Below are 57,671 nucleotides of genomic sequence, written 5' to 3'. Positions count from 1 at the left end.
ATTTCCATTTATGGCTTCGTTCCTTGTTTTCTTTGCCATATACATAGGATTAAACCGCTATCGCCAAACATGGACAAAGGCATACGTCATAGCTTTTAGTCTTTTCTTTGCTTTCAAAGCGAATGGAGTTTTGATGTGGCTATTGCCCATTATTACGATTAGTTCATGGTATCTCACTCGCTTTATGATGCGCTTAAAGCGTGGAAAAGTACGTAAAATTGGACTTGCCATTGTCATCCTAACAGAGTTGTTACCCCTACTCTACTACAAATACTCAAACTTTACACTTGAGATATTCCACGAACTCTTGCGTAGCAACTTCTCACCAGAGAAGATGTTGCTACCTGTCGGTATCTCATTCTTCACCTTTCAAGCTATCAGTTACACCGTTGACATCTATAAGGGACGCTATCCTAAGACAGCAGAACTGATTGACTACGCTTTCTACCTTACCTTTTTCCCACTCCTTATCGCTGGTCCCATCACCCGCGCTGAAGTATTGATCCCACAGGTTCAGACACCGAAAGACAATGTCAACGAGAATCTTGTTTATAAAGGTTTATGGCTGATCATCTGCGGACTGATAAAGAAAGCCCTCATTGCCGACTATATCGCACAATACAATAACATTGTTTTTGATGCGCCAACAAGCCAAAGTGGCTTTGGTAATTTGATGGGCGTATTGGGCTTTTCAGTTCAAATCTATTTCGATTTCTCGGGCTACAGCGACCTTGCTATTGGTGTTGCTGCCCTAATGGGATACGAACTAAAAAACAATTTCAGATTCCCTTATCAGAGTCTGAACCTCACAGAGTTCTGGCATCGTTGGCACATTGCTCTCTCCACATGGTTCCGTGACTATCTTTACATCCCATTGGGAGGAAACAGAAAAGGTGAACTTCGCACCTATCTCAATAGCTTCTTAGCAATGATAGTGGCAGGTCTTTGGCATGGTGCATCATGGATGTTCATTGTATGGGGTGTTCTTCATGGTATCGGACTGGTCATTCATAAGTTTTGCCGAAACAATGGATTGGATAAGATACCAGACAATAAATACACAAAAGGTATCAGCTGGTTTATTACGTTTAGCTATGTTTCCCTTGCATGGATATTCTTCCGTGCAGCGGATATGACAACTGCTACAACGTTAATAGACAATATCCTGCATACTATCAGCCTCGCAGATGCCTACACCTTCCTAATGGAATACCCACTATGGTTGGCTGTTGTTCTCATAAGTTTAGAACTTCATAGTATTCGAGAGACTGACTATAACTGGCTGCAAAATAAGTTTATCAATTCTTCATGGCTTGTTAAGCTATGTATCTTTGCTGTTGTTATGCAGTTAGTTATTAATCTTAGTCATCATAGTATCCAACCTTTTATCTACACACAATTCTAAGATGGTTATCAAATACAAATATAGTGGCTCATTACTCTTAGACGCGTTATTCTCACCCATCCCCATCTTCTTATTTATATGGTTTTTCTTTGGGCACAAAGTTGTAGACGCTGCCCATCCTTTCATGCTCATTTTCGCACTCTCAATCATACCTCATATTGTTTTGTTTTGCCTTTTCAAACTTTTTGTTGCCTGCCAAAAACTATGGGAAAAAGACTATCTATCCATCAAAGGTGACCATATTTGCTTCTACGATTGTCTACGTTGCAAATATACGGAAGTAACTGCTGATGAAATAGAAGGGATAAACGACTACCATTATTACTTCGTTCCTTTCATCGTTCAGATAATTTATACAACAAAGGGAAGAATCTTCACCCTTCCAGCACTTACTAACGAAGGGCAAGAAAGGGTTACAGAAATAATTTACGACTTCCTATATCAGGCTGAAAAAGAGAAGGACGAAAAGCATACAACCATACCCTAAAAGAAGATAAGTACAACCTATCAACTTTCAGTCTCCTCCCTTTGGTGAAACAAAACAAATGCTTTCGTGTTTCATTAACCTTTGAAACAAGCAATGAACAAGCATTAATCGACTCTGAACCAACTCTTTATCGACAATCACATTTACATCTGTTTGCTTGGTGCGAAGCCTCCGCACCATTGGTGCTTACCATCCGCACCACACGTGCTAAGGCTCCGCACGACTCTTATTGGAAGTGTAAAATGAGGGGAAGGTTATATCTAAAAGCTACAGGTTTACCGTTATGCATTGCAGGTTTCCAACCTCTTAATAATTGAAGTGCTGCAGCAACACTGCGGTTCAACTCAATATTATTTACCGTTAGAAAGACTATATCTTTCAAAGAACCATCCGTATCAACAATAAAAGAGGCGTAAATTCTCCCCACAGGAGTTGTTGCTGGGTTAAGTCCTGTATCGGAAAAATTCTGCCCAAAAGCCGCAACTAAATTTCCATCAAACTGTGGCAATATTTCTGGGAAGACAGAATCAGGTGATAAGGAGACATATACAGCCTCATTAGGAAGTTTCTTAGTGCCTGCATAAGATAATGACTGTTTCTGCCACTTCTTAAAACTCTTAGAGAAAAGGACATCTACCATGTCATTACTTACTTCTGAATAAACTCCTCCACCGTTATCAACACCAAGGTCGAAGCGTATATTCTGTCCTATCAGTGCAAACTGATTGGGCAGAAGGTCCCAATTTATAGAGTCCTCAGTATGCGTATTTGCCGTATAATCTAACAGTTCATAAAACTGATAGCGAACGTTAGGATCCTGCCACATGCGTGTCTGATTAAACACATCATTCTGCGTTAAGACCTTCTTATTGATAAGATCAAAGGTAAAATAAGAATGCTTTGCCGTAATGACACTTGTTGCATTACGCTCCTCCAAGCGGGCAAGAAAAGAAATGTATCTTCCCGGCTCCAACCAAAGACATCGTAACCCCATATCATAAAAACGCCTTTCAGCATCCGCATCATCCTTTATAGTTCGAACTTCTTTACCTAACGAAGACTCAAACTGCTTCCAACCAGTATCATAACTTTCAGAAGGCTGGTTAAAGAAAAAGCTTGTAAGATAATGCTGTAGTTCTGGTAAGAGAGAGCCATCCAAGCCTTTTGGCCATTCAAAATCCTTTGAAATAATCGTCAACGTATCACCCTTCTCATATAGATGACGAGACGACTCATAAAGCATAGCATCCTTAGACGCAATTGTTCCTGCCGACTGTCCGAATGCCATAAGACTTACAAACAGTAACAGGAACAAAGTATTAAGTCGGTTAATCATAATTTCATGAATGTTGTCTGGTGTCTCTTACTTGCTTTTTGACCCTTTGGTGTAAAAACATCATTAAGCTCCATCACACCAGAAAAGCTAATCGTCTCCTTTTCACTGGGATTAATTACCAATGACACAGTAGCATTATCGAAGACTTCAAGTACAATCTGATAGCTCTCGAAATCATTACGAGTGGTCATGAAGATACGACGTCCGCCCTTCATCGGTTCTTCCCTATAACTCGTTAGAGGTTCTACAAGGCTCAAACCGCCACCACGTCCGTAAGGAATATAGTAAGCTCTACCGAAATAAGGGAGGAAAAGTCCTACCGAATCACCACTCACCTCGAGTCCCCAGTCGTCTTGTAAATAGACAGCAGGACCACGCATAGGGTACATACGATCCACAAAGACGCGATAGCGATGCTCTGCTAAGTGAGCCTTCACAGCAGTAGCACGCAACTGACTCATCTTCTCCTTTGACACAGGATTACCCTCTGAATCATAATAAGTTGTAGCACAACCCACCATTAGGACAGCTACAAAAAGAAATAAAACTAAACGTTTCATTGCATACCTCTCTTTCTTTTAAGTCGTTATAGTATTTTTTCTTTCTACTTTACAAGCTTTAGAACAACGTTTACACAAAGTTGTGAAGATTATAATAGTCTACTGTTCAGTCTAAAGAACAGTTCTTATACTATTCAATCTTTTCAATCTTTGGAGCCTCCATCTTCTCAATAGAAGGTGCTGCCTGCTTAGCAGGAAGTTCTGAAGATGGGGTTATGTCTGGAGCAGGTGCAGCGATAGGAGCATCGTATTGGTTAGACTGCACCTTATCAGAAGCCTCCTTCCCCTTATCATCTTTACCAGCCTTAGCCTTATCAGCCTCAGCAGCTTTCTCCTCATCAGTCATCATATCCTCTTTTGATGGCTTCATATTAGGCCAAAGATAATCGCCTACTATGTCTATTGTGTCTGCATCTGCATTGCGTTTCTGCACCTCTTCCTCCTCCTGTTCAGTCATTGGAGCATCATCTGAAGCCACAATGAGATTATAAATTAAGCCCAAGAATACGAGGACAGCCAGTCCACAAAGAACTTTAAAGGTCAGCGACTTTGTAAATTTACGCTGCTTATTCTGATTTGACATAGTCTTGTTATTATTCTGTTTTGTTAAGAATCAATTTATACTTCACGGAGAAACGCAATCGGTACATTCTCCTTCTATGTTTTGCAAAGATAAACATTTAAAAGGAGAATGTACCGAAAGGATAGTAAAAAACTGCTTTTTTCTTACAGAAAACACTTAAATCATTATTGATTCTTTGGTTTTCTATATTGCTTAAGTTTACTCCTTGATGCGGATAAAGGCATTGGCAAGGATAGCAGTAAGGCCACCTGTAGTGATACCACTTGAGAAAATGTTCTTGATGATATCAGGCATCTTGTCAAGAATACCAGGTACCAACTCTACGCTCAGACCCATTGCAAAACTGATAGCCATGACCAACACTGCCTTACGAGTAATCTCAGTAGAAGCGATAATACGAATACCTGCAGCGGCAACAGTACCAAACATCAACAAGGTTGCACCGCCCAAAACAGGGTCAGGAATAAGTGAGAACACCTTACCTACTACTGGGAACAATCCTAAAAGAACCAAAGCACCAGCAATGAAATAACCAACATAACGGCTGGCAACACCCGTAAGCTGTATCATACCATTGTTTTGGGCAAAGATAGAGTTAGGAAAACTATTGAAGACAGCAGCCAAGCAAGAGTTAAAACCATCTGCAAGAACACCACCCTGCGCTCTTTTTAAGAAGACAGGACCTTCAACAGGCTCACCAGAGATGAGCGAATTGGCTGTAATATCACCAAAAGCCTCTACAGCTGTTACGAGATAAATAAGTCCGATACCAATGATTGTACCTAAATCAAAGTTCAATCCATATTTGAAAGGAACTGGAATATTAAGGCTACCACTACCTTTGAGGCTTGAAAAGTCAATCATATTGAGTGCATAAGCAACTACACAGCCTATCAATAGTCCCAATACAATGGATCCCATACGTAGGAAACGGTTGTTTGATCGGTTGAAGAAAATAATGCTAACCAATACGAGTAACGCAAGTCCAAGATTCTGCATAGACCCAAATGTACCAGCATCAACAGCCGACTGACCACCACCACAAGAGTTGATACCTGCCTTAATAAGACACATACCAATGAGGGAAACAACGATACCTGACACCAATGGAGTGATAATCTTACGTGTGTAAGGCAAGAGACGGCTCACAACCATCTCTACAACAGAGGCAACAAGACAAGCACCAAAGATGTAACTGAGTCCCATTTCTACGTTCATCTTGCCGTTAATCATACCCAACATACCTGCTCCGATGATTGGACTGATGAAAGAGAAAGACGTTCCTTGAATACAAAGAAGACCTGCTCCTATCGGACCGAACCTACGGCACTGAATAAAGGTAGCCAATCCAGACACGAAGAGAGACATTGACACGAGGAAACCTGTGGTATCCAAGTCAAATTTCAATGCTGAACTGATAATGAGTGGTGGTGTGATAATGGCTACGAAGATTGCCAACAGATGCTGCAAAGCAGCAAAAATAGTTTCACGAATTGGTGGACGATCATTCAGACCATAGATAAGTTCCTTAGACTTTTCCATTCTTTTTGTTATTTAAAACGATATAATAAAGGTAAGATGTTATTCTTTACTGAAATAAAAGGGTAGCTTTGGTGGTTCCAAAGTACAGCTTCATCTTTCTTAAAAGTTAGTTCTACGCCTCTTAAAGAGTAATCTCAATGCTTCAAAGAAGCGTTTGTGTTAAAGATGATTACCATATAAAACAAGAAAGGTGGGCACACAAGCCCACCTCGTTTATGTTTCTCTCATTTTAATCTCACAGTTTTCAAGCGACTCGATGATAGCCAAACTCTCACAACGAACACCTGCTGCTTCAATCGCATCACGACCATGTTGGAATGCTTTCTCTATGATAAAGCCCATACCAACTAACTCTGCACCTGCCTTTTTACAAAGATCTATGATTCCTTTCGCCGCATTACCATAAGCCAAGAAGTCGTCAACAAACAGCACCTTGTCGCCTTTACCGAGATACTCTTTGGATATCACGACGTTATACTCTCTTTGCTTGGTAAACGAGAAGACGCTTGTTGAAAGCATATCGCCCATTGTTGAAGGCTTTTTCTTCTTCGCAAAGACCACAGGAAGGTCGAGCAAAAAGCCCATCATAATGGCAGGAGCAATGCCACTCGCTTCAATTGTGATAATCTTGTTGATTTCTGTTGATGCATAACGGCGGATAAACTCCACACAAATCTGCTTCATCAGATTAGGATCCATCTGGTGATTAATAAACTTGTCTACCTTCAAGATTCCGTCTGGGAAGCACTTTCCATCCTTTAAGATACGGTCACGTAATGCTTTCATTGTGCAATTAATCGTTTGTCTGTTTCGAGAATTAATTGCCTACAAAAGTAGTAAAAATCTCAAATATAACGTACATAAACGAAGGTTTTTCTACACCTTACCCACATAAAAGTCGATAATCATCGATTAATCCACGCTGTTACAAAAACTTTTATTACTTTTGCACCCGTTTGTCGGTTGGGGAAAGCTCCACCTTCCGACGTTTTCTTTAATTATATTATGTACAAACCAACATTTCAAAAGCGCAGCGTTCTGAAGTTTAAACACTTCTCCAACCATGGCTATTCGCTCTTTTCAGTTCTTGGGAAAGAGGTTCTGATTGGTGTACTGAGCGTCGCTACCTTGCAAAATGCTACTGCCAAGGGCATTAGTATTGAAACAGAGAAGGCAGAGACGGACTCAACTATCACCAACAGAGGCATCATGATGGAGGAAGTGAACGTCACTGGAACGCGAGCACCGCTGACAGTTAGTCAGCAAGCGAGAATGGTAACTGTACTGAGTCGTGAGGATATTCAGGCGGCTCCAGTACAAAGTGTAAACGATTTGCTAAAGTATGCCGTCGGTGTTGACGTCCGCCAAAAAGGACCTTTAGGTGCCTTGACCGACGTAAGTATTCGTGGTGGCAACTCAGAACAAATCACAGTCCTCCTTAATGGTATCAATATCTGTGATGCACAGACTGGACACAACTCCTTTGACTTCCCTGTTGACATCAGTGAAATCGAACGGATAGAAGTCCTTGAGGGTCCAGCAGCACGCGTTTATGGTACATCTTCGTTATTAGGTGCTATAAACATCGTAACCAGAACTCCACAAAAGACAAGTCTTTCTGCCCATATTGAAGGTGGTTCCTACGGCTATCTCAGTGCTGGCATACGTGGAAACATTGCTTCAAAAGACCGTTGGAACAATCAGCTATCAGCTTCTTACACTCGCAGTGATGGCTATCTTCGCAACAAGGCAGGCAGCCTCAACGCTGATTACCGCACTGCAAAAGTTTTTTATCAAGGTAATTATACGGATGAAGACATGATGGTTCGCTGGCATACAGGTATGAGTGTGAAAGACTTTGGATCAAATACTTTTTATTCAGCAAAGTACGATGATCAGTTTGAACACACTTTCAAGACCTTCACAGCCATTCAAGCTGAGAACATAAGAGGCCGTTTCCACATTCGCCCTTCTATCTATTGGAACCGTAATATGGACCGCTTTGAACTCTTCCGTGGCGCATCCAATAAGTATCCTTTCAACTATCACCGCACTGATATCTATGGTGTAAACCTCAATGCTTACTTTGATTGGAACCTTGGACGCACAGCCTTTGCTGCAGAGTTACGCAATGAAGACCTCGTCAGTGGTAACCTCGGCGAACCACTCTCTCGTCCAAAGCATATCCACGGGACTGACAGAGACTACACCGTAGGACTAAATCGCACAAATATTCAGTTTGTTCTTGAGCATAATATCATCCTTGACCGCTTCACGCTGTCGGCTGGTTTGACAGCTGTCAAGAACAGTCAAGCAGACATGCCAATGCATGTTTACCCCGGAGTTGATGCAAGTTATCGTATTGGAAACGCTTGGAAACTATATGCTTCTTATAATTCGTCCCTCCGTATGCCGTCTGTTACAGAGTTATTCTACTCAGTTGGTGGTCATAAGGCAGACAAACATCTTCGCCCAGAAGAACTTTCAGCATTCGAAACGGGTGTGAAATATGACAATAAGGGCGTCACTGCCAAGGCAAGCGTTTACTGGAATAATCATAAGAACCTTATCGACTGGATTAGTGATGGTACATTAGATGCTAACGGAGCTGTGCTATGGAAGAGTGTAAACTTCGGAAAAATAAAGCACTTTGGAACAGAGGCTTCACTCGATTTCGATCTCTATCAGCTTCTTCCTTCACAAAGATTCTTTAAGAAGTTTGGTGTGGCTTATAGCTATATCCACCAAAAGAAGGTTGATAATCAAGGCTATGTAAGTAAGTATGCATTGGAATATTTGAAGAACAAGTTTGTCAGCAATCTCCAGTTGAACCTCTGGCGCAATCTTGATCTTGGTTTCTACTATCGCTTCCAACATCGAATGGGAAACTATATCGACACAAACAACCAGCTACAAAGGTATAAGAGCTATGGAGTTGTGGACAGTCGAATGAGTTGGAAAGCCTCAACATGGACCGCATACGTCGAAGCCAACAATCTATTTGGGGCCCATTACGTTGACTATGGGAATGTTCCACAGCCAGGCGCATGGGTCGTTACAGGTATAAGTTTCAACCTTTAACGAATTACTTTCATGAAAATAAATATTTTTCTTCACGACAAGAAATATTTTTTTTCATGAAGAAAAATATTTATCATCACGAAGAATAATTCATTACCTTCGTGATGATACTTTTATTTATAACGGTCTGTCGTCATCGTAAAGACTTTCTTTTTACAAGCTGACAACCACCATCATCACTCTATCTTACGTTTACAGCGATACCACGACGTTGCATATCATCTGTCAGCGGACGAACTCGTGTGAGGAACTCCTTATAACTTCTACGTTCTGGTACACTCCATCCTGCCTCAGCCAAAGCGGCTGCACGTGGGAAAGCTTGATAGTAAATTCGTTCTGTGGAGTTGATACATTCACTCCAAAGCGTTCCACTCACACCGAGCAGATTATCACGTACAAACACGCTATCCTGCCCCCATGCAGGGTCAAGACGATAGGTTTGTTCAAGCGTTGTTACCGGCATTCCCCAGTTTTTCTCTGGCATATCCCCCTTCTGCTGTGGATAGTCAAGATAGCAGTGTTCACCCGGACAGAGCATTATCTTCGCCTTATTGCGTACGGCAGCATCAATAGCCGTCTTCGTCAAACCATGTCGCCAAGCATAGACCACACAACCCGGCTGAATCGTCTTAAACTCCTGTTCATACCAATACATTGGGGTCTTACCCAATGACTGAAGTTTATTAATCACGCGATCAAAGAGATATTGCTGCAACTGCCAGTTCTCTGTGTACCCTTCTTTCTTCTTCAGTGCTGTACAAGCTGCGCAATCTGACCATGCCCCCAATGGTGGCTGCCCAGCCTCATCACCACCCAAATGAACGTATGGAGCAGGGAACACATCGGCTAACTCTGTCAGAACATTATCGAGAAACTCATAAACAAAAGGTTCTGCAGGACATAGTAACTCATTACTCACACCACAAGTCAAGCGAATAGGTACAGGCTTCTTGGCGCAAGAGAGCTGTGGAAAGCAGTGAACAGCAGCTACCTCATGCCCTGGGAGTTCAATCTCTGGAATCACCATAACATGATATTGTGCTGCAAAACGAACCAATTCGCGCATCTGGTCTTGGGTATAATAACCGCTGATACGCTCTGGCATGTCATCCATTCCGACACGATCAGACGCCTTCTCAATGAGTTCTGGGTATTTCTTTATCTCTATACGCCATGCCTGATCGTCTACCAAATGAAGATGGAGTGCATTAAACTTATAGCGTGCCATCTCAACAATAAAGCCCTTCAAATCCTCAAACGGAATAAAATGACGCACTGGATCAACCATCAATTCACGGATTGCCGTACGTGGTTCGTCCACAATATTGAGCGCAGGAATCTTCACTGAACGTGAGGAAACACCATTACCAATACAGAGTTGTTCGAGTGTCATCAATCCATAGAACACCGCTGTTGCTGTACGTCCTTTGATTGTTACTCCTTTATCATTCACCTGCAAGGTGTAAGCCTCATCATTGGTAAGCGACTTGTCAAGTGCAAGACGCACCATCGGACCAGTCTTTCGTCCTTTCTTATAGACTGTTCGCTCACCGAGAATGCGCTCAGCTTGCATCTTTTCATTACTCAATTCCTGTGGAGCCTCTACCCCTACAACATCTTTCCATTTGAGAGGAAGACTATTTTTGTAGACTTCTAACTTGAGAGGACGAGGTACGAGGAGATTCTCTGGGTCGCATACATTCTCCATTTCATGCCGTGAGAAGAAGTTTCGCCAGCCCGGTGCGTTACGATATGCCTTCTTTGCTTGAGCAGGAACGATGAGTTTCACACGGCTAAGATCTATACCATCAAAAGCATTGTCAGCACAAGCAGGAGGAACAACAGCCGAGAGACGAACTTCACGAAGTCCACGACAATTAGCAAAAGCGAAAGCACCTATACGTGTAGAGCCGTCGAAAGACAATTCTGTCAACTGACGACAACCATTAAAAGCTGATGCATCTACCACACGTGTAGTTGCTGGGAAATATAGTTTTCCACTGATTCCGTCACAAGCAAAGAACGCTTGCGTACCGATAGAATCAAGTTTTGGGGGGAGTGTAAGCGACGTAAGTCGATGACAAGAGTGCATCGCGTTGCGTGGTATCACTTTACAGTCGGACTGTGAAAGATCGAGTACGGTCTCATTCACTTTTACATCTCGCAACATTCTAAAGTTCTGTGCATTGGCTGACTGACCTAATAAAAAACAAGCAAAGAGCGTGAACACGCCTCTATCTAAACATCTTCTCCAAGAAGATATACTATTAAGTCCATTTTTTTTATGAATAAACAGCAGAGAATCCTGCAACAGATTTGCCCAAGAGATTACGCTCATTGTAGCCATTTTCTTGTTTAATTTAATTACGTAATACAATAGATTTTGGTTTTATCATCCCAATAGAGTAGGCAAAGATACAAATAAGATTTGAGATAAAAACATTTTCCTTTGACATAACATATAATTCAACAAACTATTATAAACATTGCGAGATATTGAAAAATCTTATTATCTTTGCCCTACTCTTTCCTCATAGAGTATGAAAACGAACTGCAATAGCAGGCAAATATAACCACCACTATTACTCGAAACAGTATGGAAACAAATATAACTAAAAACATAAAAGATATGGAAAAGACGTTTGAAAATCCTCAGCAGATAGGGACACAAGATAATAAGAGTGACAAGAACAAAGCGACATCTGCCTATACACAACAACAGTTAGAGGCAAACACGCAGATTAAAGGGTTTCTTGCCATATATCTCCTTACGGCCATCATTGGTGTTGCCTATAGCTTATTTCTCGGCTTGAAAGCCTATAATATATTAGGAGAAGACCTATCGAGCAATATTGCAATCGCAAATATATTTACCATTTTCACACTTTGCTACACAGGAGTCTACACCATCTATGCTTTTATAAGACGCAAGGCTAATGCCACGTTCTACGCTAAGGCCTATGCAGGACTGATGATCTTTGCTAACATACTGATACTCATCACTTCCCTTACAAAAGGACACTTGACAGCTGACTGCCTGCTTTACCTCGGTGGTCTCTGCCTCGGAATCATCTGGATGGGCTATTTGTTTGTCTCAACCAAGGCAAAGGAGGTTGTTCCCTCAGCCTGTCGTAATGCGCCACAAGTGAACCGAGCAGTCATAATAGGCCTGTTCACCACATCAGTCGTGCTATTCCTCTTAGGAACACCAGATTTAGTAATGAACTTTACAACCAAAGCTAAGCAGAAAAAAGAGATGCTTAGTAGGAAGCTACAGCCTAACCAACGTACCAATGGAGTGTTTATCTTTACAATTCCAAAAGGTTTCACCTGTAATAGAGAACAGCCTAAAGAAAAGTTACCTATCGACCCTTTGTTCGGATTACACAATAAATACGTTGGTGATGCGAGCCTAACTGCATTCTATTTATCTGATGAATATACAGAAAAAGTTTATAGGAATTGGGAAAAAGGAATACTCAAAAGTTTCGATGACGTTTCTACTCAACTGATTGCAGAGGGTCAAGAGAATATTAATGGCAACACTTGTACATACCGTATAAGGAAGATTGAGGAAAAAGGAGAAACTATCTTCTGGCGTTACTGTATCCTTATTGATAAGAAAAAAGAGAAGGCTTGTATCATATCTGCCTTCGACAATGGTGTATCTGTCGGTTATATCACCGAACTTATCAAATCTATAAAATTCGAATAAACACTTTTCTTCCTTAGGAAAGAGGGAAGATTGGCGGGAAGGTAGCCCCTACTTCCCCTTCTTTACATTATAGCGTAACACGCTGACAACCTGCCTTATACGAACGCAACAGAACTTTCTGAAGGGTTATAAACCCTCCTTACAATTAGTGCTAAGTCCCCACATTATGCATGTTCAGCCTCCGCACCATTGGTGCTGAGGCTCCGCACAACATGTGCTAAGCATCCGCACGTTTATAAGAAAGGGAAGAAAGGATTTATTGTTGCCCACTCTCAACATGGGATAAAGGGACATATGACATAAAGTAGGTCATCTGTATGATTTTTATAAACAAAAAAGAGGCCATAACAGCCTCTTTTGTAATCATATTTCACAGTCGGGATGACCAGACTCGAACTGGCGACCACTGGTCCCCCAGACCAGCATTCTAAACCTACTGAACTACATCCCGCTCTTTTTAAAGCAATGCAAAATTAGTTACTTTCCACCATATTAGCAAACTTTTGGACTTCTTTTTCTCTTATACCAAGTTTATTTCGTACTTTTGTCCTATAATAAATCTGCACTAAATACACATGCAATACATCATAACTTGCCCCGTACATATTGATACTTCTATCACGCTTCCCGCATCAAAAAGTATCAGTAATCGTGCATTGATTATCCAAGCACTAACAAAGGGAGGAATGATGCCAGAAAACCTATCGGATTGTGACGATACAGAGGTTATCATCCGTGGACTAAGTAAGCAGTCAGATGTAATCGATATCAAAGCTGCAGGAACAGCAATGCGCTTTATGACTGCTTATCTAAGTGCAACGGATGGAGAATATACAATCACAGGAACGGAACGAATGAAACATCGTCCGATTGGTATTCTCGTAGATGCACTACGTTATTTAGGGGCAGAGATTGAATATGTTGGCGAAGAAGGTTATCCCCCACTCCACATCCGTGGCAGACAACTTGAAGGAGGTTCATTGCAGATACCAGGCAACGTCAGTTCGCAGTATATCTCTGCACTATTGATGATTGCGCCTATTCTGACAAAAGGATTAGAACTAAAGCTGACGGGTAACATTATTTCACGACCTTACATAGACCTCACATTGCATCTTATGCATGAGTTTGGTGTATCGGCAGAATGGTCAGACTTTGATACAATTAGCGTAAAGTCACAAGCCTATCAGCAACGTGCCTACACAATAGAAAGTGATTGGAGCGCAGCAAGCTATTGGTATGAGATACTTGCTCTGACAGATGACACACGCTCAAAGGTAGCTTTGCAAGGACTGAAAGATGGTTCACGACAAGGCGACTCGGCTGTGCGCTATATCTTCTCACTATTAGGAATAAAGACAAGTTTTAAGGATAAAGATTCTAACGGCTTACCAGAAGCGATATTGACACGCCATTCACGAATGCTGAACAGAATGGAGTATGACTTTACCAATCAGCCAGACTTGGCCCAAACGCTCATCGCTGTGTGTCCGATATTAGGAATACCCTTCCATTTCACAGGCTTAGGTACGCTAAAAATCAAAGAGACTGACCGCATTGAAGCTATGAAGAGAGAGATGGAGAAGTTAGGTTATATCCTCTATGATGAGAATGGAACAGAGCTTTCGTGGAATGGTGAACGTTGCGAACCAATGGCAGAACCTATCATAGAAACCTACGAAGACCATCGCATGGCAATGTCGTTTGCCCCATTAGCTATCAAGTTGGGTGAGATACGTATCAATCATCCAGAGGTAGTTTCTAAGTCTTATCCCCATTATTGGGACGATTTACGCAAAGCGGGCTTCCATATACAAGAAGTGGATTAACCTACTCACAGAGCCGCTCAAACAATAAAACGAAGTAAAAGAATGAATATATTTTTCATTGGCATAGGTTCTCTTTTAATCTTAGCGATTATAGCTGCTATCGCAACAAAGCTCACCAAGAAGAAAGAAGGTGAGCCAGATGTTGTCATGCCGACATCTGGGGATTGTTCTTCTTGTGACGGAACAGACGACAAATGTGAACAGGTATGTATGATGGAAGCAGCTGTAAAAGGCGTAGAATACTATGACGATGAAGAACTTGATCGTTTTCGTGGTAGGCCGTCTGACCAATATACCGACGAGGAAGCTGAGGAGTTTGCAACGGTTCTTTATACGATGCAACCCCATGAGGTGAAAGGTTGGAACAGAAGCCTTATCCTTCGGGAAATCAACCTACCCAATCAAATTAAAGATGAATTGATAACAATGATAGAAGGTTAAGCTTGTTATATCTGTATCTATTGCTGTCTGAAGATACATGCTTTAGAACAGAACAATAAAAGGAAATGTGAAGAAAAGAGTATTAAGACATATTATCCCCTCTCTGTTGGCAATCAGTGTACTAACAATTATTAGTTGCTCAACAAAGAATAACACCGCGCAAACGCGTTGGTGGCATGCCTTCAATACACGTTATAACGTCTACTATAACGGTGCACAAGCTTATATTGATGGTTCATTAGAGAAGGAGAAGGGAAATAAGGATAACTTCACAGAACTCATCCCACTCTATACTGTCGGCAATAAGAATAGTCGTGACTTAGGAAAGGGTAACTTCGATAGAGCTATAGAAAAGGCTGAGAAGGCGGTTGCAAAGCATAGTATCAAGAAAAGACCAGAATGGACAAAGAGCAGACGAAAGACAGAAAAGGACATAGAATGGCTATCGCGCCGTGAATATAACCCCTTCTTATGGAAGGCATGGATGCTCATGGGGCGTTCACAATTCCATAAAGGTGCCTTTGAAGAAGCGGCTGCTACCTTTGCTTATATGAGCCGCATCTACAAAGGACAACCTGCAATCTATGGGAAAGCAAGGGCTTGGTTAGCTAAATGTTACATAGAACAAGACTGGCTCTATGATGCTGAGGATGTCATTCGGAATATGCAGCGCGACTCTTTGGACTGGCGAGCTGTGAAAGAATGGGACTATACCTATGCTGATTATTACCTGCATTCAGGTGAGTTTGAGAAGGCTGTTCCTTATCTCCAAAAGGTTATCAAGCATGAAATGCGTAAGAAGCAGAAGGCTCGTGAGCTGTATCTGCTTGGACAGGTATTGGCTTCACTTGGCAGAAATGAGGAAGCCTACAAAGCGTTCCAACGTGTAATTCGTACCAACCCTCCCTATGAATTAGAGTTCAATGCACGTATTGCACAGACTGAAGTTACCGCTAAGGGGCAGACAAAGAAGATGATTAGTAAGCTCAAGCAAATGGCTGCTTCGGACAATAACAAGGAGTATCTTGACCAAGTGTATTACGCAATGGGTAACATACACCTTGCTGCACGAGATACGCTTGCAGCCATTAATGCATACGAGTTAGGTAACAAGAAGGCAACAAGAAGTGGTATTGAGAAAGGCGTATTACTGCTCCACCTCGGTGATCTCTACTGGGCAAAGGAACGCTTTGGAGATGCTAAACGATGCTATGGAGAAGCTATCGGACTCCTTGATAAGGACCGCAAAGACTATGAGCAGTTGTCTGAACGTTCAAAGATATTGGACGAATTAGCGCCTTATACAGATGCCGTACAGCTCCAAGACTCGCTTCAATATCTTGCAAAATGTTCAGAACAAGAGCGTAATGCTGCGATTGATCGTGTTATCACAGCCCTTAAGAAGAAAGAAAAAGAAGAACGACAGCTGCAGACTGCAATGAATAATGGACAGCAGCAAGGTATGGATGGCAACTTTGGAAACAATAACCTTGGGACGCCTAAGCCTTTAAATAATAGACAACAGCAAGGAAATACGTGGTATTTCTATAACCCAACAGCGGTTCAACAAGGTAAGACTACCTTCCAACAACTATGGGGTAAACGAGAGAATGTTGATAACTGGCAGCGCGTTAATCAAAGCGTTGTGGGCAAAATAGGCAATACCAACATGCCTATTGAACTTACAGAGCGGCAAAGGGATTCTATCATGCACGCTGAAGCACGACAGGATTCTATCAAACAAGCAGCTGACTCGCTTAAGAATGACCCTCATAAACGTGAGTATTATCTGTCACAGATACCGTTCACTGCGGAACAGCTGGAGGCAAGTAATAAGATATTAGAAGATGGTTTGCACCATTCTGGTGTTATCTTTAAGGACAGACTCGACAACCTTCGGTTAGCTGAAAAGGCCTTAAGGCGTGTGAGTGACAACTATCCTGACTATGAACAGATGGATGATGTGTACTATCATCTCTACCTACTCTACATGCGTAAGAATGAACCACAGGTGGCTGAGAACTATGTTACACGCCTAAGTCAGAAGTTCCCAAAGAGCAAGTGGACTGCTCTCCTTACTGATCCGTACTACAAACAGAACCTTCGTTTCGGTGTACAGATAGAAGATTCTCTCTATGCAGCAACCTACGAAGCCTTCAAACAAGGCCGATATGGTGAGGTTGCAGCTAACACTCGCATCTCGAATTCACGTTTCCCAATGGGTGCCAATAGGGATAAGTTCCTCTTCATTGGAGGATTGGGTAAACTGAACAATGGCGATCCTACGGGTTGTGTCAATGACATGAAAGAGGTTGTACAGAAGTATCCTAACAGTCGTATAAGCGAGATGGCGGGTATGATTGTTAATGGTGTGCAAGCTGGTAAGAAGCTGCGTGGAGGTAAGTTTGACCTTGACGACATCTGGAGCTATCGTGCAAACGTAATGAAAGATAGCGATAGCATACAACAAGCTAAGCTTTCTTCAGAGCGTGATATAGACTTCAAGTTCCTGTTAGTGTACCACCCTGACTCCGTGAAAGAGAATAAGTTACTATTCGAATTAGCACGCTTCAATTTCACAAACTTCCTCGTTCGTAACTTTGAAATTGAGATAGAAGACCTCAATGGCTTACATCAGATGCAGGTATCAGGCTTCCGTAGCTTTGATGAGGCTTATCAATATGCACGCCAATTATTCGCATCACAGGCTGTAGTACAGCAGATGGGCAAGAGCACAAAGGGTATTATAATCAGCGATAAGAACCTTAAACTGATAGGAACAATATACAGTTATAAGGACTACGAGGCGTTCTATGCAAAGCATTTTGCACCTTTAGTAGTGACACAAAGATACTTACTTAGTGAGCCAGCTGAGGTTGCAACACCACGTGAACGCGATATACAGCAGGAGATAGAACAGAAACATGCAAATGATCCAGACCTCTATCCTGACACACAGGACGTACCTGTTGACAACACGATGACTATCCCAATGGAGGAGTCAAAGCCTAAGAAGACAGAACAGAAGGTCGTTGAACAAAATAACAACACCTTTGAGATTCCTGTAGAGGACAAGAAGCAAGTTGCAGAAGATAAGAAACCTGCAACTGAGAAGAAGCCTATAATAGAAGAAAAGAAGCCTATAACGGAGGAGAAAAAGCCTATACTGGACGACAACAGCACTTACTTCATACCAGAGGAGGAACCTGCAAAGCCAACTACTCCTGTGACACCGGCTAAGCCAACAGTGCCAACAACTCCAGACAAGACAACTAAGCCTGTTATACCAGCTAAGCCTACGACTCCAGTAGCACCAGCAAAGACAACAAAACCAGTGGCAACGGACAAGTCTGCTAAGCCTACAGCACCAAAGACGCAACAGCCTTCTACGCAGAAGTCGCAGACCACTCCTGTGCAGAAAAAGAAGGTTTCGGATGACGGTCCGATAATCTACTTCGGTGATGAAGTTCCACAACAGAACAAGACAAACAACAAGAATAATAAAAAGAACCAGCCCATCCAGAACGATATCGAAGATGAATACTACGATTTGGAGGGGTTCTAAGGAAAGGAGATAACAACTATGAGCAATGGATTGTTACTTTGGGTAGATGATGAGATTGAGTTGTTAAAGGCTCATATCATCTTCCTTGAGAAGAAAGGATACGAAGTGGTGACGGTCAGCAATGGTACTGATGCCATTGACCAATGCCAAACACAGACATTCGATCTCGTTCTCTTGGACGAGCAGATGCCTGGATTATCAGGTTTAGAGACGTTACAACGTATTAAGGAGATTCAACCTGCCACACCTATCGTCATGGTGACGAAGAGCGAGGAGGAAGACATAATGAACCAGGCTATCGGTGCGAAGATTGCCGATTACCTCATTAAGCCTGTCAACCCTAATCAGATTCTCCTTACACTGAAGAAGAATATCCACCAAAAGGAGATTGTTACGGAAGTAACTCAAAGCGGTTATCAGCAGAACTACCAACAAATTGCTATGCAGATAGCCGACTGCCGAACATTCAATGACTGGAAGGAAGTCTATCGGAAGCTTGTACACTGGGAACTGGAACTAAGCAGTGCTGATAGCAATATGACCGAAATGCTGAAAATGCAAAAGGAAGAAGCCAACAATGGTTTTGCTAAATACATTGCGAAGAACTATCTTGATTGGGTAGCACCACAAGACAACAAAGTCAGCAATAGCTTCTCTAAATTGGCTGGACAGAAGAAACAGCAGACGAACAACGCTGATAATCGTCCGTTGCTTAGTACTGATATCTTCAAAAGTAAGGTGTTCCCACTCATTGACAAAGGTGAGAAGGTGTTCCTCATCGTCATTGATAACTTCCGACTCGACCAATGGCGCATTCTCTCAAAAGAGATTGGCGACATGTTCGACATTGAAGAAGACCTCTACATGAGTATTCTTCCAACTGCCACACAGTATGCTCGTAATGCTATTTTCAGCGGTCTTATGCCAAAGCAGATAGCAACAATGTTCCCAGAACTATGGGTAGACGAAGACGAGGAAGAAGGTAAAAACCTCAACGAGGAACCCCTCATTCAGACACAGATAGACCGCTATCGCCGACATGATAAGTTCTCTTATCATAAGATTAACGACTCTACCGGTGCTGACAAGTTCATGCAACAATATAAGAACCTTGCGCAGAACGACCTCAACGTACTTGTAGTAAACTTCGTCGACATGCTTTCTCACGCTCGCACTGAGATGAGAATGATACGTGAATTAGCAAGTAACGAGAGCGCATATCGCTCTATTACGCTTAGTTGGTTCCAACATAGCGTATTAGCAGATGTATTCAAAGAGTTGGCACAGTCTGACTATAAGGTCATCATTACAACTGATCACGGCTCTATCCGTACGACAAATCCAGTCAAGATTATCGGTGACCGCAATACAAATACCAATCTGCGTTATAAATTAGGAAAGAGCCTCAACTACGATGCACGTCAGGTATTCGCTATCAAGAATCCTCATCTTGCACAGCTACCTGCGCCAAACCTCAGCACAAGCTATGTCTTTGCTACTGGCGATTCATTCTTTGCCTATCCGAATAATTATAACTATTACGTCTCTTACTACAAAGATACATTCCAGCACGGAGGTATCTCAATGGAAGAAATGATTGTGCCATTGGCAACACTCAGTCCGAGAAAGAGGTAAGAGGAAGCCTCCCCCAACCCCTCCGAAAGGAGGGGAGATTTCCTCAAAAGTTATCACAAGATGAGCCAGAGAGTTTGTCGTATAAGGAAATGAATATCTAAAGAAAAGGATGGTTGTGGCAGAAATGGTCAGAAATAGAAGTCTATAAAGCTATCAAAGACTTATAAAAACTATTGATTGACAAGCTACTTATAACCAACTACCGCATAAACAGAATAAAAAGAAAACAATATGGAAATTACAATCAAAAGCCTCGATACCATCCATGAGGCTGCAAAGGAATTTGTCAAAGGGATGGGTGATGGAAAGGTATTCGCTTTCTACGGAAAGATGGGTGCTGGAAAGACCACTTTTATCAAGGCACTTTGCGAGGTCTTGGGCGTAGAAGATGTTATCACCTCCCCTACTTTCGCTATTATCAACGAATATACGGATGGCAACGGCGACCCAATCTATCACTTTGACTTCTATCGTATTAAGAAGTTGGAAGAAGTATATGACATGGGATATGAGGACTACTTCTATAGTGGTAACCTCTGCTTGTTGGAATGGCCAGAACTCATCGAGGAGATTCTCCCTGAGAACGTAATCAAGGTTACTATCGAAGAACAACCAGATGGTACTCGTAAGCTGAGTTGTTAACAAGAAAGGAACATCAAAAAGTAGTTCATGCGAATGTGAAATATCTTTACACAAACTGCCGTCCATAGGTCAATTTAGAAGGATAAAAACGCATTTTCGAGCACACTTGTAACTATCTTGTATTCAAAACGTTACAAAACAGCAAAAGAATAGGTGCTTAGTAAGCCTCTTAAAGGGCGTTAGTAAGACCTCAAAAGGGCGTCTTTTAGAAGCCAATTAAGGCTCAATTCGAATACAATTAAGCATCAATTGAAAATGTATAGATAAAAAAATAGGACAAATCAAGTTGATTTGTCCTATTCTGTTTATGTATGTAATGTTGTTTTACATCTTATTTTTCTTGTGTATCATCAGACTCGGTGAAGTCAACATACTCGCCTTCGCTGTCTGGAATAACCTGCTTATGACGCTCCTCCATTGGGCGATTATCGATAATAGTATTCTCTGTAGAGCTTGGTTCTTGATACTGATAGTTGTTAGGATTAAACTGACGACGTGCGCGTGTCATCTGCTTATAGAATGCAAAAGCCACCCATAAGATAATCACAAAAAACGCTATAAAGAAGAAGAACGCAAACTTCAGAATAAAAGCAATTATTGACATAGCTTTGAACTTATATCCCTTACTATTTTGTAGGGGATTGTTTTACGATAGCTGACAGTATCACATACCATGCAATGATGATAGCAAATGCAGAGATACCAAAGATAATAACCAATGGACAACAAGTAATCAAGAAGAGATACTTCACCTCATTACCCTTGAATGACCAGTGCTTGAACTTTAAAGCAAACATTGGAATCTCTGAAACGAGCAGCCAAGAACTAATAAGAACACCTGCAAGAATAAAGTATAAAGCCCATGGACGGGTTTCTAACTTCTCCCCTACACCTACAAGAAGTGAACCCCAAAAGAGTGCATTCGCTGGTGTTGGCAATCCTATAAAACCTAATGACTGACGTTCATCAAGATTGAACTTTGCAAGACGCAAGGCCGAGAAAGCTGCTATGATAAAGGCTGTATAAGGCAGATAGTCGCGTAATGGCTCAAGAAAAACAGGATAAGACATTACGTATAACTGTGAAAAAATGATAGCTGATGGTGCTGCACCGAAAGTAATAACGTCTGCCAAAGAGTCTAACTCCTTACCAATAGGAGAACTAACATTCAGTAAGCGTGCTACCATTCCATCAAAGAAATCAAACACAGCACCTATAATAATAAATAGCAAAGCAACCTCTATCTTGCCTGCAAAAGCAAAACCAATAGCGATGCAACCAGAGATAAGGTTGCAACAAGTAATACTATTAGGAATATGTTTCTTCATCTTTACTTGTTATTTGGCTTCAACTTAGCAATCACTGTTTGGTCACCTGTTGTCGACTGTCCCATCTTAACACATACCTCAGAACCTACAGGAAGGAAGATATCAACACGACTACCTAACTTAATAAAACCAAGATGCTCATCAATATAACAATCTTCACCAGGTTTAGCGTATGTCACGATACGGCGTGCCATAGCACCTGCTATCTGACGACAGAGGATGTCTGTACCATCAGGAGTTGTGATGATAGTATCTGCATGTTCGTTCTCCTCACTTGCCTTAGGTAACCAAGCCTTGTGGAAGTTACCATCAAAATGCTGTACAGACTTTACTACTCCATCTACAGGGAACCAATTGGCATGAACGTTCCATAGACTCATAAAGATTGAAATCATTAATCGGCGTTCATGAAAATATTCGTTTTCGTCTACCTCTTCTATAACAACGATATGGCCGTCGGCTGGAGCTACGACAATACCCTCCGTATCCTCACTACCAAAATAGCGGATAGGACACTGATAGAAATTAAGTACTATACCATAGACAGTACCGAACACGACTGTAAAAATCCAAAATGGTATCTTCGTTGGAACTGCAAACCAGAGAACCAAAGCTATAAGGACAAGACCTATACCTCCGTAGAGCAGTGTATTTGTCCCTTCGTGATGGATTCTAATCTTTTTGAGTTTCTTTTTTATTTTTCCCATGGTCGATAAACGACGTATTTGTTTTGTTGCAAAGGTACTTCTTTTTTGTCATTTCCACAAATTTTCACTCTCAATCTTTTGTTATGTCGGCTTTTCATAGTAACTTTACAGCTCAAAAACGCATAAGTTCAATGGAAGATTACGTACATTTACACGTCCACACCAATTATTCTATTCTTGATGGTCAGTCTAAGGTTACACGCCTTGTTGATAAGGCTATTGCAGACGGAATGAAGGGTATGGCGATTACTGATCATGGTGTGATGTTCGGCATAAAAGAGTTTGCTGACTATTGTGCTAAGGTCAATAAAGGTAGGAAAGAGAAGGGTGAAGAGCCTTTCAAGCCTATCTTCGGATGTGAGATGTATGTAGCACGTCGCACAATGCATGATAAGGATAAGAGTATGCATGATAATTCAGGCTACCACCTTATCGTATTGGCAAAGAACTATACAGGGTACAAGAACCTTATTAAACTTGTATCTAATGCGTGGGTAGATGGTTATTACTATCGTCCCCGAACGGACCGTGAGCAGCTTGAGAAGTATCATGAAGGACTGATTGTGTGTACGGCTTGTATTGCAGGCGAAGTCCCTAACAAGATTATCCATGATGATATCGAGGGTGCAAGAGAAGCTTGTGAATGGTATCATCGTGTCTTTGGAGATGATTTCTACCTTGAGTTGCAACGTCATGAAGTAAAAGACCCAAGTTTAGTGGCAAACCGTGAGGCTTATCCTTTACAGCAGAAAGCCAATAAAGTACTCATGAAGTTTGCACAAGAATATGGTATAAAGATAGTATGTACCAATGACTGTCACTTCGAAGACAAGGAGACAGCCGAGGCACATGACCACTTACTCTGTCTTTCAACGAATGAAGATTTAGATGATCCAAAGCGTATGCGCTACTCTAAACAAGAGTGGTTTAAAACGCGTTCAGAGATGAATGAGATATTCTCAGACATCCCAGAAGCAATGACAAATACGCTGGAAATCTTAAATAAGGTAGAGACTTATGATATTAATCATGGTCCTATCATGCCTTTCTTCCCGATCCCAGAAGACTTCGGAACGGAAGAAGAATGGAAAAAGAAGTTCACTGAGGAAGACTTATACAAGGAGTTTACCACCGACGAGAACGGTGAGAACCCTCTTTCCCCTGAAGAAGGACAGAAGGTTATCGACCGTTTAGGCGGCTATGAGAAGATGTATCGCATTAAGTTCGAAGCCGATTATCTTGCGAAATTAGCCTACGATGGTGCCAAAAAACTATATGGCGACCCTCTTTCTGACGAGGTTAAGAATCATATTCGCTTTGAGTTACACGTCATGAAGACGATGGGTTTCCCTGGTTACTTCCTTATAGTGCAAGACTTTATTAATGCTGCACGACAGGAATTAGACGTAATGGTGGGTCCAGGTCGTGGATCAGCAGCAGGTTCTGTAGTGGCTTATTGCTTAGGAATTACGCAGATTGATCCATTGAAGTACGACCTACTTTTTGAGCGATTCCTCAACCCTGACCGTGTCAACCTCCCTGATATTGATACCGACTTCGATGATGACGGACGCGGCCGTGTGCTGCAGTGGGTAATGGATAAGTACGGACACGAGAACTGTGCACATATTATTACCTACTCTACAATGGCAACAAAGAACTCTATCAAGGATGTTGCTCGCGTAGAGAAACTACCGTCAGATGTCTCTAATGCCCTTTGTAAGGCGATTCCAGAACGCTTACCTAATGGCATGAAGATGAACTTAACGAATGCTATCAAGTGTACCCCAGAGCTGCAGAATGCAGAGGTTAGTGAAGACATAAGGGAGCGTAATACGATTAAATACGCCAAGATGTTAGAGGGAACTGTGCGTGGAACGGGTATCCATGCCTGTGGATTCATTATCTGTCGTAACCCTATTGATGAATGGGTGCCTATTTCTACGGCAACAGACCCAGACTTCCCAGAGAAGAAGGTACCTGTGACCCAGTATGATGGTCACGTAATTGAGTCTACTGGTCTTATCAAAATGGACTTCCTCGGACTGAAAACTCTCTCCGAGTTAAAGGAAGCTTGCAAGGTTGTTAAGCAGACAACTGGCGACGTGATTGACCTTGAGAAGATTCCTATTGATGACGAATTGACCTACCAACTCTATCAACGTGGACAAACCGTTGGTACTTTCCAGTTTGAGTCGGCAGGTATGCAGAAATACCTTCGTGAGCTTCATCCAACTGTGTTTGAAGACCTCATCGCCATGAATGCGCTCTATCGTCCGGGTCCAATGGATTATATCCCTGACTTTATCAAGCGTAAGCATGACCCATCTTTGGTGAAGTACGATATCCCATGTATGGAGAAGTACCTCAAAGACACATACGGTATCACAGTCTATCAGGAGCAAGTTATGCTCTTGAGTCGCCAGTTAGCCAACTTTACACGTGGTGAGAGTGATGCTCTTCGTAAGGCAATGGGTAAGAAGATGAAGGCTATCGTCGACAAGATGAAGCCTAAGTTCATCAAGCAAGGACAAGAGAACGGACACGACCCACAGATACTTGAGAAGATATGGAGCGACTGGGAGAAGTTCGCCAGCTATGCTTTCAATAAGTCACATGCCACTTGCTACTCATGGGTAGCTTACCAGACAGCCTACATGAAGGCGCATTATCCAGCCGAATACATGGCTGCGTTGATGACACGTCGCTTCAGTCAGATTACCGAAATCACTAAGTTGATGGAGGAATGTAAGGCATTGAAGATTGCAACCCTTGGTCCTGATGTCAACGAGAGTCAGATTGGCTTTGGTGTGAATAAGCATGGAGAGATTCGCTTCGGACTCTCTGCTATCAAGGGAATGGGCGCAAGTGCGGCTGATAGTATTGTACGTGAACGCATGGAGAATGGTCCTTATAAGGATATATATGACTTTGCTGAGCGTGTCGACCTCAGTAATGTGAACCGCAAAGCATTTGAAAGTTTGGCTTATAGTGGTGGTTTCGACAGCTTCGGTTTACAGCGAGAACAATACTTTGCAGTCACTGCAAAGGGTGATTTGTTCTTAGATACTATTGTCCGTTATGGGCAGCTTTTCCAAGCCGAAAAGGCACAACAACAGAACTCCCTCTTCGGAGGTATGGATGCTATTGATGTAGTACATCCTATTGCACCAAAGGCAGAGAAGTGGCCAGTCATTGAGAAATTAAACAAAGAGCGTGAACTTGTTGGTATCTATCTGTCAGCCCACCCACTCGATGAATACAGTGTTGTACTGAATAACATGTGTAACACTCGTTGCTCTATGATAGGTCGCAATGCGAATATGACAGAATTGGCAAAAGCTGACGAAGTGACATTTGGCGGTATTGTCACATCTGTAAACGAACGTTTCTCACAAAAGACAGGAAAGCCTTTTGGCTTTGTCACGATAGAAGACTTTGAAGGAACGGGCGAATTAGCATTGTTTGGTGACGACTGGGCACGGTGGAACAACCTCCTGAAGATGAACTACACCGTCTATATAACAGCTAAATGTCAGCCTCGTTACCGCAATAATCCTGACATGTTAGAGCTAAAAGTGCAGAAGATTGAGCAACTCTATGACGTGAAACAAAATCGTTTGGAACGCTTTACCATCTCTATGGATGCAACAGCTTTAGACGATGCCTTCGTTTCGGAATTAGCAACAGTCATCGAGGAACACATCGGCAACACACAACTTTACATACAGTTGCGAACGCCTGACAACACAGTTCTTATGCTAAGGAGTAAGAATGGTGGCGTTAACGTCGACCGTACGCTGATAGACTTTATCTCGTCGAATGAGAAGATGGAGTTCCATATAAACTAAATCAAAAGTGGCACAATCTTTGATGATGAGTAAATAGATAGAAAAGACAATATTAATAAACTTATAAACAGAATAAAAATGGAAGTAGTAATTACTAACGAGAATTTAGAGACTTACAAGAATGGTGAATTACCATTGGTAGTTGATTTGTGGGCAACATGGTGTGGTCCTTGCAAGATGATTGGTCCTATCATCTCTGAACTTGCTGAAGAGTACGATGGTAAGATTGTTGTAGGTAAGTGTGATGTTGAGGAGAATGATGACGTAGCCATTGATTTCGGTGTACGTAATATCCCAACTATCCTCTTCTTTAAGGGTGGTCAGTTGGTAGACAAGTTTGTTGGCGCAGCTTCAAAGGACGTTCTCAAAGAGAAGTTCGACGCTCTGCTCTAAGCTAAACTCTTATAAATATAAAGCCATATCAGTAATCCTTTGATTGGATTCTGGTATGGCTTTTTTTTGTACATAAAGTCTTATCTCTAAACCACCTCACAACTAAAAAAGACACATCAAACTGAAAGTTTTTCTTTTTTTTTATTAGTAATCATATAATTTTATACCTTTGCAACAGAAACCTATCGCTTTTTAAAAGCGCAACTGAGTTTGAACCTTTCGTATCACTTAACTTCATGAGTTATGGAAAAACTATTGCTTATCCTCCTTCTGTTCTGCACTGGACTTCGAGCTAATGCACAATCCGTATCAGGAAAGGTGCTTGATGAAAATAAGAAGCCTATCCCCTACGCAAATGTCATTATTCTTTCAGCCAAGGATTCTACCTTCATTGTTGGCACAACAACCGCTGATGATGGTAGTTTTAACTTCAAGGAGGTTACATTAGGTAATATCCTTAAAGCCTCCTTCGTAGGTTATGAGCCCTTCACTACGGTTCTTTCCAACCAAGACAACCTTACTATCGTACTGAAAGAAGATGCAAAAATGATGAAAGAGGTGCTCGTCAAAGGCAATGCTCCCCTACACAAGATGACAACTGAGGGCATACAAACGAACATAGAAAACACTATACTGAGCAAACTCGGCACTTGTGAGGATGTTCTTGCACATGTTCCGGGACTGACAAAGAAGAAAGATGGCTACGAAGTATTTGGTAGAGGTACACCTATCATCTATATCAACGGTCGTCAGATGCGTGATGCAACAGAGCTTGAACGCCTGAAATCAAGCGATATCAAGAGCGTTGAGGTAATAAGCAACCCCGGAAGCAAGTATAATGCAGCCGTAAGAGCAGTCGTAAAGATACGCACAAAGAAAGCTGTAGGCGACGGCTTTGGCTTCGATGTACGCTCCGCCTACTACCAGTCGGAGAATGTAGACCTCTCGGAATGGGTCAACTGGAAGTATCGCCATAAGCGTTTAGAACTCTTTGGTGCGCATGGCTATTCACTTGACAACGGTCACTATCCCAGCAAAACAACTACAGTTGTTCAAACAGACACCCTCTGGCAGCAGGATTTCACGCAAGAAGTCACCCAAAGGAATTCTATTTTCAAGAATACAGTAGGAGCAGACTATCAGCTAAATGATAGCAATTCTGTCGGTATCAAATACATGCTTAACTTCCCTCATGACTTCCTCCTATCTGGTATTCTTAGTAGTGATGTAACGGCAAACGGAACTTTCTACGACCATATTAACACCTTTGCAACGCGCAAGCTATCCTATCGTCCTTCCCAATTCATTAACCTTTACTATGTTGGAAAGATAGGAAAGATGGACATAGACTTCAATGCCGATTATCTTTACAACAAGCAAAATGACCATACTACCTATCGAGAAGAAAGTCGCAACAAGGTTAGTCGCACCGTAACTTCCGACAATCAAGAGCGTAATAGGCTCATTGCTTCCAAGCTAACCTTGGGCTATCCCGTTTTAGGAGGTAATCTGTCAGTAGGTGCAGAATATACCTATACGAACCGCAATGACACGTATAGCAATCCAGAAAACTATGTTCCAAGCTCAGCCGCACAGCTAAAGGAGTCGAATATAGCTCCTTTCATGGAATACAAACACCAGCTATCAATCTGCCAACTGACAGCTGGTCTACGCTGGGAGGCGGTACGTTTTAACTACTATGAGAACGGACAGCACATTGCTAATCAAAGTCGTTCGTTCAGCAACCTATTCCCAAGCATCTCTGCAGCTACACAGATAGGCGGCCTACAGATGCAATTAAGCTATGCAGCAAGGACACGTCGCCCTTCTTACCGTCAGTTAAGTAATAACGTTTCATACGGCAACCGTTTCTTGATGCAGTCGGGTAACCCACTGCTTCAGCACGAATATATCCACAACATAAGCTTAGGAGCTATGTGGAAGTTCATCCAGTTTGGCATCTCTTACAATGATCGTCGCCACGCCATTGTCTTCTGGAGCGAACAAGACAGCCATAACTCAGCCATCTCACGCATTACCAACACGAATCTTCCAAGCATCAAGACGATATCTACTCAATTAGCTTTTTCGCCAACAATAGGCATCTGGACACCTGAGTTCACGGCATTAATGAAGAAGCAATGGCTCACATTACATACAAGTACGAAGACTTATAAGCTGAACAAACCAATCTGGCAATTCAGCTTCAACAACACCTTTGACTTTGGAAAAGGTTGGTTGTTGTCAATGGAGTCATACTACATCAAGAGAGGTGATGCTGAAATTGGATCCGTTGTACGAAACTCAGGAAGCGTCGACATCAGCCTTACCAAATCCTTCCTAAAAGATAGACTCGCACTTCGCATTCGTGGTACAGACTTATTCCATACACGAAAAGAAGGAGGAATTAGCTACACAGAGTCCATGGAGACACAACAGATTAGTACATACGACAGCCGTCAGTTTGTTCTAACTGTTACCTATAAGTTCAACACTTCACGAAGCAAATACAAGGGTACAGGTGCTGGACAGGCTGAAAAAAACAGATTATAGACAACAGAAAAGCACAAGCAAACTTAGCCTCTGACCCAATAGGCTTAGTTGACTTGTGCCTGAATAACTCCCTACTTACACCCAATTGGCTCTACTTTGGCAGTATATCATAAGTTGTTTAGTACTCCGCACCATTGGTGCGAAGCCTTAACACAATATGTGCGAAGCCTTAGCACGTCATGTGCGCAGCAAAATTACGTACAAAGAAAGAGGGTATATCCAAGACACTAACGTCTAAGATATACCCTCTGAAATGTGTGTTAACACGGAAGATTAATCATTCATATAACGCTGGACACGTGCATACATCAACTCATATTGAGATTTGATAGTTGTATCCTTCGTTGTCTTAATGCGTTCCTCAAGAAGTTTCTGAAGCTTCTGTGCATAGTGGAACACATATTCAGCTGTGCGGTCGATAGTTTCTGTCCACATTGTCTCTGGTTCACCATAACCTACACCAAAGCCAAGGAAAGCCACATCCTGCTTATCATCACGCAAGCTGCGCACCTTACCAACCTGTTTAACCTCAACAATGTTAGCCTTCAGACGTTCAACATAGAGTTGCTGCATGGCGATATCATCGTCGTCAAGATTCTCATCACCAGCAATTGTCTTAGCCCAAACATTATTATACGTATCTTCGCAATACTCCAATGGAGAATAAGAAGTAGAGTCAGCATAATAGCTCAATGCTAAACGCGCAGTTGCAGAAAGAGCCATTTCCTGAATACCACCTGCCAATGTTTTGTAAGGATGAGAGTTGATCTGAGGTAGACGATTCTCAATACTCTCAACACCACGCTTACCAAACTTGCGTGCTTCCTGCAACAACCACATCGCAGCAGCACGCTGTTTCTCCTTAGGCATCACCTCATAACGAGGAATACCAGAAGACTCTGTAGTCTGATTCAGCTTGATACCACCAATGACAGCATAGACATTACGTACGTAACCGTATGCTTGCGAAACAATCTGACGATAGAGCTTAGCCTTACGTGTGCCATCAGCACCATCAGGAATCCACTCATCGAAATGGCTGAGAATGTACTCAAGGTTCTTAAGGCCGTATGTACTTGACTTCACAGCATCATCACCGAGGTCCTCCTCAATGGCGGTTGGGTCATAACGATAACGTGACTGCTGAAGTACGTAACGATACATTGGGTCGTGCGCATGAGACTCTACGAGTGCCATCAGTGGTTTTACATCATCTCTGAAACTCTTTGAGTTAGGGAAGACACGATAGCCCCATTCGATAGCATATTTATCATAGACACCCAACTCAGGAGGAGTCAGTGACACGCCCTTATCTGTTGGCTGTGCAACATAGTTGAAACGAGCATAGTCCATGATAGATGCTGTCGTACCATACTTCTGTGTGAAGCTTGCAGAACGGAGTGAATCTGTTGGGATTGCAGCCGATGCAGCCATGTTGTGCATCAGTCCGAGTGTATGTCCTACCTCGTGAGTTACAATATACTCCAATGTTGGTAACAAAATGCTATCAGGCATATCCAATGTTCGTGCAGCAGGATCAAGCTGTGATGTCTGAATAAATCGCCAACTATTGATGACATTCACAACATCATTATACACCAATACGGTCGCTGTGATAATCTCACCTGTACGAGGATCAACCCATGATGGACCCATCGCATTCTCTGTAGCAGTAGGCAGATAACGAATGCAAGAATACTGGAAGTTATCAGGATCGAAGTTTGGATCATTGGTTGGGAAGTCCACAGCCTGCATCACATTCTTGAAACCGATACGCTCGAAAGCCTTATTCCATCTAAGAACAGCATTCCGCATCGCTGGCTTCCACTTTTCAGGGAACGCATTATCGATATAGAACACAATAGGTTTTACTGGCTCACTGAGCTGACCTGCAAAGTAAGCAGCAGGGTCTTTTGGTTCTACACGCCAACGATTGATAAAGCTTGCATGGTCGATAAGACTGTCATTGACGATTGATTTCGGTGTAAGGAAGTAGCCAAGACGAGTATCACTCAGACGTGGAGTCATCTTATCCTCTGGCAAAAGAGCCAAAGTAAACTGTACACCGATAGAAACTGGATGATTGCTAATAGCAACATTACCACTGTTACCAGTCATATTGGTAACATAGTTGCGCTCCATTGAGATACAAGCGTTGTTTGCAAACGACTTCAAAGAAGTTACCTTAATCCACTCTGGCTTCAAGTCAGCATCCACACGATATGGACCAGCAACCTTTGCAATCACTGGGAAATACTTACTCTCTCTCAAGAAGAAAGAAGAAACATCAAAAAGAATACCTCCAGTCTTCTTGTTTCTTGCCTTGATTGGGAAGCTATAGAAGTCAAGGTTACGATAGTTCGTAGCCTGTGCCTGCTTCGCATTGCCTGCTGGTAGGGCGTCAAGTAATTCAGAGTTGATAGCCTGCATTACAATAGAGCTGTCCTTCTCTACAAAGCGTACGTGTGAAATAGAACCAGCACGAGTACCTACCTCTGCAAACTGCGGGCTTGATACAGATGAAATTGTAGCACCAATCAGCATGTCACGACCAATAGAAGAAGGTGGCAACTCCATGAGGAGTTTCTCACCTGTTCTATAGAACGAAACGAATGGTCCCTTTGCAGAGTCCGTCTTCTCTTCGGTTAGAATACGCTCATAGGCATCTTTCTTCACTACAGAAGTAGTGGTTGTAGCCTTCTTTTTCTTCTTTTTAAAGAAAGGGAACGCCTGTGCTGACAGTGAAAGGCTCAAGAATCCCACTACTAATAGGGTTACATGAACCGATTTCATTGATAAAAATGAAGTCTTTCTCATTTCTTCACCTCCATTGTCTTATTGATTTTGAAGAGCATCATCTCATAGTGTGTACGCGCTTCAAGTGGCAAGTTTGCCTTCAAACATTTCTCCAAAGCTGTTCTCAACTTCAAAAGACAGTTGTAGAAGTAAAGCTCTGAGTTGTCTGCGAGTGTGATATCAACAGTTGGAGCAAGATTCTGAGATGGGTCACCAAAGCCTGGAGTAGCACCAAGATCATCACCCTTCAAAGCCATGCTGGAACCAGAACCACCACCAGAACCACCGTTTCCAGTAGCCTTAGAGACAACACTCTGTGCCTGACTCATGAATGCACGCTGCAAAACACGCTCGCCCTGAGATGGTGCGCGCATGTCAGCAACACTCTTAAAGAGGGTGTTATAGATATCATCAAAGTACTCTTTCTGTGTGTAACTGTTTGGATTCAAGTAAGAAGTAATAGCCACACGCATACGTGCTGCCATCAAATCGTAGCCCATGAACTCTAAACTCTGGTCATAATAGCTTACTGACAAGTAGCCCTTACGCTCGTAGTTACGGTTAGCATACTTCTTGAAACTCATTGCCTCCTGCAAACACCACAAGAGTGAACGACGCTGAAGATCCTTAGAAACAACCTGATACTGTGGTACTCCTGCTGAAATCTTCATATTGTTGAGGTACATTCCACCAACATTACTCAACACCTGCTTGAACAAAGCGTAACGATTTTGTGATATCTGCAGGTATAACTGATCTTTGATACGAGTATCCTCATCGTTCTTAATCCACTTAGAGAGGTTGTTTTCAACGATTGTATAGTTCTTATTTGCAAGGTTTGCACTTGCAATCATATCGTTACCAAGGGCTCCTGCAGCAAGACGTGGGTCCCACTTAGCATTGCGCTCAGCATAATAACGAAGACGTGGGTTTGTCACCTTCTTGTCAACAAACGCCTCAAGTGTATTCTTCTCATCATTGATAGAAACATTATCGGTATCGAAGTAACGATAGTTCCAATCAATTGTAAAGTAGTCGTACATGCCAAGTCCTGTTGGAGCAAGACGTACACCATTATCTGTTGGCTGTGCAACATAATTGTAATGAACGTCATCCATAACCGAAGGAGTAAGCCCCATGGTAGTCGTGAAACGTGCATTACGCAATGAATCAGTAGAATAAGTAGCTGAAGCACCAAGGTTATCCAAGAGTCCTAACATACTACCAGTTTCCTTCGTAACCAACATCTTCAAGCCTTCAGCAAACTTTGCAGCAGACAAACGGTTGCTACGTACTGATGGATCAACAGCACCTGTTTCAATTAAACGCCACTTATGTAACAACTTCTCGACATCAGAATAGATAAACATAGAGGCTGCCATAATCTCACCTGTATTAGGATTGACATAGATATCACTCTTTGGAGCAGATGAAGAACCACTTGGTATGTAGCGAATACAAGAATACTGAATGTTGTCTGGGTCGAAATCGCCCTGCTTCTGTGGAAAGTCAACAACCTCAATAGCATTCTTAAAGCCTATCTTTTCAAAAGCCTTATTCCACTCAAGAACACCCTCACGAATTGGCTGTTTCCATGCTTCTGGGAAGGTATCATCCAAATAGAAACGGATTGGATTAGCAGGCTGACTCAGCTTACCCTTAGCATAAGCCTTCTTATCCTTTGGTACAAGATTCCAACGATGAGAGTAGAAGATACGCTTTGTACCTTCACCTTCCTTTGGAATTCCCAAACGAACTGAGTAGTTAACACCGATACGTGAGTCCATAATACGTGGACGCATTGCAGACTCTGGCACAAGTGCTACACTATAACTAACACCAACAGTTGTAGGACGTTCACCTCCGATAGGCATAGACATCAGAGAAGTAGACACACCATAAGTGAAGTCATTATTAACGATAACATTCGTATCAAAGCTCTTTATACCACGAATGAACGAGAGTTCAGGCTTTGGAGTAGCCTTGATACTATAGTTACCATTCTTTGTTGGCATAACCGATATGAGGTTAGTTGGTTTACCTAACAAAGAAGTTACGTCAAAGACAACTGCAGAGCTGTCGTTGTTATAAGCCATAATGTTAAAGCCCTGCCAAATACCATCACGATAATTCAGAGACAATGCACTATCAAGGTCTGCTGAGTTAGCATTCTCCTTGAAAAGAACATTGTTAGGAGTCTTCATCACTACAGAGCTATCCTGTATGTCAAAATAGAACAAAACAGGATTAGAACTTGTTGAACCAACAGTAACTGTAGATGCATCAGTTGTCGAGTTTACTACTCCACCAAGCATCATCTGCTTCTTCAACAAAGTACGTGGCAACTCAAAGTAAATCTTGTTATCAAGCTTATGGACAGTAATAAACTTACTACGTGCCGTCTCAGTCTTTTTATCTTTGAAGAGACGGTCATACTTTGTCTCCTTCTTTGGTTTAGACTTAGACTTGTCATCATCAGCTTTTGCAACAGTACTTTGCAATACAAGGAGGAGCAATAATGCCCCTCCAAGTAAAGAGTTCTTAAATGAGAAATTCATTCTTATCATTTGTATGTTATTTATTTCTGAATAATGCCTTCACAATACGTCCCGTAATGTGCTGCTTTGACCAACGCAGAGCATTTGTCTGCGTGTCATAACAGTATAGACTACCTGGCATAGATGCCGATGTATCATTGGTTGCAACATAGATGAGATTATCATCATCTGAGAACACCATGTCTACAATCTTCTCAGAACTGCTACCTACAGTGAACAGTGCAGCAGTCGGGAAGTTGCTATTAGCAAGTACGTTATGTGCATAGACTGCATTGCCATTAGTGTAATAAACAATATTCTTGCTGCGAGCAGAGCGTACTACAGAGCCATTAGCGATACCAGAGGTAGAAGGCATTGCAACACGATATAGCACGTTAGCTGCAATTCTCTTATCTGCAGAAGAAGAGTAGTAGCCTGGGAAGATGTATGTAAAGTAGAATGTTCCCGTACTTGTCTGATTGGTTATCAGAGCAAGGTTACGCTGCTTGTTAACACTACCCATACCTACCAACGTATCACCAGTAAAGGTTCCCTTCAAGATTTCAGCAGGAACAGATGTATTCTCAATAGCCATTGCTAACAGAGAGCCATGTGCATTGTCAAAGTAAGCATCACCATGTGCATAGAAAAGGTCGTCTCTCCACCATGGAGTCATGCGGTCTGCGAATGAAACAGAACCACCTACAGCACTTGTGAAACGTGAAGTCTGTGAAATCAAGTTGGTTGTGTTCAGACCCAATGAATACAAGTTATTCTTAGTAACAGCCATTACCTTTGGCGCACCTGGGTCAGAGTTAGCCTCTACCTGTATCACCTTCTCGCCGACTGGAGTCTGGAAAAGTGACAACATTTCATAACCATCAAGCTGGTAAAGTGTTGATGGATTACCTGCTGCAATAATCAGAACATTGTTTGCCTGACCACCGATGGTCTTGTTCCATGCCATTGAGCAAGGGGTACCAAAGTTAATGTTAGGGTTGTTAGGAGCCAACACATCAAGGTGGAAACTCTTGTTTACATCCTCTGTAGGTACATATGAAAGGATTGACTTACTATTGTTTTCTGCCAAGAGATAAACACCCTTTGTATAAGCATACTCAACATTCACATTGAATTCATAGATCTGAATATTCTGACCATTGCTCAAACGAAGACGTCCAGTATAGCTTCCTGAATTCTGAATAGGATAAACAAGTGCAGAATCACTTGAAACCAACTTATGATTTATCTCCCATTCGTAGGTCAGTTTCTGCTTTCCATTGCTTTGCAACACCGCTGGGTTGATTTTCAAAGTATCACCCTGATTAAGTGTATAACTGCTATTCAGAGGTGTCTGCAGACTGATTACAGACACACCATCACCCCCTTCTGTTGAATCATCCTTGATACAAGAAGTGAAGGCAAGAGCTGTTGCAGCTAAGATAAATAAATATTTCTTTACCATAATTCGTCAATTATTTTAATCGTTATACCTATGAACGTGCTTATTCAGGGTTGGCTGCAAAGTAAGCCTTCAACTTCTGAATATTTCTATAAAGCTGTGTCCAACTTCTTGTATTACGTATTGCCTTCTCAATCTCACTTGCATCTGAGTTATACAAAGACAGAAGATAACGATACTTAGCTGGTGTATAAGCAGGAAGACCCATTGCTTGCAGCGTAGGATTGTCCCACCAGTATGGCTTTTCAAGTACATTGTCAAAAGTAATCGTTCTCTTTAGTGCATTAGGGAAACGGACACCAAGGTCGTCAGATGCTTCCAAACGCAGAACAAGACGAATATTTTCATTCTTAGTATCACTAAGATTCTGACGCAAAAGAACTACACGAAAACTTGATGCAAGACTATCGGCTGGAATTACTTGATCACTATTGATTGCCTCAAAGTGTACTCCTGCTTTGGCAGAACTACTTGGGTCAACAACTACTTTATAATGTTGAGCCTGTGACTTTCTCACTCCAGCAAGCTTGACTTTTACAGTAACCGTGTCTGTTGTCACGCTCGTAGGCTGTGTTCCGAACGAATAGTTATATAATGTGTCAGAAGCATTATTGAGGTCGAAATAAACCTGGTTTGCTCCTTCGAAAGTACCATCCTTTGAGTATTCACCTTTGTACTCATCGTTTGAACACGCTACCAACGACAATGCGATGACACCGATAGCGAAGAAGTTTGTGATTGATTTATACATAATCATTTGTTTTTTAGTGTTGTCCGATAAGCAATTTCCATGTAGCTTAGCCTTTTTTCCCCTTATTATATAGGACTGTGACGACTTCGCTTTTCCATGTTTTGCCAATGTCTTAAGTTCCCGCACATGTGGTGCGAAGGCTCAGCACGGATGGTGCGGAGGGCTAACACCAATGGTGCTGCATATTAGTTAGCCCATCAAAGAGCTTATACTACTTAAGTATTATCGGATTACAATATTTGTTTTTATGTTTATATCTCTTCTTTTATACACTCAAGTCAGTGATTTAGCTATGCTAAACGTTTTTACAAGTAGTCTTACTCGTATCGTTTAGCAGTGCTAAACCATGCTAACTCTTTGATATGAACTATTCGTTATGTACTGCCTGATCACCGTACTCATTCTCTCTATCTGGCCAAGGGAGATTGAAAATGGCATCTGAAGGCTGATACGTGTCGATATTTCTGAAGTCAGTGAAACTACGGTTATAGTGCTTCAACGCATAGAAGGTCTGTCCCATACCAGGGAACTCACGCATACGCTCACGCATCATCTCCTGCTCGAAGAGTGTACGTGTAGCTACCTTAGCCGCGTCAACATCACCTAATCCCCTACTCTTTCTTACCTGATTGAGCAGACTGATTGCCTCTGTCTGATTTGTATCATAAAGACTTTCGCTCAAAATATAATACATCTCTGGCAGACTAATCAACACAAAGCCTTTCAACACACCTCTTGTAGCCTCGGCATCATTCTGGATTAGACGGATAAAGCTGAAAGAAGAAGTTGAGCCTGACGTGTTCTCTCTAAAGAAAGAGGTGAAACGGAGGTCAGAGCTAAGTGCTGTAAAGAGGTCGGTCTCATAGAGACTACGTGTATCACGACGACCCTCAACGAAAGAGCCGTAACCTGTAGAGCGCAGGAAAGCTGTACGGATTGCTGTTGAACGATCGGCTGCATAAACACCGAAAATCATCTCCTTACTTGCAGGGAAACGCATCACAGAGTCAAGTGAAGTACTTGTATTCAGCTTAAAGTTCTGTGTAGCATTGATGACTTCACGAGCATACTTTGCTGCTTCTGTGTACTTACCCATAGCGTAGTATACACGAGCTTTGGTAGCCTTTACTGCATATTTATTGAAAAGTATCACACGTCCCTTACTATAATCACGTACGAAAGTATTATCGTAAGTAACATCATTGTCGTCTGTCAACAATGAGTCAGCCTGATTCAAGTCCTTAAGAATAAGGTTGAACGTAGCCTGCAAAGTGTAACGTGTGCGGTTCTTCAAATTGAACTCTGTTGCATAAGGCAGACCAAGTGTGTTTGCATCACTGCGCGTATAGTCTGTACAGTAGAGGCGAGCGAGGTCGAAGTGCATAAAGCCACGCAGACCCAACGCCTCACCATGAATCATCTTGCGCTCTTGTGCACCTGCACTAATATCATTAATGTGTCTCAACACATTGTTGACATTAGAGATATTGTTATACATATTGCTCCAAACAGCATCCACGACGTTGCGTGCTTGCTGGTTAGTATATTGGTAGCGGTTCAGATAATAACTAACATCTTGTGTGTTGTCATAACCGAACTGCTGACCTAACTCATCCACCATACCCCATGAAAGGTTACTACCATAGAGATTGGATGAAGCTAACTTACCGTAGATACCAAACATAGCATCCTCATAACCAGTAAGGTCAGTGAACATCTCGTCATCTGTAAGCTGTCCTTTTGACTGCACATCCAAGAAGTCGCTACATGATGTAAGCAAAGCAAACACCATGGATAGTCCTATATATTTCGTTATCTTCTTCATTTTATCCTAATTTAGTTTTAGAGTGAGAATCGTAATGAGAATTCAAAGCTTCTGTCATATGGATAGTTCAAACCACGCTCTCTCTTCGCTGTTGATAGGTAGAAGAGGTCATTAGTAAGAAGCTCCAAGAACATACGCTTCAATCCATACTTCTGAATAAAGTTTGTTGGAACCTCATAAGAGAGTGACAAACTGCTCATACGCAAGAAATTGTTCTTCTCTACGAAGCGTGATGTCTGATATGGAGTAGTTGTATCGTCGATACGCTTATACTTTGCAACAGTTCCAGGAGTCTTCCATCTGTCATTCAATACACGCTCATCAGCATTGTACTTAGGGTTAGCTCCCTCTACCTTTGTTGCCAAAGTCTCATTATAGAGAGAACCTCCGAAAGAGTACAAGAACGAACAACTCAATGCAAATCGTTTATAAGTAAGGTATGAAGTGATAGAACCCGTACCTAAAGGATTGGTATCTCCGAAGATTACCTTATCATTTGAGTCATAAACGAAAGTATATGCACCATCACGCTTAATAAAGATTTCCTGACCTGTTACTGGGTCGATACCTGCAGAAGGAACAACCTTCAAGGCTGTCAAAGACTGACCCTCTTCATAGATAGGAAGCGGCGCAACACCATCGCTATTCTTGTTCTTCTCATTCTGTTCACGCAGAGAATTACTGATCTTCTTAATCTTATTCTTGTTATAAGCGTAGGTAAGACCGAGTGACCACTGCCAATCTTTATTCTGAATTGGGAAGGTACGCAGACGAAGTTCAAAACCTGAGTTCTGCACCTCACCAATGTTTTCACGTGAAGTTATCACACCCACTGATGGAGCCTTAGTAATATCCAAAAGCAGGTTGTCTGTGTTCTTGATATAATAATCAGCTGAAAGGTCGACACGACCACGGAAAGCAGTGAAGTCAACACCGATGTTGGTGCTCAATGTACGCTCCCATTTCAAGTCTGGGTTACCGATAGTAATTGGTGTAGCACCAGTTCCCTTACCATAGAAGTAAGAGCTATTATAACTATAGGTAGTCAATGCCTGATATGGGTTAAAGTTGATATTACCCAAGTAACCAACACTGGCACGAAGTTTCAAGAGCGAAACTGGTGAGCCCTTCATAAACTTCTCGTTGTGAATATTCCATCCACCACCGACACTCCAGAATGGAGCAAAGCGCTGATTCTTACCGAAACGAGATGAACCCTCATAACGATAGATAAGGTCAAGGAAGTACTTGTTATCCCAAATTGTATTGGCATTAACGAAGAAACCTACACCTCTTGTCTGTGTATCAGAGCCACTTGGACGCGTTGCAGCGTATGCTGTAGCGAAAGATGGATGTCCGAGCTTATCTGAATAGAATCCTATTGAAGTATAAGTAGCGGCATCTGATGACGTAGACTCAATACTTCCACCTCCCATTGCAGTAAGGAAGAGCTTTTTAAAGAAGTAGTTATTATATGATAACATTGCTTTTCCTTGCAATGTTGTGGTATTTACCCAGTTATCAGACAATGAACCACGCTGATCAGCAGACTTATTACGAATCTCGCTATAGGCAAAAGGAGATGTAAAAGTGCGTCTATCCTGCTTGCTACGGTCGATTGTAAAATCTCCATCCAAACGAATCTTCTCACCGAACCACAACTGAATATTGGTCGTATTGAGGAAGTCAAAGTTATTTGTCTTACTATAACTACCCAACGAAGCATCATACAATGGGTTCGCCAAGTCATGATAGAGTGAAGAGCGCAACTGTCCATCAGAGTTATATGGATTCTCATAAGGATTCATCTTAACCCAGTCTGAGAAATCACCATAAGGTGACACGTTACTTGTCACAGATGAAAGTGTCGAACTGTTTGATACAAAGAACTTACCTGCAATATTGTAAGAGAGACGGAAGTTGGTTGAAAGACGAGTACGATCAGAACCCTTCATAACACCAGCATCATTACCATAACGAATACCGAGATTATACTTTGCACGGTCATCACCACCATCTACACTCAAACTGTGTGACTGTGAGATAGCATTACGCAGTGGCTTAGACAGCCAGTCAGTCTCAACACCTCTCTGAATATCATTATATATACGTGCATAATCCTTGTCAAGCGTATATTGAGTTGAAGGACTTGTATCTGTAAACAAACCAGCAAGACGCTCATACTCCAACTTCTGACGTGCATTCAACAAATTATAGTCGGACAAATCAGGTGTTGACAAACGTACTGTTCCACTATAGTTCAATTTCAACTTACCACCCTTCAAGGTCTTTGTTGTAATAACAATAACACCTGCAGAAGCTTTCGCACCATAAAGAGCAGATGCAGAAGCATCCTTCAATACGGTAACTGTCTCGATATCATTCATATCCATATCGGCAACATACTCAGCAGAAACCTGCGCACCATCTACCACGTAGACTGGTGTATTGGCTTGTCCTTCGAAGGTTGCACGACCACGGATATTGAGTTCTGCCACCTTATTAGGGTCAGAACCTTTGAGATTATCATCTGCAATGACCATACCAGGAACGAAACTTGCAATACTCTGCAACACATTCTTCGTACCCACATTCATCAATTGGTCACGACTTACAGCCACCTGAGAACCTGTAAACGAATTCTTATTCTTAGTCTGATAACCCGTTACAACGACTTCCTGCATTTCCTTTGAGTCTTCACGTAAAGTAATATTGGCTGTAGCACCATTCTTTACAGTCTTAGTAACAGTCTTATAACCGATATATGACACATTCATGTGTACCTCTTTAAGGTCGGTCTTAATCTCATATTCACCATTGATATCGGTCACATAGCCACCATTTACGCCATCCACACGGATAACTGCACCGATGATTGGCTCACCGCTACTATCAGTAACCTGACCACGAACGCCGCCCTTACGCTGTACAGTTTCCTTCTTTGCAAGCGTTAGGGTATTACCCTCAACCGTGTATGAAAGTGGGAACTGGTTTGCCAAGTTCAGTAACAAACTTGATACTGACTGATCACGCACGTCAAGAGTAACACCCTTGAGTGCCTTCACGCCTTCATCCGCAAACTTTACATTTAATCCTGTCTGCTTTGCGACCTCATTGGCGAAATCCTCTACCGTTGCATCATGCATAGAAAGAGTTACTTTTGCGCCATTCAGGTCCTGCGCTGACATGGGGAGACTTAATGGACCAAAACATAAAAGGTTCAAAAGAAGAACACATATTATGCGTTGGAGGAATTTAATCTTCTGCATCGTTCTCTAAAATTATGAATTTTGTTACTTGAAATTACAATCTTTTTTTTACTCGAAAACTCTTATGTTAATAATTGTTCAGAGAGAAGAAAAGAAATCTTCATTTCTATTAATACTATCGAGATAGTCCCTTCACAGGTGGACAATACCTATTATATATTATTCTGCAAAAGTACGAAAAAAAATAAAAAACCAAGCTATTTTATTATTAAAAATAAAGAATTCCTTTCATTATTATTAATTTTTGATAGCCAAATATACATTTTAATGGCATTTTCTTTACGAAATGATAGTAAAAGATAAACGATATGTCTAATTCGTATAAGAATCCCTTATACTTTTTTACTTTTATGTTCTGATTGCCTTTCAATAATTTTTTAAAACGTCCTTATACTTACAAACGCCCGTTTATCATAGACAAAAGCTTACTATTCTATCAGCGTTTACATTCCGTAACATCAAAAGTCTTGTGCTTTTGGAGGCTAAAATTACAAACTACTTACTTCAAGTTGCTCGCATATCTACCGTCTTTTGAAGCCTATCTTATGCTCCACACCATTGGTGCTAAGGCTCCGCACCTATAGTGCTAACCACCAACACAAAGTGTGCTGACCATCAATATATCGGGAAAAGATGACATAAAGAGTTCATTATGATTGTTACGAATCATAGAGACATTGATGGTTAACTTATTCAGCGTTCACTTACAAGATTACACAAACCACTATTTTAAACCCGAAGTCCTTATAATTAAAATAAAAATAAGAGGTTGTATCAAAATAAAACCACTATCGGTTTCTTTGATACAACCCCTTTTTAGAATTTATAACTGTCGCCTTTCTACGATCTATAGACAGCAAAAAGCTATGTTATCACGTAAAAATCTTACTGATGCTGTGCACGATAATTCTCCAATCCCTTGTCAAGGAATTCAAGATAAGCAGGTACATCCTCCTTAAAGCTAAAGCTACCATTCAATGGTTTACCCGCATTGTCCAATGGTACATAGAATGGCTGAGCAAGATAACCGAACTTAGTCTGCTGCAAATAGCTCCACTTATCACCGATGGTACGCAGTGTACGTGAAGTTCCGTCTGGGAGTTTCACCTCTACAGGCTGCTTCAATGGAGTCTTATCGTCTACGTAAAGTGAGATGAGAACATAGTCCTTATTCAACTTATCTGCTACACGTGAATCAGTCCATACAGATGCCTCCATCTTACGACAGTTCACACATCCGAAGCCTGTGAAGTCAACCAAGACAGGCTTACCAGCTGCAGCAGCTGCACGCATACCCTCATCATAATCTGTATAAGCAGCATGTACCGTCTGTGGAGCAAGGTTGAAATCCTGTGTGTTAATAGGTGGTGCAAACGCACTAACAGCCTTACAAGGAGCACCCCAGAGTCCTGGAAGCATATAAACAGAGAATGCCAATGAACAAAGACCGAGCATAATAGCTGGTACAGGCATTGCCTTCTGTTCTGGATCATCATGTGGGAACTTGAGCTTACCAATAAGGTAAAGACCCAAAAGACCGAAGAGAACAATCCAAATAGAAAGGAATGTCTCACGATCAAGAATATGCCAGCCGTATGCGAGGTCGGCAACTGACAAGAACTTCAGTGAGAATGCCAACTCGATGAAACCCAATACAACCTTAATCATGTTCATCCATGAACCAGACTTTGGTGCTTTCTTAAGCAAAGTTGGGAAGAGAGCAAAGAAGGTAAATGGCAAGGCAAGAGCCAAAGCAAAACCAAACATACCCACTGCAGGAGCTACCCAGTCACCACTTGTTGCTGCCTGAACAAGGAGAAGACCTACGACAGGAGCAGTACAAGAGAAACTTACCAATGACAAGGTGAATGCCATAAGGAAGATAGAAAGCAAACCTGTTGTTGCAGAAGCCTTATTGTCAACCGCATTACCCCATGAAGAAGGCAATCGAAGTTCAAACCATCCAAAGAAACTGAAAGCAAAGACTGCTAACAAAAGGAAGAAGAACACATTGAACGGTGCATTTGTTGCCAACTCATTCAACTTCTGTGGACCGAAAGCCCAAGTAACAAGCGTTGCCAAACCCATGTAAATAACAATGATTGACAAGCCGTATGTCACTGCATCACGTATGCCCTTCTTGCGGTCATCCTTCGCTCTTTTGAGGAAGAAGCTTACCGTCATTGGAATGATAGGCCATACACAAGGGGTAAGCAAAGCGATGAAACCACCTAAAATACCCATAAAGAAAATACTCCAAAGAGAGCTATTAGTGCTGTCCTTGGTGCTATTGAAGGCTGACAACTCTTTGATAACAGGTTGCCACAAGTTAACATCTGCATTTACTTGTGCATTCTCCTGCTTTAAAGCCCCTGCAGTATCGCCTGGCAATACATCAGACTTTTTTGCAGTATCTGCAGTCATTGTGGTAAGTGCAGATAAACCATCAGCTGCTACATCAGTAGCAGCTGTCGTTGTTTTTTCCGTTTCTGCGTTAGCAGCTGTTGGTGTTGCTGCGGGCGCTGAAGCAGGTCCATTGCCTTTAAAGTTAAATTCTACCTGTGTTGGTGGCAAACACATCTCATCGTTACAAGCACCATATTCCAAGTAACCCTTTATACTATAGGTCTTAGCTGTTATCTTGTAACGCTGAACGAAACCAACGCTATTCTCGAAATAACGTAGTTTCATCTCGAAAGTCTTATCATAGACATTCAACTCTTTACCACGTGTTGTGAGCTTACCTACTGGTGTTACGCCCTCTGCTTTGTCTACATGTAAAGATGCAGATGTAGGACCATCAGCTGGAAGATTCGTTGAATATACATGCCATCCCTGGTCAATCTTCGCTGTGAAGACAACCTCTACCTCTGTTGGTGAAACCTGCTTCTGTTGTACAGAAAAATGAACAGGGTTCTGCTGTGCCATAGCTGTGAGGCTAAACAACAGCGTAAAGAGGATAAATAGTGTATTTCTTCTTTTCATCGTTTTATACTATTAGAATTTGAACTGCAAAGATAAGAAAATTATTTTTATAACATTACATAATGTATATATTTAATATTTATATCCAATAACTTTTTATCAATCTATGTTCAAAAGGTTTTCAGGATTAAGATGAGTTCTCTCGTCGATTTTTATTTTACGTATATTGTTGCAGACAGGTAGTCACCTACCTGCTGCAACAGCTATTCATTTAAGAATAATCAGCATTAATTATGCACCAACGTACCTATATCTTCACCCTCCATAACCTTCTTCAGATTACCGACAACGTCCATATTGAAGACATAAATAGGTAGGTCGTTTTCTTTACACATGGTCGTTGCCGTAAGGTCCATTACCTTAAGACCCTTTGTGTAAATCTCATCATATGTGATTTCAGAGAACTTTGTTGCCGTTGGGTCTTTCTCTGGATCGGCTGTATAGATACCATCTACACGTGTACCCTTAAGCATTACGTCTGCCTCGATCTCAATACCTCGCAAGCTTGAACCAGTATCAGTAGTAAAGTAAGGACTACCAGTACCAGCTGAGAAGATACAAACATAACCTGCCTCCATAGCCTCGATAGCCTTCCACTTGCTATAGAACTCGCCGATTGGTTCCATACGAATAGCGGTCAAAACCTTAGCTTTCACACCGATTGCTTCAAGTGCAGAGCTAAGAGCAAGAGAGTTGATAACGGTTGCACACATACCCATCTGGTCGCCTTTCACACGATCAAAGCCTTTCTGGCTACCACTCAAACCACGGAAGATGTTACCGCCACCGATTACGATACCAATCTGTACACCCATTTCATGTACTTCCTTAATCTGCTTAGCATAATCGCTAAGACGCTCAGGGTCGATACCGAAGCCCTGTTTTCCCATCAAACTCTCACCCGAAAGTTTCAAGAGAATTCTTTTAAATCTTGCCATTATTTTTGGAGTTGAAGGAGTTGAAGGAACTTCTTTACTTTCCCAAACACCTTATTATATAATAAATTCTACTTCTTTAAATTGATATTCACGAATCATACCCTTGCTGTCACGGAGGATGAGATGCCCATCGTCTTCTACTTCAACGATAGCGCCTTCAAACTCACCATCAGCATCACGGAACTTATGAAAGCCTCCACGTCGATACAAAGCTTCGTGATACATTGCACTGATATCATTATATCCGCCCATCTCTAACAGCCGATAGAGTTCTGAGAACTTCTTGATAATCTTTTTCAATAGTTCTTCTTTGTCAACCTCATGCCCTAATATCTGGCAGAGAGAAACGGGATTAGGAGCATCACTATGGAACATTGCCTGATTTACATTCAGTCCCACACCAAAGACACAGTCTTTTATACGCCCCGCAACGAGTTTTGTTTCAATCAGTGTTCCGCTCAGTTTCTTATCTTTCCAATAGATGTCATTTGGCCATTTCAGGCGGATATCCTCTTTCACATAGTCTGCCAAACCTTCTTTCAGAGCCAAAGCACCAGCTTCAGAGAGTAGGAACTGACTACGAACAGGCAGCACCGTCGGGTGTACAAGTACCGAGAACAACAGGTTCTTACCCGCTTCACTCTCCCAAGTGTTCGTCCCCTGCCCTTTTCCTGCTGTCTGATAATCGGCAACAACGACTGTCATTGGCTCATCTTCAGCAGGTGTGTAAGTACGCAGATAGGCGTTTGTACTATCGACAGCATCTAATCTTACGACTTTCACCTCTCTTTCTTTTTCTACTACTGTTGGCTTGAAAAAGCCTAATACGGCATCTATTATCTTCATTTACAATCTATTCTTTATATGAATGGAAGAAAGGCATCCTTCACGTGGCGCACTTCATTGGTTCCTGTTGGCTGCCCTACGACAGTAATTATATCAAAGCGGATATCCAAATTGATGTTATATCGCTTGACGTATGCATTGGCAGCAATCGAGAGCGAACGCACTTTCTGCACGGTGACAGCCTCATCGGCATCAGCAAACTGCTCATTCTTTCGGGTCTTTACCTCAACGATAACCAGTGTACCATTATCTATAGCAACAATATCTAAGTCTCGATGATGGTAATCCCAATCACGATGAAGAATGACATAACCCAACTGTTGGAGATAGCTTACCGCCACATCCTCTCCCCATTTACCTAATTCGTTATGGTATGCCATGCGTCTTTCTTTCCTCAACTTGCAGAAGTTTTAGAAGTTCAGACTATTAGAAGGAGATAAGATAATTCTTTATACGTATCAAATCGATTTACGGATGAAACAAAGGTATTGCCTACTTCTTCTAAAATCCTTAAACTTTATCACTCCCGTCAAGAATTGTGTACATTAATATTCACGCACAAAGTTAGAATAATCTTTCGTAAAATCAAAATAAAACCCGTATTTTTGCAGTATGAGTACAGAAGAACAAAGCAAGAAAGACCTATACTATATGCAGCGTGCATTGGCTGAAGCCGAAGCTGCTTATAAAGAAGGTGAAATCCCTGTTGGTGCTGTTGTGGTGTGCCGCGACCGTATCATCGCTCGTGCCCATAACCTGACAGAGACGCTCAATGACGTTACTGCACATGCAGAAATGCAAGCAATAACCATGGCAGCCAATGAGTTGGGAGGTAAATACCTGCAGGATTGCACGCTATATGTAACTGTTGAGCCTTGCATCATGTGTGCTGGTGCCATCGGTTGGGCGCAACTTCGGCGCATTGTCTACGGTTGTCCCGATGAAAAACGAGGCTATCATGAATATGCACCCAAGGCTTTCCACCCAAAAGCTAATGTTACTTACGGTGTAATGGAAGAGGAATGTCGAGCCTTGATGCAGCGATTCTTTCAAGAAAGAAGGTAGGGATTGAGGAGTTAAGGAGTGAAAGAGAGTGAAAGGAGTTAAGACATTACCTCTGTTCCTGATACTAATAAAGATATAGAAAGGAAAGAGAAAGGGTTTTACCAGTGCTCTTTACGAATATTAGAGGTAAGAGATAAACTGCTGATAAATGCCCTTTTAACTTCTTATAGCTACACGCTAACGAATTATTTACATGAAAATAAATATTTATTGTCGTGAAAATAATTCTTTTTTATCATGAATAAAAATATTTATTTTCATGTAAATAATTCGCTCAAAAGCTGTTGTAAGCATAAAAAAGAGCCGTTATCAAGAATACAATTAATACCATAAAACAAATAAATTTATGCCTTTGATGTCACCTTTTACAAATCAACAACGTTATACAAGTGAATCGGTTCAGAAAGAAAACCAAATGTATAACATATTAAAAACAAATGATTATGAATTATGTAATATTAGAATCAATCATTAAAAGTCTCGTTCCAATAGCAATTGTAGTAGTTCTTCCTATCATAATGGCTTGGCTCTCTTACCGTAACAAACAACACGAAACAGACAAAAGAAGCGAGATTGTTACGGCTATTATCGAGAAGAATCCTGAAGTTAATGTGCAAGAGTTCCTCAGCAAACTGAATCCTCCAAAGAAATCATACAAAGAGCAACTGATGACAAAAATGCATTATGAAGTTCTTTGGGGAACAATTTGCTTTATAGGTGGTATCATAACCATTTCAGTTATGATAACTCTGAGCATCTTGCAAGTTTTTATTGAAAAATTTTTCCCTATAGTCTCTATATTTGGCATTGTCCCATTGGCAGTAGGCTGCGGGCTGTTAGCCGCCTACAACAGTGCCAAAAAGACTTTGAATAATTTGAAAGACAACGATTAGGTTATTATGACAAGAGAACAATTCGTCGAACAGGTCGGTCGGGAACAGGCAGCATTACGCCGGTTCCTGACGGCCCTATGCTGCGGCAACAGTGCTGAAGCTGACGATATTGCTCAAGAGGCACTCATCAAAGCCTACCTTCGTAGCAGTCAATATGACGAACGTGGACAGTTCTCGGCTTGGCTAATGAAAATTGCTTATCGTGTCTTCATCGACTCACGTCGCAAACAAAAACACCAACAGGAACTACCCCTTGAGAAGGCTATCACGCTCCAAGGGAACAGTAAGAGTGATGATGCCTTCCGCTATCAAGAACTACACACTGCGTTGGCAACGCTCTCGGAGACAATGCGCACAAGTATCCTGCTCTATTATATGCAGGGTTATCAGATAAAAGAGATTGCAGAGATAACCGAAAACAGTGAGGATGCAATTAAGAAACAACTCTCACGTGGACGGCAAGAACTTAAACATATTTTGGAAAGATGAACGAAGATAAATTCTTGAAAGACTTACTCTCGGACTATCATCCACAACTATTGGATGACAATGCCTTTATGCAAAGACTGCAACGACAGATGGAACTCATCGAAGAAGTCAAGGCATATCAACGTGCGGAGAGCCGAAAGAACAAACTAATGTCGCTTAAACTGCTTGTTGTCGGTGTTGTTTTGGGCTGTATAGTGACGCTTGCAAGCTTCACATTGCCTACTATCTTTGATAGATATATCAATGGGACTGAATCAGAATTCATCCTTACCTTGCTTCACAACGTTCAGTATATTGGACTGGCAATAGGTGCGGCCTTCGTCACACTCAGCCTATTGTTTACCACGAAATTAGTAAATCTAAAAGACGAAACACCACTTCAATAGTGGTTTCTTTGGATTTTGTTGAAGTTGACATAACAGATAACACGATTACAAAAAAGGTAGACCTTTTTGGGCAAAAAGGTCTACCTTTTTTGAAGAAACCGTCAACCTTTTTGAAGAAATAGTTACCCTCTTCTGAATATATCCAATTGTGAGACTGGAGTAAGTTTGGAGAAATAAAAAAGGAGATGTGCTGTTATAACACATCTCCTCTTTCTTATTTTGTATTTTATGATTATCTAACCTGGATAACCAAGTATTTGCTTGTGCTCCAGAAGGTCTGTGGGTCAGTGATACGGAGAACATACTGTCCGTTTGTATCAGTTGTCAGTGTGTAGCTGCTGCTTGGGTGAGCAGTCAACAGATGAGCACTCTTGCTGTAAAGTTTGATTTCCTTGTTAACACGGATATCAATCTTTGTGAAGTAACCCTTGTTGAAAGAACCCTGAAGAACCTTACCACCGTCGAGGATGCGCTGTGCCTTCAACTCGCTCTTAGTACCGAATACATACCAACCAGTGTTCAACTGCTTGTCCTGTGTATTGATAGTCTCGGTCTTTTGGTTGCTCTCTGTCTGGAGATTCTCTTTCTCCTTGGTGAGGTTTTCCTTCTCTGCTGTAAGGTTCTCCTTATCAGTCTTGAGATTAGTAACATCTGTATTCAGACCAGTGATAGTCTCATCAAGCTCCTTGATATGGATATTCTTTGACTCCAACTCAGCACGCAACTGCTTCAACTCAGTCTCCTTTGCGCTCAATTGACTTGTCAGACGGCTAAGAGTTTCCTTCATTGCATCCCCCTTAAAGCCTGTCTCGCGTAACTGCTGCTGCAACTTCTTAATGAGTTCACGGTTTTCCTGCATACGCTGAGCGATGAATTGGATATTCTCCTTCATCTGTTCTGTCTTGTTAGCAGCCTCACCATTCTTAGCTATTGTCACACGATTCTCTGCTTCGTTGATAGCAGCAAAACCCTGCTGAATATCATTCAGCGTTCCCATCATATCGTTAATCTCGTGATCACGTGCGTCGATAATATTGCGCAATGAATCACTCTGTATTTCGGATGGGTTCAAAGCCGACTTCTTGTCTTGGTTGCAGGATGCCAGTGCAAGTACTCCACATACTGCGAAAACTAATAGTTTATTCATACATTATACTTTTTTATCCGTTTGTTTCTTCCTATCAGAAGACTTTACTTTTTCTTTTCCTGCCACTACAATGACAAACTCACCACGTGGTTCTGTCTCTTTGAAGTGGACTATTACTTCATCCAACGTACCTCGAACGCTCTCTTCATGCAGTTTTGAAATCTCACGACAACAACTTACTTGTCGCTCAGCTCCAAACACCTCAGCAAACTGTTCTAAGGTTTTCACAACTCTATAAGGTGACTCATAGAATATCATTGTACGCGTTTCATCAGCCAAACTCTCTAAATGAGTCTTACGTCCCTTCTTCTGAGGGAGGAATCCTTCGAAGCAGAAGCGGTCACATGGCAAGCCACTTGAGACCAATGCAGGTACGAAAGCGGTTGCTCCTGGAAGCGTCTGAACAGTTATTCCATTGGCTGCAGCCTCACGAGCAAGGAAGAATCCTGGGTCACTAATACCCGGAGTTCCCGCATCTGAGATCAGTGCAACCGTCTCACCAGCTTTTAATCTATTGACTATACCAGCAGAACTTGCATGTTCATTGAATTTATGATGAGACATAAGACGATTCTTAATCTCAAAATGTTTCAACAAGATACCCGATGTACGAGTATCCTCACACAAAACTAAATCAGCCTCCTTCAGGATTCTGATAGCACGGAGTGTCATATCCTCCATGTTTCCAACTGGTGTCGGTACGAGATATAATGTTCCCATTGTTGGTTGCAAATGTAAAGTAAATGAACAGAAGGACAAAATAAATTAGCTTTTTTTACATAACAATCATGTCCGTTTGCAAGGAAAAAGACAAAGTAACAATGATGTTATAATTTTAAAGAATAAATACTACTATCTTCGAAAAAATACAACTTCATTCTACAAATTAACTTTCAGTTCTCTTTTATTTTCCGCTAAGAAGACAAAGAACACACTTCCTCAATAACTTTTAACGCTTAACGTTTATCTATTCTTTTTAAATTATATATCTTTGCAATGATTATGACAAAGATAGACAACCATAACGGTGAAAGACGTCGTCAAGGACGCATTGAAGTGATTTGTGGAAGTATGTTCTCTGGTAAAACCGAAGAACTCATCCGTCGTATGAAACGTGCAAAGTTCGCAAAACAGAGGGTTGAGATTTTCAAACCTTCTATTGACACACGCTATTCAGATGAGGATGTTGTCAGTCATGACAAGAACGTGATTCATTCCACACCAATTGACTCATCTGGTAACATTCTTCTTCTTGCCTCAGACATTGACGTTGTGGGCATTGACGAGGCACAGTTCTTGGATGAAGGACTCACTGACATCTGCAACAAATTGGCAAACAATGGTGTACGCGTCATTGTTGCGGGCCTCGACATGGACTTTAAGGGTATTCCTTTCGGTCCAATCCCAGCTCTTTGTGCCATTGCAGACGAGGTAACAAAGGTACACGCAATCTGTGTGAAGTGTGGCGCGTTGGCATACGTTAGTCACCGTCTCATTGCTGACGACCGTCGTGTCATGCTCGGAGAGCAGCAGGAATATGAGCCTCTATGCCGTGACTGCTACAAGAAGGCAACACAGGAAGAAGCAAACAAAAACGTTTAAAAAGACATATGAGACAAACAATTACTTTTGATAAGTTCATACGCTGGGCATTGATAGCACTTGCCGTTTTAGCTGTTGGATTTATCATCAATGCACTATCTGAGGTTCTTTTACCATTCTTTATAGCATGGCTAATAGCCTACCTCCTCTATCCTATCGTGAAGTTTGTACAATATAAACTCCACATTCCAGGCAGAGCTTTGAGCATAATCATCACCTTTATATTGGTTGCAGCACTCTTTACTGCCATCTTCATGTTCATCGTTCCACCAATGATCAATCAGGTTGATAAGTTTATGACGATTGTCAATCGCTATCTACATGAGACGACACATACCAATGACATAGCGACAATGATACAGAAATGGATTAGGGAGAATCAGACTGAAATCGAAAGATTCTTAAAGAGTCCTGACTTCACAAACACGATTAAGACCGCTATGCCGAAGTTATTCTCTGTAATAGGTCAGACGGCAAGTATCGTGATTTCTATCATTGCATCATGTATCACCCTACTCTATACCTTCTTTATCCTACTTGATTACGAGGTATTGACAAACAATTGGATTAGGATATTCCCAAAGAACGTACGTCCTTTCTGGGCAGGATTGGCACAGGATGCTGAGCGAGAATTGAATAATTACATACGTGGACAGGGAGTGGTTTCACTCTGTATGGGTATACTCTTCTGCATTGGCTTTACCATTATTGATTTCCCAATGGCTATCGGTATGGGAATCCTTATTGGTATTCTTAACCTCGTCCCTTATCTTCACACCTTTGCACTTATCCCAACAGCTTTCCTTGCATTGCTCAAAGCTGCTGACACAGGACAGAATTTCTGGATTATCTTTGCCTCTGCACTGATTGTCTTTGCGGTTGTACAGTTGCTTTCGGATATGGTGATAACACCAAAGATTATGGGTAAAGCAATGGGCCTCAACCCTGCTATTCTACTCCTTTCTCTCTCTGTTTGGGGTGCACTCTTGGGCTTTATCGGACTAATCATAGCCTTACCACTCACAACCCTTATCATTGCTTACTGGCAAAGATATGTCACCAAAGAGGGTGATGGGGCTCAGGTAGAAAACATACCGGCTATTGCTGAGGAAAAGAAAGAAGATAAAGAATAAAGAAAGACAATAGCTATAGAACTATAACGAGCCCCCTTTTCACATGGAAAGGGGGCTTCTTTTTAATGCTATCTACCACCCGCACCAATAGTGTTTACCATGAGCACCATATGTGCTAAGCCTTAGCACCATATGTGCGCAACCTTAACACACTGACTGAAGATAGGAAATGAGGAGCATTCAGGTCGTTATAATGGAGATAGTAAGACGTTAATACCTAACAAAGAGCAATTCTATAAAATAAAAATAGCTCTCCTTTTCACACGAAAAGGAGAGCTATTTCTTATATAATCTACCACTATTAGCTGTTTATCAACACCATGACAACCCAGCTAAAGCAGTCTTTAAAATGCTTATTTATACGTAAGACTCTAAGAACTTAACTGTTCCGGAAACCTTAACAGTAGTTGCTGTAGCTGGAAGGAGTACACTCTCACCTGCACGGAATGAGATAGTATTGCCCTCAGCATCAGTAATCTCACCCTCACCCTTGAGTCCAACGAAGATTACAAAAGAGTCCAAATCACTATAATCGAGTGTCATTGGCTCTGTAAGGTCATAGACAGAAGTGGTGAAATAAGGACAGCTAACGAGTTCTACAGGCTCATTCTGACGTGCCTCATACTGTGTGCGATAGTCTTGATAGACGGTATAATCGATGCACTCAGCAGCTTCCTTGGTATGCAACTGACGATAATTGCCCGCTGCATCCTGACGCTTGAAGTCATAGATACGGTAGGTTACATCGCTTGTCTCCTGTATCTCTGCCAAGAAACAGCCTGCACCGATAGAGTGGATACGTCCTGCTGGCAAGAAGAAGACGTCACCCTCCTTAACAGGATATTCTGACAAAGCCTCAGTAATGGTATCATTTTCAACCATTTCCTTGTATTGTTCTGGTGTAATCTGCTGCTTCAAGCCGCTACGGAGAGAGGCATCAGCATCACTTTCCATCACATACCACATCTCTGTCTTACCACGACCTAAACCCTGTGCTTGTGCCTGCTCGTCCGTTGGATGAACCTGAATAGAAAGCTGCTCGCGTGCATCAATGAACTTAACAAGCAGAGGGAACTCATTACCAAAGCGTTCATAGTTCTCCTTACCCACCAGTTTATCCTTCAATGTCTCAACAAGTTTGTTCAGAGTCCAGCCTTTATATTCGCCATTAGAGACAACACTCTCGTTGTCCTTAACACCTGAAATTTCCCAGCTTTCGCCCACTTGCTTCTGATCAGAAGTCAAATGCTTGAAAGGTACTATCTTTTCTCCACCCCAAAGGATAGACTTCAAAAGAGGATTAAACTTAAACATTTCCATTTTTTATTGCTATTTTGATGTATCAAACTTTATAATAACGAAACCAATCTATGGTCTCATTTGTACTGCAAAGTTACACTTTAATCAGTAGATTACCAAGAAAACTGATAGAAAGGCATTGTTTCATTCTCCTCTAAATGATTGAAAGAATATTGCCATATTGCATGATTACACAACAGACTTTCACCTTTACTCCTGCTCTATTCCTACTAATAGATAACAAGAAATTATCCATCAGTTTCTGCATCGCGGTTTATATCAACAATAAAGCTGTTGTTTGGCTTATGTAGAAAATAGGTTTAGACTTATAAAACCTATACTTTACAAAGCTCAAACAACAGCTTTAGCCTATCATTTTACTTAATTTCAGACATTCGCTTTGTCTGTTTCTGGATAATCTTTTGTGTTGATTTGTCTGATGCAAACACACTGTAGAATCCTTGTGGCTCATGTGCAGGATCGCAGGTGAAGTCGTCTCCAGCCTGCCAACGCTCATGACGAGGTTTTCCATAACCACCCCAACCCCAGAAGTTACAACCAACAAGGAGTCCACCGTTCGCTGCGTTCTCTGCAACAGCTTCCATAACGTACTTGTAATAAGCATCGCGCGCCTTTGTTGTACTCTTCAATGAGAATGAGAAACCATCACGAGGATAACCAAACTCTTCAAGAACAAGTGGCTTATTAAGACGCTTGCAAATGGCAAGATGGTTGTCGATATATTCTTGTGTCTGCTTAAAACTTGCCTTGAGGTCCTCTTTTAGATGTGTCTTTCTTGCCCATTGCCAGTTGTATGGCCAAATGTGAATATTGCAATAGTCCACGTTCTTATCTGCACAGATACGCTCAAAGCAGCCATAATCACGCTCACAACCAAAGACACCTTCACTTCCAAGGCTTATCAGATGATTCTGATCAAGACTGCGAACGAGTGCTGTAGCCTCTGAAAGCCACTTCTCAAACTCTGGTAAAGCTTCCTTTGAGAAGGCACGAGGCTCATTACAAATCTGCCAAGACATGATTGTAGGGTCATCAACATACTTGATACCAGAGTATCGGTTGGTACGACCAAGGATGAAGCGAATATGCTCATAGAACATTAAATGTGCCTTCTGATTAGCCGCAAACTTGCTGGCAAACTTTGTATAAGCGCCATAGCCGTCTCTACGTGGTATCAAAGCAGGTCCCTCATCAGCCCACTCCAAATAAGCACCATAACCCCCACTCCATTCCCAAGAGTTGGTGAGATAAAGCACAGCAACCATCTTTCGCTTGCTCATCTCAGTTAAAAGATAGTCTAATCCTGCAAGAATAGAATCGTTATATACACCCGGACGAGACTGTAAGACAGGCTCTATCTTATCCTCAACACCGGGCAAACCATCTGCACCAACCAAAATACGGAGGTTATCAATACCCAAACGCTGCATCTCATCGAGTTCTCGACGAAGGCGCGCACGGTCTCCTCCTGGTCCTTCAGAGCCAAGTATAGGTCCATACCAGAAGTTTGCTCCCACGTAATAGTAGGGTTTTCCACCACGAACAAAGCGTCCGTTCTTTACTTTCACAAAGTCACCGGCCATCATATTCACAGCCATTGCCAAGGCAATAATTGCCATAAAAACTCTTTTCATATATTAGTAGTAAGTCGAAATATTACTAACTTTACGAGCAATGTTTCCCTTTTAGGGAAGATGCATCTACTTATTAATACACCTAAAGCAAGTTTTTCCCTTACCCACATTGCTATTTTTAGAAGAATAAATGGTTCTTCCGTCCAAATGTTTGGACGCTTTTCGTATTACTTTAACAAAAGAACAGAAGTTACTCATTAAGCAAAAACATGGCAAAGACTGTCAACTATCTACCCTATTATCATCTCCTTTTATTATAAACCTTTTCATTTTAAGACTTCGAAAAACCACAGGCAATGGCTTGAAAATTCATTACATAATTTCAAGAAAAACATCTGTAAACAACGACAAAAGCACATACAAGAAGTACATCTACAACTAACAGGAAATCAATTAGTTATAAAGTTGTAAAGTAAAAGGTGCTTAATTAGACTTCAAAAGGGCGTTAGTAAGAGCCTTAAAGGGCGTCTTTTGCAAGCTAAAAGGGCGTCTTTTAGAAGCCAAAAAAGCATGTATTAATTTTGAAGAGTATGAAAATAGTTTACAAACTTCAACTAATAAGAGAATACGTTGTTTGTAGAAGACAGATAGATATATGGGTCTTCAGGATTTTGGAGTGATAAGTTTTGCCATTTAAGGTTAGGTTTCTGACGAAATGTCACACGGAGAAAAGGAGAGGACGGAGGATTATAAGGAAAAGCAATGGAAGTCACGGAGGCACCGTCGGTGCGTAGAGCGACGGAGCTTGTTTGGCAATTCTATTAGTAATTTATATACAAAGCGTTTATTCCAAAATATTTTTCAAGAATCTGTAGGCTACATCTCCGTCGCTCTTTGTGCCGTCGGCACCTCCGTAATATTGCGTTTACCTCCGTCCCCTCCGTGACTCCGTGTGCCTATTATATAAGACTTTTAGTTTATCACTCCATATTTCGGAAGA

Annotated in this window: 41 protein-coding genes and 1 tRNA gene (1 of these 42 running past the window's edge); 18 read left to right on the top strand and 24 right to left on the bottom strand. The window is 41.7% G+C overall.

All coding sequences use genetic code 11. The features are described from left to right. Both HMPREF1505_RS07280 and HMPREF1505_RS07275 read left to right on the top strand, forming a co-directional pair. Window positions 1–1,405, top strand: the 3' portion of a protein-coding gene (locus HMPREF1505_RS07280; RefSeq protein ID WP_036924114.1) for an MBOAT family protein. Its footprint begins 77 nt before the window's first position; only the last 1,405 of its 1,482 coding nucleotides appear in the window; its start codon lies beyond the left edge, outside the window; the stop codon is at window positions 1,403–1,405. 1 nt (window position 1,406) lies between these two features. Continuing rightward, a complete protein-coding gene (locus HMPREF1505_RS07275; RefSeq protein ID WP_036924111.1) occupies window positions 1,407–1,892 on the top strand; it encodes a hypothetical protein in 486 nt (161 codons plus the stop codon). A 226-nt stretch (window positions 1,893–2,118) separates the two neighbouring features. Here HMPREF1505_RS07275 and HMPREF1505_RS07270 read toward each other — a convergent pair whose 3' ends face one another. The 5 genes from HMPREF1505_RS07270 to xpt form a co-directional block, all read right to left on the bottom strand. Next, window positions 2,119–3,228 carry an energy transducer TonB gene (locus HMPREF1505_RS07270; RefSeq protein ID WP_036924108.1) on the bottom strand — a complete coding sequence of 370 codons (1,110 nt, stop codon included), beginning with the start codon at window positions 3,226–3,228 and terminating at the stop codon, window positions 2,119–2,121. Further along, window positions 3,225–3,788 carry a DUF4251 domain-containing protein gene (locus HMPREF1505_RS07265; protein ID WP_036924105.1) on the bottom strand — a complete coding sequence of 188 codons (564 nt, stop codon included), beginning with the start codon at window positions 3,786–3,788 and terminating at the stop codon, window positions 3,225–3,227. The genes HMPREF1505_RS07270 and HMPREF1505_RS07265 overlap by 4 nt, the downstream gene beginning before the upstream one ends. A gap of 130 nt (window positions 3,789–3,918) precedes the next feature. Further along, window positions 3,919–4,371: a hypothetical protein gene (locus HMPREF1505_RS07260; protein WP_036924103.1), complete on the bottom strand. Its 453-nt coding sequence runs from the start codon at window positions 4,369–4,371 to the stop codon at window positions 3,919–3,921. 198 nt (window positions 4,372–4,569) lie between these two features. Continuing rightward, on the bottom strand, window positions 4,570–5,913 hold the full coding sequence (locus HMPREF1505_RS07255; RefSeq protein ID WP_036924100.1) for a nucleobase:cation symporter-2 family protein: 1,344 nt from the start codon (window positions 5,911–5,913) through the stop codon (window positions 4,570–4,572). A gap of 213 nt (window positions 5,914–6,126) precedes the next feature. Then, entirely contained in the window at window positions 6,127–6,699 is a 573-nt protein-coding gene (gene xpt / locus HMPREF1505_RS07250) for a xanthine phosphoribosyltransferase (protein ID WP_036924097.1), read from the bottom strand. A 219-nt stretch (window positions 6,700–6,918) separates the two neighbouring features. On the opposite strand from xpt, the gene HMPREF1505_RS07245 reads away from it, so the two are divergent. Further along, window positions 6,919–8,994, top strand: coding sequence for a TonB-dependent siderophore receptor (locus HMPREF1505_RS07245; protein WP_036924095.1), 2,076 nt, complete (start codon window positions 6,919–6,921; stop codon window positions 8,992–8,994). Window positions 8,995–9,175: 181 nt separating this feature from the next. Here HMPREF1505_RS07245 and HMPREF1505_RS07240 read toward each other — a convergent pair whose 3' ends face one another. After that, the gene (locus HMPREF1505_RS07240) at window positions 9,176–11,341 is read right to left on the bottom strand and encodes a family 20 glycosylhydrolase (RefSeq protein WP_036924092.1); all 2,166 of its coding nucleotides are present in this window, start codon (window positions 11,339–11,341) and stop codon (window positions 9,176–9,178) included. Between the two features lie 282 nt (window positions 11,342–11,623). Here HMPREF1505_RS07240 and HMPREF1505_RS07235 point away from each other — a divergent pair, with 282 nt between their 5' ends. After that, complete coding sequence (locus HMPREF1505_RS07235; protein ID WP_036924090.1) at window positions 11,624–12,709, top strand: hypothetical protein; 1,086 nt, start codon at window positions 11,624–11,626, stop codon at window positions 12,707–12,709. A 376-nt stretch (window positions 12,710–13,085) separates the two neighbouring features. Here the strand turns inward: HMPREF1505_RS07235 and HMPREF1505_RS07230 are convergent. Then, window positions 13,086–13,160, bottom strand: a tRNA-Pro gene (locus HMPREF1505_RS07230). Window positions 13,161–13,284: 124 nt separating this feature from the next. On the opposite strand from HMPREF1505_RS07230, the gene HMPREF1505_RS07225 reads away from it, so the two are divergent. The 5 genes from HMPREF1505_RS07225 (at window position 13,285) to tsaE (ending at window position 20,821) form a co-directional block, all read left to right on the top strand. Beyond that, window positions 13,285–14,538, top strand: coding sequence for a 3-phosphoshikimate 1-carboxyvinyltransferase (locus HMPREF1505_RS07225; protein WP_036924089.1), 1,254 nt, complete (start codon window positions 13,285–13,287; stop codon window positions 14,536–14,538). A gap of 42 nt (window positions 14,539–14,580) precedes the next feature. Next, a complete protein-coding gene (locus HMPREF1505_RS07220; RefSeq protein ID WP_013264521.1) occupies window positions 14,581–14,979 on the top strand; it encodes a hypothetical protein in 399 nt (132 codons plus the stop codon). Window positions 14,980–15,046: 67 nt separating this feature from the next. Continuing rightward, window positions 15,047–18,544, top strand: coding sequence for a tetratricopeptide repeat protein (locus HMPREF1505_RS07215; protein ID WP_036924087.1), 3,498 nt, complete (start codon window positions 15,047–15,049; stop codon window positions 18,542–18,544). An 18-nt stretch (window positions 18,545–18,562) separates the two neighbouring features. Then, complete coding sequence (locus tag HMPREF1505_RS07210) at window positions 18,563–20,179, top strand: bifunctional response regulator/alkaline phosphatase family protein (RefSeq protein ID WP_036924085.1); 1,617 nt, start codon at window positions 18,563–18,565, stop codon at window positions 20,177–20,179. Window positions 20,180–20,410: 231 nt separating this feature from the next. Then, window positions 20,411–20,821, top strand: a complete 411-nt coding sequence (gene tsaE, locus HMPREF1505_RS07205) for a tRNA (adenosine(37)-N6)-threonylcarbamoyltransferase complex ATPase subunit type 1 TsaE (protein WP_036924073.1) — start codon at window positions 20,411–20,413, stop codon at window positions 20,819–20,821. Between the two features lie 331 nt (window positions 20,822–21,152). Here the strand turns inward: tsaE and HMPREF1505_RS07200 are convergent, their stop codons facing one another. Genes HMPREF1505_RS07200 through HMPREF1505_RS07190 form a run of 3 tightly spaced genes read right to left on the bottom strand, consistent with a single transcriptional unit; the run spans window position 21,153 to window position 22,856 of the window. Next, window positions 21,153–21,425, bottom strand: a complete 273-nt coding sequence (locus HMPREF1505_RS07200) for a DUF4834 family protein (protein ID WP_036924070.1) — start codon at window positions 21,423–21,425, stop codon at window positions 21,153–21,155. A 22-nt stretch (window positions 21,426–21,447) separates the two neighbouring features. Continuing rightward, window positions 21,448–22,149 (bottom strand): CDP-diacylglycerol--serine O-phosphatidyltransferase, encoded by a 702-nt coding sequence (pssA, locus tag HMPREF1505_RS07195; RefSeq protein WP_036924068.1) that lies wholly within the window; start codon window positions 22,147–22,149, stop codon window positions 21,448–21,450. Window positions 22,150–22,151: 2 nt separating this feature from the next. Beyond that, window positions 22,152–22,856 carry a phosphatidylserine decarboxylase family protein gene (locus HMPREF1505_RS07190; protein WP_013264863.1) on the bottom strand — a complete coding sequence of 235 codons (705 nt, stop codon included), beginning with the start codon at window positions 22,854–22,856 and terminating at the stop codon, window positions 22,152–22,154. 131 nt (window positions 22,857–22,987) lie between these two features. On the opposite strand from HMPREF1505_RS07190, the gene dnaE reads away from it, so the two are divergent. The 3 genes from dnaE to HMPREF1505_RS07175 all read left to right on the top strand — a co-directional run bounded on the left by dnaE (window position 22,988) and on the right by HMPREF1505_RS07175 (window position 29,653). Further along, the gene (gene dnaE / locus HMPREF1505_RS07185) at window positions 22,988–26,707 is read left to right on the top strand and encodes a DNA polymerase III subunit alpha (RefSeq protein WP_036924065.1); all 3,720 of its coding nucleotides are present in this window, start codon (window positions 22,988–22,990) and stop codon (window positions 26,705–26,707) included. 78 nt (window positions 26,708–26,785) lie between these two features. Then, window positions 26,786–27,100, top strand: a complete 315-nt coding sequence (gene trxA, locus HMPREF1505_RS07180) for a thioredoxin (protein WP_004360465.1) — start codon at window positions 26,786–26,788, stop codon at window positions 27,098–27,100. A 243-nt stretch (window positions 27,101–27,343) separates the two neighbouring features. Then, complete coding sequence (locus tag HMPREF1505_RS07175) at window positions 27,344–29,653, top strand: outer membrane beta-barrel family protein (protein WP_036924064.1); 2,310 nt, start codon at window positions 27,344–27,346, stop codon at window positions 29,651–29,653. A 273-nt stretch (window positions 29,654–29,926) separates the two neighbouring features. On the opposite strand, the gene HMPREF1505_RS07170 is transcribed toward HMPREF1505_RS07175, so the two are convergent. From HMPREF1505_RS07170 to HMPREF1505_RS07125, 10 genes are all read right to left on the bottom strand, one after another. Continuing rightward, window positions 29,927–32,446, bottom strand: a complete 2,520-nt coding sequence (locus HMPREF1505_RS07170) for a zinc-dependent metalloprotease (RefSeq protein ID WP_155948927.1) — start codon at window positions 32,444–32,446, stop codon at window positions 29,927–29,929. A gap of 20 nt (window positions 32,447–32,466) precedes the next feature. Further along, window positions 32,467–35,016 carry a zinc-dependent metalloprotease gene (locus tag HMPREF1505_RS07165; protein ID WP_036924057.1) on the bottom strand — a complete coding sequence of 850 codons (2,550 nt, stop codon included), beginning with the start codon at window positions 35,014–35,016 and terminating at the stop codon, window positions 32,467–32,469. Window positions 35,017–35,023: 7 nt separating this feature from the next. After that, a complete protein-coding gene (locus HMPREF1505_RS07160; RefSeq protein WP_036924056.1) occupies window positions 35,024–36,451 on the bottom strand; it encodes a PKD-like domain-containing protein in 1,428 nt (475 codons plus the stop codon). A 40-nt stretch (window positions 36,452–36,491) separates the two neighbouring features. Continuing rightward, window positions 36,492–37,199 (bottom strand): DUF4843 domain-containing protein, encoded by a 708-nt coding sequence (locus tag HMPREF1505_RS07155; protein ID WP_036924054.1) that lies wholly within the window; start codon window positions 37,197–37,199, stop codon window positions 36,492–36,494. Window positions 37,200–37,566: 367 nt separating this feature from the next. Then, window positions 37,567–39,024: a RagB/SusD family nutrient uptake outer membrane protein gene (locus HMPREF1505_RS07150; RefSeq protein WP_036924052.1), complete on the bottom strand. Its 1,458-nt coding sequence runs from the start codon at window positions 39,022–39,024 to the stop codon at window positions 37,567–37,569. Window positions 39,025–39,041: 17 nt separating this feature from the next. Continuing rightward, window positions 39,042–42,293 carry a SusC/RagA family TonB-linked outer membrane protein gene (locus HMPREF1505_RS07145; RefSeq protein WP_036924044.1) on the bottom strand — a complete coding sequence of 1,084 codons (3,252 nt, stop codon included), beginning with the start codon at window positions 42,291–42,293 and terminating at the stop codon, window positions 39,042–39,044. A gap of 885 nt (window positions 42,294–43,178) precedes the next feature. After that, the gene (locus tag HMPREF1505_RS07140; RefSeq protein WP_036924042.1) at window positions 43,179–45,278 is read right to left on the bottom strand and encodes a protein-disulfide reductase DsbD; all 2,100 of its coding nucleotides are present in this window, start codon (window positions 45,276–45,278) and stop codon (window positions 43,179–43,181) included. A gap of 227 nt (window positions 45,279–45,505) precedes the next feature. Beyond that, window positions 45,506–46,216: a UMP kinase gene (pyrH, locus tag HMPREF1505_RS07135; RefSeq protein ID WP_036924040.1), complete on the bottom strand. Its 711-nt coding sequence runs from the start codon at window positions 46,214–46,216 to the stop codon at window positions 45,506–45,508. Window positions 46,217–46,270: 54 nt separating this feature from the next. Continuing rightward, the gene (locus tag HMPREF1505_RS07130) at window positions 46,271–47,062 is read right to left on the bottom strand and encodes a biotin--[acetyl-CoA-carboxylase] ligase (RefSeq protein ID WP_036924039.1); all 792 of its coding nucleotides are present in this window, start codon (window positions 47,060–47,062) and stop codon (window positions 46,271–46,273) included. A gap of 14 nt (window positions 47,063–47,076) precedes the next feature. Next, window positions 47,077–47,442, bottom strand: coding sequence for a YraN family protein (locus HMPREF1505_RS07125; protein WP_004360454.1), 366 nt, complete (start codon window positions 47,440–47,442; stop codon window positions 47,077–47,079). Window positions 47,443–47,674: 232 nt separating this feature from the next. Between HMPREF1505_RS07125 and HMPREF1505_RS07120 the strand changes: the two genes are divergently transcribed. From HMPREF1505_RS07120 to HMPREF1505_RS07105, 4 genes are all read left to right on the top strand, one after another. After that, the gene (locus tag HMPREF1505_RS07120; protein ID WP_036924037.1) at window positions 47,675–48,127 is read left to right on the top strand and encodes a nucleoside deaminase; all 453 of its coding nucleotides are present in this window, start codon (window positions 47,675–47,677) and stop codon (window positions 48,125–48,127) included. Between the two features lie 443 nt (window positions 48,128–48,570). Further along, the gene (locus tag HMPREF1505_RS07115) at window positions 48,571–49,020 is read left to right on the top strand and encodes a hypothetical protein (RefSeq protein ID WP_036924132.1); all 450 of its coding nucleotides are present in this window, start codon (window positions 48,571–48,573) and stop codon (window positions 49,018–49,020) included. A gap of 6 nt (window positions 49,021–49,026) precedes the next feature. After that, complete coding sequence (locus HMPREF1505_RS07110; RefSeq protein ID WP_036924035.1) at window positions 49,027–49,509, top strand: RNA polymerase sigma factor; 483 nt, start codon at window positions 49,027–49,029, stop codon at window positions 49,507–49,509. Further along, window positions 49,506–49,895, top strand: a complete 390-nt coding sequence (locus HMPREF1505_RS07105; RefSeq protein WP_036924034.1) for a hypothetical protein — start codon at window positions 49,506–49,508, stop codon at window positions 49,893–49,895. Before HMPREF1505_RS07110 ends, HMPREF1505_RS07105 begins: the two co-directional genes overlap by 4 nt. A gap of 232 nt (window positions 49,896–50,127) precedes the next feature. On the opposite strand, the gene HMPREF1505_RS07100 is transcribed toward HMPREF1505_RS07105, so the two are convergent. Both HMPREF1505_RS07100 and rsmI read right to left on the bottom strand, forming a co-directional pair. Next, on the bottom strand, window positions 50,128–51,042 hold the full coding sequence (locus HMPREF1505_RS07100; protein ID WP_036924032.1) for a hypothetical protein: 915 nt from the start codon (window positions 51,040–51,042) through the stop codon (window positions 50,128–50,130). A 3-nt stretch (window positions 51,043–51,045) separates the two neighbouring features. Next, window positions 51,046–51,762 carry a 16S rRNA (cytidine(1402)-2'-O)-methyltransferase gene (gene rsmI / locus HMPREF1505_RS07095; RefSeq protein ID WP_036924031.1) on the bottom strand — a complete coding sequence of 239 codons (717 nt, stop codon included), beginning with the start codon at window positions 51,760–51,762 and terminating at the stop codon, window positions 51,046–51,048. 282 nt (window positions 51,763–52,044) lie between these two features. On the opposite strand from rsmI, the gene HMPREF1505_RS07090 reads away from it, so the two are divergent. Both HMPREF1505_RS07090 and HMPREF1505_RS07085 read left to right on the top strand, forming a co-directional pair. Beyond that, on the top strand, window positions 52,045–52,644 hold the full coding sequence (locus HMPREF1505_RS07090; RefSeq protein ID WP_036924130.1) for a thymidine kinase: 600 nt from the start codon (window positions 52,045–52,047) through the stop codon (window positions 52,642–52,644). 8 nt (window positions 52,645–52,652) lie between these two features. Beyond that, on the top strand, window positions 52,653–53,777 hold the full coding sequence (locus HMPREF1505_RS07085; RefSeq protein WP_036924030.1) for an AI-2E family transporter: 1,125 nt from the start codon (window positions 52,653–52,655) through the stop codon (window positions 53,775–53,777). Between the two features lie 357 nt (window positions 53,778–54,134). Here HMPREF1505_RS07085 and HMPREF1505_RS07080 read toward each other — a convergent pair whose 3' ends face one another. Together HMPREF1505_RS07080 and HMPREF1505_RS07075 are read right to left on the bottom strand one after the other, a co-directional pair. Next, window positions 54,135–55,097: a type I phosphomannose isomerase catalytic subunit gene (locus HMPREF1505_RS07080; protein ID WP_036924026.1), complete on the bottom strand. Its 963-nt coding sequence runs from the start codon at window positions 55,095–55,097 to the stop codon at window positions 54,135–54,137. A 356-nt stretch (window positions 55,098–55,453) separates the two neighbouring features. Beyond that, the gene (locus HMPREF1505_RS07075; RefSeq protein ID WP_081722939.1) at window positions 55,454–56,716 is read right to left on the bottom strand and encodes a cellulase family glycosylhydrolase; all 1,263 of its coding nucleotides are present in this window, start codon (window positions 56,714–56,716) and stop codon (window positions 55,454–55,456) included. Window positions 56,717–57,671: the final 955 nt, after the last annotated feature.

This window comes from Prevotella sp. ICM33 (genome assembly GCF_000517825.1).
Classification (GTDB): domain Bacteria; phylum Bacteroidota; class Bacteroidia; order Bacteroidales; family Bacteroidaceae; genus Prevotella; species Prevotella melaninogenica.
This window is presented reverse-complemented; position numbering and strand designations above follow the sequence as displayed.

Excerpts from the sequence above, each read along its gene's own strand:
- HMPREF1505_RS07105 (WP_036924034.1), top strand. The coding sequence starts at position 49,506 with ATGAACGAAGATAAATTCTTGAAAGACTTACTCTCGGACTATCATCCA.
- HMPREF1505_RS07075 (WP_081722939.1), bottom strand. The coding sequence starts at position 56,716 with ATGGCAATTATTGCCTTGGCAATGGCTGTGAATATGATGGCCGGTGAC.
- xpt (WP_036924097.1), bottom strand. The coding sequence starts at position 6,699 with ATGAAAGCATTACGTGACCGTATCTTAAAGGATGGAAAGTGCTTCCCA.
- HMPREF1505_RS07125 (WP_004360454.1), bottom strand. The coding sequence starts at position 47,442 with ATGGCATACCATAACGAATTAGGTAAATGGGGAGAGGATGTGGCGGTA.
- HMPREF1505_RS07150 (WP_036924052.1), bottom strand. The coding sequence starts at position 39,024 with ATGAAGAAGATAACGAAATATATAGGACTATCCATGGTGTTTGCTTTG.
- HMPREF1505_RS07140 (WP_036924042.1), bottom strand. The coding sequence starts at position 45,278 with ATGAAAAGAAGAAATACACTATTTATCCTCTTTACGCTGTTGTTTAGC.
- HMPREF1505_RS07240 (WP_036924092.1), bottom strand. The coding sequence starts at position 11,341 with ATGGCTACAATGAGCGTAATCTCTTGGGCAAATCTGTTGCAGGATTCT.
- pyrH (WP_036924040.1), bottom strand. The coding sequence starts at position 46,216 with ATGGCAAGATTTAAAAGAATTCTCTTGAAACTTTCGGGTGAGAGTTTG.
- pssA (WP_036924068.1), bottom strand. The coding sequence starts at position 22,149 with ATGAAGAAACATATTCCTAATAGTATTACTTGTTGCAACCTTATCTCT.
- HMPREF1505_RS07155 (WP_036924054.1), bottom strand. The coding sequence starts at position 37,199 with ATGTATAAATCAATCACAAACTTCTTCGCTATCGGTGTCATCGCATTG.
- HMPREF1505_RS07100 (WP_036924032.1), bottom strand. The coding sequence starts at position 51,042 with ATGAATAAACTATTAGTTTTCGCAGTATGTGGAGTACTTGCACTGGCA.
- HMPREF1505_RS07160 (WP_036924056.1), bottom strand. The coding sequence starts at position 36,451 with ATGGTAAAGAAATATTTATTTATCTTAGCTGCAACAGCTCTTGCCTTC.
- dnaE (WP_036924065.1), top strand. The coding sequence starts at position 22,988 with ATGGAAGATTACGTACATTTACACGTCCACACCAATTATTCTATTCTT.
- HMPREF1505_RS07200 (WP_036924070.1), bottom strand. The coding sequence starts at position 21,425 with ATGTCAATAATTGCTTTTATTCTGAAGTTTGCGTTCTTCTTCTTTATA.
- HMPREF1505_RS07270 (WP_036924108.1), bottom strand. The coding sequence starts at position 3,228 with ATGATTAACCGACTTAATACTTTGTTCCTGTTACTGTTTGTAAGTCTT.
- HMPREF1505_RS07210 (WP_036924085.1), top strand. The coding sequence starts at position 18,563 with ATGAGCAATGGATTGTTACTTTGGGTAGATGATGAGATTGAGTTGTTA.
- HMPREF1505_RS07260 (WP_036924103.1), bottom strand. The coding sequence starts at position 4,371 with ATGTCAAATCAGAATAAGCAGCGTAAATTTACAAAGTCGCTGACCTTT.
- HMPREF1505_RS07090 (WP_036924130.1), top strand. The coding sequence starts at position 52,045 with ATGACAAAGATAGACAACCATAACGGTGAAAGACGTCGTCAAGGACGC.
- HMPREF1505_RS07255 (WP_036924100.1), bottom strand. The coding sequence starts at position 5,913 with ATGGAAAAGTCTAAGGAACTTATCTATGGTCTGAATGATCGTCCACCA.
- HMPREF1505_RS07190 (WP_013264863.1), bottom strand. The coding sequence starts at position 22,856 with ATGGGAAAAATAAAAAAGAAACTCAAAAAGATTAGAATCCATCACGAA.
- HMPREF1505_RS07165 (WP_036924057.1), bottom strand. The coding sequence starts at position 35,016 with ATGATAAGAATGAATTTCTCATTTAAGAACTCTTTACTTGGAGGGGCA.
- HMPREF1505_RS07115 (WP_036924132.1), top strand. The coding sequence starts at position 48,571 with ATGAATTATGTAATATTAGAATCAATCATTAAAAGTCTCGTTCCAATA.
- HMPREF1505_RS07275 (WP_036924111.1), top strand. The coding sequence starts at position 1,407 with ATGGTTATCAAATACAAATATAGTGGCTCATTACTCTTAGACGCGTTA.
- HMPREF1505_RS07170 (WP_155948927.1), bottom strand. The coding sequence starts at position 32,446 with ATGAAATCGGTTCATGTAACCCTATTAGTAGTGGGATTCTTGAGCCTT.
- trxA (WP_004360465.1), top strand. The coding sequence starts at position 26,786 with ATGGAAGTAGTAATTACTAACGAGAATTTAGAGACTTACAAGAATGGT.
- HMPREF1505_RS07110 (WP_036924035.1), top strand. The coding sequence starts at position 49,027 with ATGACAAGAGAACAATTCGTCGAACAGGTCGGTCGGGAACAGGCAGCA.
- HMPREF1505_RS07225 (WP_036924089.1), top strand. The coding sequence starts at position 13,285 with ATGCAATACATCATAACTTGCCCCGTACATATTGATACTTCTATCACG.
- HMPREF1505_RS07235 (WP_036924090.1), top strand. The coding sequence starts at position 11,624 with ATGGAAAAGACGTTTGAAAATCCTCAGCAGATAGGGACACAAGATAAT.
- HMPREF1505_RS07145 (WP_036924044.1), bottom strand. The coding sequence starts at position 42,293 with ATGCAGAAGATTAAATTCCTCCAACGCATAATATGTGTTCTTCTTTTG.
- HMPREF1505_RS07120 (WP_036924037.1), top strand. The coding sequence starts at position 47,675 with ATGAGTACAGAAGAACAAAGCAAGAAAGACCTATACTATATGCAGCGT.
- HMPREF1505_RS07265 (WP_036924105.1), bottom strand. The coding sequence starts at position 3,788 with ATGAAACGTTTAGTTTTATTTCTTTTTGTAGCTGTCCTAATGGTGGGT.
- tsaE (WP_036924073.1), top strand. The coding sequence starts at position 20,411 with ATGGAAATTACAATCAAAAGCCTCGATACCATCCATGAGGCTGCAAAG.
- HMPREF1505_RS07175 (WP_036924064.1), top strand. The coding sequence starts at position 27,344 with ATGGAAAAACTATTGCTTATCCTCCTTCTGTTCTGCACTGGACTTCGA.
- HMPREF1505_RS07245 (WP_036924095.1), top strand. The coding sequence starts at position 6,919 with ATGTACAAACCAACATTTCAAAAGCGCAGCGTTCTGAAGTTTAAACAC.
- HMPREF1505_RS07220 (WP_013264521.1), top strand. The coding sequence starts at position 14,581 with ATGAATATATTTTTCATTGGCATAGGTTCTCTTTTAATCTTAGCGATT.
- HMPREF1505_RS07130 (WP_036924039.1), bottom strand. The coding sequence starts at position 47,062 with ATGAAGATAATAGATGCCGTATTAGGCTTTTTCAAGCCAACAGTAGTA.
- HMPREF1505_RS07080 (WP_036924026.1), bottom strand. The coding sequence starts at position 55,097 with ATGGAAATGTTTAAGTTTAATCCTCTTTTGAAGTCTATCCTTTGGGGT.
- HMPREF1505_RS07085 (WP_036924030.1), top strand. The coding sequence starts at position 52,653 with ATGAGACAAACAATTACTTTTGATAAGTTCATACGCTGGGCATTGATA.
- rsmI (WP_036924031.1), bottom strand. The coding sequence starts at position 51,762 with ATGGGAACATTATATCTCGTACCGACACCAGTTGGAAACATGGAGGAT.